This is a genomic window from Variovorax sp. PvP013 (assembly GCF_050435945.1).
Classification (GTDB): Bacteria; Pseudomonadota; Gammaproteobacteria; order Burkholderiales; family Burkholderiaceae_C; genus Variovorax.
This window is the reverse complement of sequence record NZ_JBNDLF010000001.1, coordinates 1,119,598-1,175,624: the sequence shown is the minus strand read 5'-3', so window position 1 is coordinate 1,175,624 and position 56,027 is coordinate 1,119,598. Positions and strand designations below refer to the sequence as shown.

Below are 56,027 nucleotides of genomic sequence, written 5' to 3'. Positions count from 1 at the left end.
GCGCGAGCACCTGGCGCCGCTGGGCCGCGCCGAGACGCCCGAGCACGTCGGCTTCCTGTTCGGCTCCGAGCGCTTCGGCATGAGGAACGAGGACGTCTATCGCTGCAACGTCGCATTGAGCATCCCGGCCGATCCGAAGTTCGGCTCGCTCAACCTCGGCGCGGCGATCCAGCTGGTCGCCTACGAGTGGCGCCTGGCGCTCGGCGGTTTTCCCGTGACCGAATCGGTCGCGCCCGCCGAGGCCGCCGACGCCCGCGCCGTCGCCGGCATGCTCGCGCACTGGGAGCGCTCGCTGGTGGAGATCGGTTTCCTCGACCCCGCCGCGCCGAAGAAGCTGATGCCGCGCCTGCAGCAGCTCTTCAACCGGGCCCGGCCGACGGTGGAGGAGATCCACATCCTGCGCGGGATCGCCAAGGCGATGGCGCAGCCGCAGCGGGGGGCGCCGGCCGTGACGGAAACGCCGCCGGACGCTCGCGCGCCGGACTGATCACTCGGGGGGCGCATCGATCGGCTCCGTGATCCGATGCCCCCACGCCGCCGTCAGCCGCTCGACGACCTCGGCCGCCTTGCGGCCGGCCGGCGACAGCTTGCCCTGCTTGGGAAAGGCCAGCGTCACGTGCCGGACCAGATCGGGGTCGACCAGTTGGCTGGCCTGCAATCGGCCGCGATGGAGTTCGTCGGCGATCGAGTAGGGCCCCATGACCGAGTAGAGACCGGGCGTGTGCGCGACCAGCTCCTTCTGCATGGTCAACGAGTCGACCTCGGCGACCGGGTCGAGCGCGAAGCCCAGGCTGCGCGCCGCCTCGTCGAGCGCGTTGCGCCAGTGGCTCGGGCGGCGCGGCAGCACCAGCCGCAGGCCCGACAGGCGCGAGAAGCCGACCGTCGGCTCGCGCGTGAGGGCGTCGCCCGGCGCGGCGATCAGGTAGGTGTGGGCGATGCTCAGCAGGCGCTCGTCGCCACCGCCGCCCGGGCGGTCGAAGCGGAACAGGATCGCCATGTCGACGGCGCCGGCGTCGAGCATGGCGTTGAGCTCGGTGCCCTGCGCCTCGACGATGTTCAGGCGGATGCCCGGGTGGTCCCGCTGCAGGTCCTGGAACAGCCGGGTCATGAGCGGATGGGCGGCCGACGGGATCACGCCCAGGCGCACCTCGCCCAGCAGCTGGCCGGCTTCCTCGCGCAGCTCCTGCGTCAGGCGATCGGTCTCCGCCAGCCAGGCGCGCAGGCGCCGCTCGGCGCGCCGGCCCAGCTCGGTGGGCACCACGCCCCGGCCGGTGCGGCGGAACAGCGGCCCCCCGAAGTCGGCCTCGAAGTCGCTGATCTGCCGGCTGACGTGCGACTGCACGGTCTGGCGCCGGGCCGCGACCTTGCTCAGGCTGCCGGCTTCGATCACCTCCAGGAACAAGCGGACCGTCGCGACATTCATGCGCATCTCCCGGATTGAGCCATGCCGGAATCGGCAGATCTGATCGCAGCGGATTCTATCTAGCCGAAGAGGCCGTTGGTTTTCAGAATCGCCGCATCCGCTGTGGAAAGCCTCATCCCGAGCCCCGTGCGCAGCGATGGATCCAAGGAGACACCTCTTGAAACTCGTCAGCTTCAATCACGCCGGACAGGCGTCCTACGGCCTCGTGGACGGCGACCGCTACCTGCAGCCGTCGGCCGACTTCCTCGAACGCCACCCCGACCTCGCCTCGGTGCTGCGCGCCGGCGCCCTGGCCGAGCTGGAACAGAACGTCCGCGACGGCGGCACGGCGCTTTCGCCCGACGCCGTGCAGGCGCTGCCGGTCATCCCCAACCCCGCCAAGTTCATCTGCGTGGGCCTGAACTACAAGACCCACGTGGCCGAGACGAAACGCGGCGACAGCGAGCATCCCTCGCTGTTCCTGCGCTTCACCGACACGCTGGCGGCCGACGGCGACGAGGTGCCGAAGCCCTCGTTCTCCGAGCGCTTCGACTGGGAGGGCGAGCTGGCCCTGGTGATCGGCAAGGGCGGCCGCCACATTTCCAAGGCCCAGGCCTTCGAGCATGTCGCCGGCTTCGCCTGCCTCAACGACATCAGCGTGCGCGACTGGCAGCGCCACACGCACCAGTTCACGCCGGGCAAGAACTTCCCCGGCACGGCGCCCTTCGGGCCCTTCCTGGCCACGCGCGACGAGGTGCCCGACGTCGCCCAGCTGACGCTGGAGACCCGCGTCAACGGCGAGGTGATGCAGCACGCCAGCGTCGGCGACCTGATCTTCGACATCCCCACGATCATCGAATACGTCTCGCGCTTCACGCCGCTGTCGCCGGGCGACGTCATCGCCACCGGCACGCCCGGGGGCGTCGGCGACCGCCGCGAGCCGCCGCGGTACATGTTGGAGGGCGACGTGGTCGAGGTCGAGATCACCGGCCTGGGCATCCTGCGCAACCGCATCGGCACGGCCGCCTGAGGCACGCACGACCATGGCGAATCCCTCCGCTCCCCACCTGCGCATCGCCGTCGACATCGGCGGCACCTTCACCGACATGGCCGCCTTCGACGAGGCGACCGGCCAGCTGATGTTCGGCAAGGCGCTGTCCACGCACGGCCAGCTCGTCGACGGCATCCAGGCCACGCTCGACAGCGCCGACATCGACGTGAGGAACGGCCAGCTGTTCCTGCACGGCTCGACCATCGCGATCAACACCCTGCTTGAGCGCAACGGCGCCAACACGGCATTGCTGATCACCGAGGGCTTCCGCGACATCTACGAGATCGGCCGCGTCAACCGGCCCGACGCCTACAACCTGTTCTTCAACAAGCACCAGCCGCTGGTCAAGCGCTCGCTGCGCTTCGAGGTCGCCGAGCGCCTGCGCGCCGACGGCAGCCTGCACAAGGCGCTCGACGAAGGCGCCGTGCGCGAGCTGGCGAAGGAATTGAAGGGGCAGGGCATCGAGGCCGTCGCCGTGCTGCTGCTGCATTCCTACCGCAACCCGGCGCACGAGCAGCGCGTCAAGCAGATCCTGCAGGAGGAGCTGCCGCACGCCTTCGTCTCGGCCTCGCACGAGCTGTCGCAGGAGTACCGCGAGTTCGAGCGCGTCTCCACCGTGGTGGCCAACGCCTACGTCGGCCCGCGCGTCTCGCAGTACCTCGGCCAGCTGGAGACGCACCTGTCGGCCAAGGGCTTCGAGGGCGACTTCTACGTCGTGCAGTCCACCGGCGGGCTGTTCCCGATCGAGCACGCCCGCGTCGGCTGCGTGCGGATGCTGGAGTCGGGTCCGGCGGCCGGCGTGATCGGCGCGCAGGCCATCTGCGCCCAGCTGGGCATGGGCGACGCCATCGCCTTCGACATGGGCGGCACCACCGCCAAGGCCGGCGTGATCAGCGAGGGCCGGCCGCTGACGACCGGCTCGGCGCTCATCGGCGGCTACGAGCGCGCATTGCCGATCCAGATCCCGATGATGGACATCCACGAGGTCGGCACCGGCGGCGGCTCGATCGCCCGCGTCGAGACCGGCAACGCCCTGCGCGTCGGTCCGCAGAGCGCCGGCTCGATTCCCGGCCCGGTCGCCTACGGCCGCGGCGGCAGGGAACCCACCGTGACCGACGCCAACCTGGTGCTCGGCCGGCTCGACGCCGACAATTTCCTCGGCGGCGAACTCAGGCTCGACATGGACGCCTGCCAGCGCCAGATGGCCGAGCGCGTCGCCACGCCGCTGGGGCTGGAGCCGACCGAGGCCGCCGACGGCATCCTGCGCATCGCGGTGACGCAGATGTCGCACGCCGTGAAGGCCGTGACCACCGAGCGCGGCCTGGACGCCGGCAGCTTCACGATGGTGGTCTACGGCGGCGCCGGGCCGCTGCACGCCTCGGCGATCGCGCGCGAGATCGGCATCCGCAAGGTGCTCATCCCGTACGCGCCGGGCTACTTCTCGGCCTACGGCATGCTGTTCTCGGACCTGCGCTACGACTACGTGCGCTCGGTGTTCCGCAAGTTGAACGACGTCTCCTTCGACGAGATCGAGGCCGCCTACCGGTCGATGGAGGACGAGGGCCGCGCCGCGCTGGAGCAGTCGGGCGTGAAGGCCGACGGCGTGGTCATCGAGCGCGCCGCCGACATGCGCTACGTCGGCCAGGAGCACGCCGTGACGGTCGACCTGCCGCTCGCCTTCTTCGAGGGCAAGGACCGCTCGGCCATCAAGCGCCAGTTCGACGAGCTGCACAAGGTGCGCTACGGCACCTCGGCGCCCAAGGAGCCGGCCGACCTGGTGAGCCTGCGCGTGACCGTGCTGGGCACCATGAAGAAGCCGCCGAAGCACCGGGTGGAAGCGGGCGCGGCGCAGCCGGAAGCCGCCGCGCGCCGCACCGTCAAGCCGGTGTACTTCCGCGCCGGCGGCTGGGCCGACACGCCGGTCTACAAGCGCGACCTGCTGCGCGCGGGCAACCTCATCGACGGCCCGGCGCTCGTCGAGGAACACGCCTCCACCACCGTCGTGCAGCCCGGCGACGCGCTGCGCGTGGACGAACTCGGCAACCTGCAGATCGACATCGGGAGCGACCGCTCATGAAAGACACCTACACCACCCCCGCCGCCGCCGCGAGCGGCAACGACGCCGCGATCGACCCGATCACCGTCGAGGTCATCCGCAACGGCCTCTACGCCGTGACCGAGGAGATGAAGACCAACCTGACGCGCACGGCCTACAACCTCATCATCTACGAGGCGCTGGACTTCACGGTCGGGCTGTTCACCAAGGAGGGCGACACGGTCTCGATCGGCCTGGGCCTGCCGATGTTCATCCGCGGCATGTCCGAGACGGTCAAGGCCAAGATCCGGCACTTCGGCTACGAGAACATCCTGCCGGGCGACATCCTGGTCACCAACGACGCCTACACCACCGGCAGCCACCTCAACCACTTCACCTTCACCATGCCGGTGTTCCACGAGGGCCGGCTGGAGGGCTTCACCTGCTGCATGGCGCACTGGCTGGACGTCGGCGGCACGCTGGGCAACGTCACCACCGACATCTTCAGCGAGGGGATCCAGATCCCCATCGTCAAGTACCAGCGCGAGGGCGTGGTCAACCAGGACCTGATCGACATCATCGCCATGAACGTGCGGCTGGCCGAGCGCGCCCTGGGCGACCTGCGCGCGCAGATCACGGCCATCACGACCGGCGAGCGCCGCTACGTCGAGCTGCTGCAGCGCTACGGCGCCGACGCCGTCAACGGCTCGATCCGCCGGATCATGGATTCGTCCGAGGCGGTGGCGCGCAAGAACACGCTGTCGATTCCCGACGGCGTCTACGAGGCCGAGTCCTTCATGGACGACGACGGCCTGGAGATCGGCAAGCGCATCCCGATCCGCGTCAAGGTGACGGTGGCGGGCGACGGGATGACGGTCGACCTGTCGGACGTCAGCAAGCAGGTGCGGGGCTTCTACAACTCGGGCTTCACCACCGGCATCGCCTGCGCGCAGGTGGCCTACAAGTGCCTGACCACGCCGACCGACTACCCGGTCAACGACGGCAGCTTCCGCTCGCTGAAGGTCGTCATGCCCATGGGCACCGTCGTGAGCGCCGAGCGGCCGTACCCGATGCGGGTCTGGATGACCTTCCCGATGACGGTGATCGACACCATCTTCAAGGCATTGGCGCCGGCCATCCCCGACCGCTCCATCGCCGGCCACCACGCCGATCTGGTGTTTCCCAACATCCACGGCATCTCGCCGGAGGACGGCCGGCTGTTCATCGTCGGCATCGGACCGCTGGGCGGCGGCTGGGGCGCCAAGAGCAACGAGGACGGCGTCTCCGTCACGGTCTGCATCAACGACGGCGACACCCACAACAGCCCGACCGAGCAGCTGGAGGCCAAGTACCCGGTGCTGGTCGAGAAGTACGAGATCCGCAAGGACAGCGCCGGCGCCGGCCAGTACCGCGGCGGCCTGGGCGCGGAGATGGTGGTGCAGGCGCTGTCGCCCTTCACCGTGACGACGCGCATCGACCGCGTGCACTGCAAGCCCTGGGGCCTGGAGGGCGGCGGCGACGCCATGGGCAACGGCCTGGCCGTGCGCCACAAGGGCGAGTGGAAGACCGACCACGCCAACGCGAAGATCTTCAACGTGCGCCTGGAGCGCGGCGACGCCTACCGGATGCTCTCGGGCGGCGGCGGCGGCTTCGGCGACCCGCTCGAGCGCGACATGGACAAGGTGGCCGAGGACGTGCGCGAGGGCTATGTCGGCGCCGAGGTGGCGCGCCAGGTCTACCGCGTCGCGCTCGACGCCCAGGGCCGGGTCGACGCCGAGGCGACGCGCACGCTGCGCGCCGCGCCCCGGGCCGCGAGCACCGCGGTGGCCGGCGCGCCGGCGGACGTCGCCTGGGACGGGCAGTGAGCGACGTCGCCATGGCCGACGACGTCGCCGTGCGCGCCGACCGGCTGCAGCGGCTGTGGAGCGAGCTGGCGGTGCGCCACGTCGCCCTCGGCTCCAGCTGCGGCTGCGGCGCCGGCGGCGTCAGCCTGCAGCTGGTCGACTTCGAGCTCGACATCGTCGACTACCTGGAGGACGCGGGATCGCGCTCGGGCATCGCCGAGGTCGAGGCCTTCTTCCGCGCGCGTCCGACCGCGCAGGCCACCGGGCTGCCGTTGCAGGCGCTGCTGGAGGACCTGGCGCGCGACGCCTTCGATCCGGCGGCCAGCCGGTGGCTGCTGGGGCGGCTGGAGAAGACCCTGAACTCCTTCGCCGAGCTCCACGGCGGCCAGCGGCGGGACGGGTGATGGGCGGCGGCCATTTCTCCGCGCTGCTGGCGGCCGGGCGCGACGCCGCGTCCGGCCCGGGCCGCGCGCGGATCCCGGTGACGGTGCTCACGGGCTTCCTCGGCAGCGGCAAGACGACCCTGCTCAACCGGCTGCTGCGCGAGCCCGACCTGCACGGCACGGCGGTGATCGTCAACGAGTTCGGCGCCATCGGCATCGACCACGACCTGATCGCGTCGACCACCGAGGACACCGTGCTGCTGGCCAACGGCTGCATGTGCTGCGCGGTGCGCGGCGACCTGGTCGCGGCGCTGGCGGCGCTCGGCGCGCGCGACGCGGCGGACGGGCCGCCATTGCGCCGGGTGCTGATCGAGACCAGCGGGCTGGCCGATCCGGCGCCGATCCTGCGCACGCTGATGGGCGATCCGGCCGTCACCGGCCGCTTCGCGCTGGCGGGCGTCTGCTGCACGGTCGACGCCGTGCTGGCCCCGGGCACGCTCGACCGCCATCCGGAGGCCGAGCGCCAGGTCGCGATGGCCGACCGGCTGCTGCTGACCAAGACCGACCTGCTCGCCGGCGAGCCGGTCGCGCCCGCGCTGATCGAGCGCGTGACGCGGCTGAACCCGGACGCCACCCTGCACCTGCCGCCCGCCGACCTCGTCGACGTGCTGCGCCGGGCGATGCGCGCCGATGCCGACGCGCCGGCCGGCGGAGAGGGCGAGCGCGGGCCCGTCTACCGCCCGCTGCCGGGCGCGGGGACGGACGGCGGCGCGGACGAGCCGCCGATGCACGCGGACGGCATCCGCTCCTTCGTCATCGTGCGCGACGAGCCGCTGCCGCGCGACGGCTTCGAGTCCTGGCTCGACACCGTCATCGCGATGCGCGGCGAGGACCTGCTGCGCGTCAAGGGCATCGTGAACCTGGCCGAGGAACCGGAGCGGCCGCTGGTCTTCCACGGCGTGCAGCACCTCTGGCAGCCGCCGGCGTTCCTGCCGGCCTGGCCGGGCGCGGACCGTCGCACGCGCATCGTGTTCATCACGCGCGCTGTCGACGCCGAGGCGCTGGACGAGTCGCTGCGCGTCTTCGCGCGCCGCCGCCGGGTCCGTTCCGCGGCGCCGGCGCCGGACCCGTCGGCATCGACTCCCCCGACGACGACAACGACAACGACAACGGATTTGGAGACACCATGAAGCGACTCGGATTCATCGCCGCCTGCGCGGCATCGGCGGCCCTGGCGGCCCTGCCGGCCTGGGCGCAGACCCCGCCCGCGAAGTTCCCCGACCGGCTGATCCGCATCGTCGTGCCCTTCGCCGCCGGCGGCGGGGTCGACAGCGTGGCGCGGCTGCTGGCCAACCAGCTCCACACGCAGCTCGGCGGCGTGCCGGTGATCGTCGAGAACCGCCCCGGCGCCAACGGCGTGCTGGGCGGCCGGGCCGTGCAGACGGCGCCGGCCGATGGCCACACGCTGCTGTTCTCCGCCGCCACGCACGTGCTGGCCAAGGAGGTGCTGAGCGCGCCGCCCTACGACCCGCAGGCCGACTTCGAGCCCGTCGCGCGCGTCGCCGAGGCGCCGCTGATGCTGGTGATCGCGCCGACGCTGGAGCCCCGGACGCTCAAGGACCTGCTCGCCGCCGTCCGGAAGGAGCCGGGCCGGTGGAGCGCCGCCATCCCCGCGACCGGCGCGCCCAGCCACCTCGCCACGCTGCTGCTGGCCCAGCAGGGCAAGGTCGGCTTCACCTACGTGCCGTACAAGGGCACGCAGCCGGCGGTGGTCGACGTGGCGGGCGGGCACGTGCAATTGCTGCTGGACTCGATGATCTCGCTGCTGCCGCTGGCCAAGGCCGGCCGGGTGCAGCCGATCGCCGTCACCTCGGCCAGGCGCAGTCCGCTGGTGCCCGACGTGCCCACGATGCAGGAGAGCGGCCTGCCGACCTTCACCTACGGCTCCTGGTACGGCGTCTGGGCGCCCAAGGGCACGCCGGCCGACCGCGTCCGCCTGCTCAACGAGGCCATGAACGCCGCCATGACCGAGCTGGGCCGGAGCGGCGCGCTGGCCAGCCTGGGCGTCGAGCCGGTGACGCAGGACGTCGCGCAGTTCCGGCGCTACGTCACCGGCTTCGTCGGCCAGAGCGCCGAGTTGCTCAGGAGCGCGGGCTTCAAGCCGGAATGAGCCGGCCGGGCCGGCGGCGCAGGACGTGGTGCGCCGCCGCGAACAGCCCGGCGAGCACGCCCGCGAGCAGGAATCCCGCGAGGATGTCGAACGGGAAATGCACGCCGACGTGGATGCGCGCCCAGCCGGTCAGCAGGGCCAGGGCGAGCAGCACGATGCCGGCGTCGCGCAACGCGGGGTTGCGCAGGAAGGTCAGGGCCACCGTGGCCATGACGCTGGCGTGGCTGCTGGGCAGGGCGGCGCTCGCGCCGTGCGGGATGTGGGCCGGCGTCACGCCGAGCGCGAAGGGGCGCTGCAGGCCCAGGTGGTCGGCGATCGCGTTGGACAGCACCGACGCCACGCCGGCGGCGATCCAGACCGCCGCGACATAGGCGCGCTCGCCGGGACGGCGCCACATCGCCCAGGCCATGACCAGCACGCCGCAGGTCGCGCCGCAACGGGCGAGCACGCGGCCGGCGAGCAGCACCCAGTCCGTCGGCGCGTGGCCGGCGGCCAGCCCGTGCAGCAGCGCGAGGTTCAGCGACTGCATGTCGGCGGTCGCGGCGCGGACGGCGTTGCGATCGCCGGACGTCGCGCCATGCGGTGCCGGATCGGAAGGAAGCGGGTGCGCGCCGGGGTCATGGCGCGATCCTAGGAGCGCGATGTGTGCGGAATGTGACGGTGCCGATCGGCCGCCGCGATCATCCCGGGCGACGCGGACCGGCGCCGACGGCGCCCCGCGCACGCGCCGTGCGCGCTCTACATGCCGACGTAGTTCGGCCCGCCGCCGCCCTCGGGGGTGACCCAGACGATGTTCTGCGTCGGGTCCTTGATGTCGCAGGTCTTGCAGTGCACGCAGTTCTGGGCGTTGATCTGCAGGCGTTCCTTGCCGGCGTTGGCCTCGTCGGGCACGTACTCGTAGACCCCCGCCGGGCAGTAGCGCTGCTCGGGCCCGGCGTACTCCGGCAGGTTGATGCGCGTGGGCACCGTCGGGTCCTTGAGCGTGAGGTGCGCCGGCTGGTTCTCCTCGTGGTTCGTGTTGCTGATGAACACGCTCGAGAGCTTGTCGAAGGTGAGCTTGCCGTCGGGCTTCGGATACACGATCTTCTTGCACTCGGCCGCGGGCTTCAGGCGCGCGTGGTCGGCCTCGGTGCGGTGGATCGTCCACGGGATGTGGCCGCGCAGCACCAACTGCTCGACGCCGGTCATGATGGTCGCGACCGTCAGGCCCTTCTTGAACCACTGCTTGAAGTTGCGCGCCTTGTGCAGCTCGGTGTGCAGCCAGCTGCGCTCGAAGGCCGCCGGGTAGTCGGTCAGTTCGTCGTGCGAGCGGCCGGCGTCGATGGCGGCGAAGGCGGCGTCGGCCGCGAGCATGCCGGTCTTGATCGCCGCGTGGCTGCCCTTGATGCGGCTCGCGTTCATGTAGCCCGCCTCGCAGCCCACCAGCACGCCGCCGGGGAACACCGTCTTGGGCAGGGCGAGCAGGCCGCCGGCGGTGATGGCGCGCGCGCCGTAGCTCAGGCGCTTGGGCGCCTTCAGGCCCTGGTCCTGGCCCTCGAAGTACCAGCGGATGTTCGGATGCGTCTTGAAGCGCTGGAACTCCTCGAACGGGCTCAGGTGCGGGTTCTGGTAATCGAGCCCGACCACGTAGCCGATGACGAGCTGGTTGTTCTCCGCGTGGTAGATGAAGGAGCCGCCGTAGGTGTCCGACTGCAGGGGCCAGCCGGCCGTGTGCACGGCCAGGCCCGGCTCGTGGCGCGCCGGGTCGATCTCCCACAGCTCCTTGATGCCGATGCCGTAGCTCTGCGGGTCCTTGCCCTCGGCCAGGTTGTACCTGGCGATGAGCTGGCGCCCGAGGTGGCCGCGCGAGCCCTCGGCGAAGACGGTGTACTTGCCGTGGAGTTCCATGCCCAGCTGGAAGGCCTCGGTGGGCTCGCCGTCCTTGCCGATCCCCAGGTTGCCCGTGGCGACGCCGCGCACCTTGCCGTCGTCGGTGTAGAGCACCTCGGCCGCCGGGAAGCCGGGGAAGATCTCCACGCCGAGCTCCTCGGCCTGCTGGGCCAGCCACTTGGTGACGTTGCCCAGGCTGACGATGTAGTTGCCGTCGTTGTGGAAGTTCGCCGGCAGGGCGAAGTTGGGCGTGCGGGTGGCGCCGCGCTCGCTCAGCATCAGGAAGGTGTCGGCGGTCACGGGCTGGTTGAGCGGGGCGCCGCGCGCCTTCCAGTCGGGGATGAGCTCGGAGAGCGCGCGCGGGTCCATGATGGCCCCGGAGAGGATGTGGGCGCCGGGCTCGGAGCCCTTCTCCAGCACGACGACCGAGACTTCCTTGTCGTAGAGCGCGGCGAGCTGCTTCAGGCGGATCGCCGTCGACAGCCCGGCGGGGCCGCCGCCCACCACGACCACGTCGTATTCCATGGCTTCGCGCGGGCCGTACTGGGCGAGGATTTCTTCTGGGGTCATGGCGGGTGAGACGTCGCTGTGGGGTTGGATCGGTGTCGCCGTCGCCGCGTGCATGGCGCGGCGACGTGCGTGAGGGACACCGTGCGTTATGGCACGGCCGTCGGTCATTCTATGTACGGCGATATCGACAACCGCAGCGTTCGCGGGCGGTCGGCCGTCGCGTCTGCGACCCCGTCGACAGGCGTGCCGTGCTACGTCGCGACGCGCCGGTGCGGCCTCGCGGCGGCGCGGTTCAGGCCGGGCGCAGCACGATGCGGGCCTCGAAGCCCTGGGGCCGGCCCGGCGGCGGCGAGGCCAGTTCGAGCCGCGCCTCGTGCTTGTGCACGATGGTCGCGACGATCGACATCCCCAGCCCGTAGCCGGCGCGTTCCTGGGCGTGGCGCACGTGGCGCTGGCGCAGCGTCGCGAGCTCGTCCGGCGTCACGCCCGGCCCGGCGTCGCGCACGATCAGCACGCCTCCGGGCCGCACCTCGATCTCGACCGGGCTCGCACCGGCATGGCGCAGCGCGTTCTCCACCAGGTTGCGCAGCGCGATGGCCAGGCCGTCGAAATCGCCCAGCACGATCGGCGCGTCGCCACGGTCGGGCACCTTCAGGTCGAGCCGGTCGAGCACCCGCTCGTCCTCCCAGAACTCCTGCGCCACGGTGGCGGCCAGCCGCACCAGGTCGACCCGCGCGCGCGTGAGCGAGGCGCCCGACTCGGCGCGCGAGAGCTGCAGCAGCCGCTCGGTGCGGTGGCTGAGCATGCGCAGTGCCTCCAGCGCCGCGACCACGTCCTCGCGCCGCAGGTCGGCGTCGAGCGCGGTCTGCAGGCGCAGCCGGGCGGCGGCCAGGGGCGTGCGCAATTCGTGGGCGGCGTTGGCCGCGAGCGCGCGTTCCACGTCCAGCGACTGCGACAGGCGCTCCAGGAGACGGTTGACGTGGTCGCCCACCAGCTGCAGTTCCTGCGGCAGGCCGGGCAGGGCGATCGGCTGCAGGTGCGTGCCGTTGCGCCGGCCGATCTCGGCGGCCAGGCGCACCAGCACCTCCAGCTCCTGGCGGGCGATGCGCCGCAGCAGCAGCGCCAGCAGCGGCAGGGCCGCGCCCAGCGGGATCACCAGCCCGAGCAGCGTGCGGTTGAGCGCGTGGCGGCGCTCGTCGAGCGGGTCGGCCACCTGCAGGAACAGCGGCCGGCTCGGGTGCTGCACGGTGTAGATGCGCCAGGCGGCGTTGGCGGCGAAGCCGGGCGCCACCGGCACGTCGAAGGTGCCCGGCGGCGTCTCGGCCGAGCGCACCAGCACGCGCTCGCCGCTGTCGACGACCTGGTAGATCACCGCCGCGTCCTGGAACGTGGGCGTCGGCGCGATCAGCGGTTGCGTGCCCGCCGGGTTCGCCGCGTGCGCGTCGACGTCCTGGATCGCGATGTCGAACATCCGGTGCGAGACCTCGACCAGTTCGTTGTCGAAGTTGTGGTTGATCTCCCGGTCGACGTACCACACCACGCCCAGCACGCCGAGCAGCCAGGCGCCGCCGATCCACAGGATCAGGGTGCGGATGAGGCGCCCGGCGAGCGTGCTGGGCCGCTCCATGCCGGGCAGCAGCGGTCGGCCGTGAGGCCTCACCCGGCGTCCCCGCCGGTGTGCACCAGCCGGTAGCCCAGGCCGCGCAGGGTCTGGATGTGGGTGCGGCCGAGCTTGCGGCGCAGGCGGCTGATGAAGACCTCCAGTGTGTTGCTGTCGGCCTCCTCGTCGAAGCCGTAGAGCGCGTTCTGCAGGCTCTCGCGCGTGTGGATGCGGTCCGGGCGCGTGGCCATCACGCGCAGCAGCGCCCATTCCTTCTGCGTCAGCGTCACGGGCAGGCCGTGCTCGCGCACCACCTCGCGCGCCAGGTCGATCTGCAGGCTGCCCAGGGTCAGCACCGGCGCGTTGGCGGCGCTGCGCCGGCGCTCCACCGCGCGCAGCCGCGCCAGCAGCTCGCCGGGGTCGTAGGGCTTGACGAGGTAGTCGTCGGCGCCGGCGTCCAGGCCGCGGATGCGGTCGGTGACCTGGTCGCGCGCGGTCAGCACGATGACGATCGGGCGGTCCTTCAGGGCGCGGATCTGCGGCAGCAGCGACAGGCCGTCGCCGTCGCCCAGGTGCAGGTCGAGCAGCACGGCGGCATATTGCGCGCCGTGCAGCGCGGCGCCGGCCGCCGCGAGGCTGGGCACGGCGTCGACCACGAAAGCTTTGGCGCGCAGGTAGCCGCAGACGGCTTCCGACAGGGCCACGTCGTCTTCGACCAGCAGTACGCGCACGGGGATTCCTTGGTCTGTGGGTGGGAGAGGGAAGGGGAAGGGGCGGCGGAGCGCCGCAGCGCGGAGTCTATCGGCCGGCGCGGTCCCGGGGCTTCAGGCTGCGTTAAGCGAGCCTGCCTAGGCTCGGGAGTTTTGAGGATGGCTGCATTGAATGCTTCGCGTGGCGCAACGGATCGCCTTCTCTTCTTCCTCACCGCCGTCGCCTTCGTGCTGATCGGGCTGTGGGACGTCTCGGGCCTGGACCTCGCGCTGGCGCGGCTGGCCGGCGGTGCCGACGGCTTCGCCTGGCGCGACGACCGCGCCGTCGTCCTGGGCCTGCACGAGATCCCGCGCTTCCTGAGCATGGTCGGCGTGGCCGCGCTGGCCGTGGCCGTGTGCAGGCCGTTCGGCGTGCTGCGCCGACTCGACGCGCGCGCGCGACTGCGGCTCGTGCTGAGCGTGGTGGTCGCGCTGGCGGCCGTGTCCCTGCTCAAGAACACCAGCCGCAGCAGCTGTCCGTGGGACTTGGCCGAGTTCGGCGGCGCGGCGCGCTACGTGTCGCACTGGGACTGGGGCCTGCGCGACGGCGGACCGGGGCGCTGCTTTCCGGCCGGCCATGCCTCGGCCGCGTTCGCCTTCCTGGCGGGCTGGTTCGCGTTGCGTCGTGCGGCGCCGAGGGCGGCGAGGACCTGGCTGGTCGCGACGGTGGTGGCCGGTTGCGTGCTGGGGCTGGCCCAGCAGTGGCGCGGCGCGCACTACATGAGCCACACGCTGTGGACGGCCTGGGTCTGCTGGAGCGTGGCCCTGGCGATCGACGTCGCCGCCCGGCATCGGGATGCGCGCGTGAAGGAATCCACGATCGCTCCCGCCGTTGCGAAGCTGAACGAATCCTGATCGATGCATTCAGGCGCAAGTCAGTACCGGCCGACATGATGGCCGGGTGACTTCCTCCACCTTCGACCTGCTGACGCATCGGACCTCGCCCGCCGACATCCCTTCGCCCTTCGAGCGTCCGTCCGGCGGCTGGCGCGCCGTCGACGCCTGGCTGTCGCGGCCGCGCTCGCCCCGCTTCGTCGTCGGCGTCCTCAGCCTCTACCTGCTGGTGGCGGCCAACTGGCCCCTGTGGCTCGAACTCGCCCGCATCGACGGCGCGCCGAGCCTGTACCTGCGCTCGATCGCGACGATGGCCGTGCTGGCGGGCTTCGGCACCGCCGCCGTGCTCGCGCTGACCGCCTGGACGCGCGGCATGAAGCCGCTGTGGTTCACCGTCGTGCTCGTCGCCGCCGTCGCGCAGCACTACATGCTGACCTACCGCGTCGTGATGGACCCGACGATGGCGGCCAACGCATTGCAGACCGACTTCCACGAGACGCGCGACCTGCTCGGCTGGCGCATGCTGCTCAACGTGGCGCTGGTGGCGTCGCCGGCGGCCGTGTGGCTGTGGCGCGTGCGCCTGCTGCCGATGTCCGCCTGGGGGCAGGTCTGGCGCAACGCGGCGATGTGCGTCGCGGCGCTGGCGGTGGTGGTGGCGAGCGTGCTGGTCACCTCGCGCGAACTCGCGCCGATGATGCGCAACCACGTCACGCTGCGCTACATGGTCAATCCGCTGGCGAGCTTCTACTCGACCGGCCGGGTCGTCCTGAAGCCGCTGTTCGCGCACAAGCGCAAGCTGCTGCCGACCTCGGCCGGCGCGGGCCTCGGCGCCAGCTACGCGGCCCAGTCCAAGCCGCCGCTGTTCCTGGTGGTGGTGGGCGAGACCGCGCGCGCCGACCACTTCGCGCTCAACGGCTACGGCCGCGACACCACGCCCGAGCTCGCCGCGCGCGGCGTGGCCAGCTGGCGCAACGTGCACTCGTGCGGCACCAACACCCTGGCCTCGGTGCCGTGCATGTTCTCTCCGCTGGGCAAGGCGGACTACGAAGGCAACAAGGACGACCGCGAGAACCTGCTCGACGTGGCGCAGGCCGCCGGACTGGCCGTGCTGTGGATCGACAACCAGCCCGGCGGCTGCAAGGGCGTGTGCGACCGCGTGCCCAACGCGGACGCCCGCGTCGGGCTGGACGCCGCCGCGAAGGCCGCGCTGTGCAGCGACGACGAGTGCCTCGACGACGCGCTGCTCGTCGGCCTGGACCGCCGCATCGCGGCGCTGCCGGCCGAGCGCCGCGCCCGGGGCGTGCTGCTGCTGATGCACCAGATGGGCAGCCACGGGCCGGCCTACCACAAGCGCTCGTCGGCCGACATGAAGCGCTTCGCGCCCGAGTGCAAGACCAACGTGCTGGCCGACTGCAGCCACGGCGAGCTGATCAATGCCTACGACAACTCGATCGCCTACACCGACCGCTTCCTCGGCCGCGCCATCGACTGGCTCAAGACGCAGTCGCCGCGCCACGCCACCGGCCTGCTCTACCTGAGCGACCACGGCGAGTCGCTCGGCGAGTTCGGCCTGTTCCTGCACGGGCTGCCCTACCAGATGGCGCCGGAGGTGCAGAAGCACATCCCGATGGTGGCCTGGTTCGACCCCGGCCTGCAGGCCCGCGGCAAGCTGTCGACGGCCTGCCTGACGGCCGACCGCGACACCCCACTCACGCATGACAACCTCTATCACACGGTGCTGGGCGTGATGGACGTGACCACGCCGAGCTATCACCCCACGCTCGACGCCTTCGCGAAGTGCCGCGGCGCCGACCTCGCTCAGGCGCCGGCGGCGCGCTGAGGCCTGGGCACCCGGCCGAGCAGGTAGAACTCCGGGTTGGGCTGCATGCCGGCGAAGCTGGCCATGCGGTTGGACAGGCCGAAGAAGGACGTGATGGCGGCGATGTCCCAGATGTCCTCGTCGTCGAAGCCGTGGACGTGCAGGGCGGCGAAGTCGGCCTCGTCGATCTCGTGCGAGCGCTCGCAGACCTTCATGGCGAATTCCAGCATCGCGCGCTGGCGCGGCGCGATGTCGGCCTTGCGCCAGTTCACCGCCACCTGATCGGCCACCAGCGGCTTCTTCTCGTAGATGCGCAGCAGCGCGCCGTGCGCCACCACGCAATAGAGGCAGCGGTTGGCCGCGCTGGTGGCGGTGACGATCATCTCGCGGTCGCCCTGGGTGAGGTGGCCTTCCTCCTTGAGCATCAGGGCGTCGTGGTAGGCGAAGAAGGCGCGCCATTCGGCCGGGCGGCGCGCCAGCGCGAGGAACACGTTGGGCACGAAGCCGGCCTTCTCCTGCACCGCGAGGATGGCGTCGCGGATGTCCTCGGGCAGGTCGGCGAGGACGGCGGCGGGATAGCGTTCGCGCGGCGCGGAGGGCACGTGCGGATCGGGTCGGGTGGACGGGTCGGGCGATGTCATGACGTCTCCTGGGGGTCGGGCCGCCATGATGGCACCGTGGCGGCCGCGCTCAGCCGGGCAGGGCGGGCCGGGCGTCGGACGCCAGCACGGCCAGGTCGCTCTCGTCCTTGAGCGCGATGCCGGTCGCGCCGCGCCGCAGCGCCTCGCGCATCAGCCAGGCCAGCTTGAAGGCGGCGGCGTCGTGGGCCAGGCCTTCGGGGCGCACGTTGGAGATGCAGTTGCGCTCGGCGTCGTGGCGGCCGCGCCGGGGCGTGTGGGTGAGGTAGACGCCCAGGCTGTCCGGCGAACTCAGTCCCGGCCGCTCGCCCACCAGCATCACCGACATCGTCGCGCCGAAGGCCTCGCCGACCTCGTCGGCCAGCGCGACCCGGGCCTGCGTCGCGATCACGACGGGAGCCCGGAGCGTGTCGGGCGGCAGGTGCGGGCGCAGCGCGGCCAGCAGCGGCACGGCCTGGCGCTCGACGGCCAGCGACGACAGGCCGTCGCCGATCACGATGCAGACCTCGGCCGCCGTGCCGGTGCCGGCGGACCCGGCGCGCTCGCGCAGGCGCTGCGCGTCGTCGGCGTCGAGCCGGCGGCCGAGGTCGGGCCGGCGCAGGTAGGTGGCGCGGTCGACGGCCCGGCTGCGCACGCGCTCGACCGCCCAGCCCTGCGCCTCCAGTTGAACGGCCAGCGCGTCGACGTCGAGCGCGGCATGGATGGCGTCGCGCGCCATCGCGTGCGCCCAGCCGAAGCGCAATGTCTCGTCGGTCGGCATGCCCGTGCCGACCCGGCCGAGCGCCAGGCGCGCCGGGGTGGCGCGGCGCCAGTCGCGCCAGGGGTCGGGGGTGACCACCGGGGCGTCGGCACCGTCGCCGGACGGGGCGATGTCGCGCGGTGCCTCCGGTCGCAACGGGCCGTCCGCGCTGCCGTTGCCGACAGGGCCGGTGTCCTGGAGGTCGTCGGGTCGGTCGATGTCGCCCATGTCAGTTCTCCAGGGCGGCGAGGCCGCCCATGCCCGCGAGCAGGCCGCCGGCGCCCTGCGGCGCGAGGCGGCCGATCTCGTCGGTGATGCCCATGCGCCGCAGCCAGGCCTCGAATTCCGGTGCGCGCTTCAGGCCCAATGTCTCGCGCAGGAACAGCGCGTCGTGGAAGGAGGTGCTCTGGTAGTTGAGCATCACGTCGTCGGCGCCCGGCACGCCGATCAGGAAGGTCAGGCCGGCGGTGGCCAGCAGCACCAGCAGGGTGTCCATGTCGTCCTGGTCGGCCTCGGCGTGGTTGGTGTAGCAGACGTCGCAGCCGATCGGCAGCCCCAGCAGCTTGCCGCAGCAGTGGTCCTCCAGTCCGGCGCGGATGATCTGCTTGCCGTCGAACAAATACTCCGGTCCGATGAAGCCGACCACCGTGTTGATCAGCAATGGCCGGTAGCGCCGCGCCAGCGCATAGGCGCGCACCTCGCAGGTCTGCTGGTCGACGCCGAAGTGGGCATCGGCCGACAGCGCGCTGCCCTGGCCGGTCTCGAAGTACATGACGTTGTCGCCGACCGTGCCGCGATGGAGCGAGCGCGCCGCGTCGTGCGCCTCGTCGAGCAGCTCCGGCGTGACGCCGAAGGACAGGTTGGCCTTCTCCGTGCCGGCGATCGACTGGAACACCAGGTCGACCGGCGCCCCGGCCTCGGCCAGCCGGAGCGTGTTGGTGACGTGGGTCAGCACGCAGCTCTGCGTCGGGATCTCGAAGCGCTGGATCACCTCGTCGAGCAGGTGCAGCAGGCGGCCGAGCACCGGCAGGCTGTCCGACGCCGGGTTCAGGCCGATCACCGCGTCGCCGGCGCCGTAGAGCAGGCCGTCGAGCGTGGAGGCGGCCACGCCGCGCGGGTCGTCGCCCGGGTGGTTGGGCTGCAGCCGCACCGCCATGTGGCCCGGCAGGCCGATGGTGTTGCGAAAGCGCGTGACCACGCGGCACTTGCGCGCCACCGCGATCAGGTCCTGGTTGCGCATCAGCTTGGAGACGGCGGCCACCATCTCGGGCGTGAGGCCGGGAGCGAGGGCGGCGAGCGTTTCGGTCGTGGCGCGCTCGGACAGCAGCCAGTCCCGGAAGCCGCCGACTGTGAGGTGCGCCACCGGGGCGAAGGCGATCGCGTCGTGGCCGTCCATGATCAGGCGCGTGACGTTGTCGCTCTCGTAGGGGATCAGCGCCTCGGTCAGGAACTGCTTGAGGGGCGTGTCGGCCAGCACGTGGCGCGCGGCCATGCGCTGCTGGGCGGTGGCCGCGCCGATCTCCGCCAGGTAGTCGCCCGAGCGCGCCGGGCTGGCGCAGGCCATGACCTGCCTCAGGTCGTCGAAGGCGAAGACCTGGGCGTCGAGCGTGGTGCGGTAGCGCATCGGAAGAGCTCCTGGGAGAAATGTGGAACCGATCCACTGTGCCACCACGGCAAGGGCGATGCCATGCAGCGGGTTCCGGCCGGGATCTCCACGGTCGGCAGGGCAGGCCTGACCATAATCGGCCGGCTCCCATCCATCCAACGAGGTCCACCTTGAAGTCTTCCAAGTCTTTCCTTCTCGCAGGCGCGGTTTTCATGGCCGCGACGTCCGCCGCCTGGTCCCAGGCCCCGGCCCAGCCCGTCACCACCCCCAGCGGCCTGGTCTACCAGTCGCTCAAGGAAGGCACCGGCGCCTCGCCGGCGGCCAGCGACACCGTCAAGGTCCACTACCGCGGCACGCTGCTGGACGGCAAGGAATTCGACAGCTCCTACAAGCGCGGCGAGCCGATCGAGTTCCCGCTCTCCGGCGTCATCCCCTGCTGGACCGAGGGCGTGCAGAAGATGAAGCCCGGCGGCAAGGCCAAGCTGACCTGCCCGCCGGCCATCGCCTACGGCGCGCGCGGCGCCGGCGGCGTCATCCCGCCCAACGCGACGCTGAACTTCGAGGTCGAGCTGATCTCGATGCGCGGACGCTGAGCATCGCGGTCCCGGTGTCGCCCCCTGGAAGGGGGTTGGCGCAGCGACACGCGGTGCGCGAAGACCGGGGGCGAGCTAGAACGGCTGGTACTGGTAGAGCCAGGTCTCCGTCAGCGTCTGGTCGCCGGTCTTCAGGTAGAGCCGCATGTCGACCGGCTCGGTGCCCTCGACCGTGAAGTCGAACTGCGCGCGCCAATGGCCGGCGACGCCGTTGGGCACGGCCTCGGAGAAGATGTACGAGAAGCGCCCGCGCGAGGCGGTCAGCACCAGTTCCGGCTTGACGCCGAAGGGCAGGGTGGCGAGCGGCGCGCCGACGAACTCGACCATGAACTTGCGCACCCCGCCCGGGCGCGGCTGGCCGGGCTGGCCGCCGCGGCCGATGCGCGTGGCCACGCAGCGCCCGAGCGGCGAGGGAAAGGGCTCCTTGTCGGTCCAGTGCAGCCGGTACTTCAGCGTGTAGCTCGACCCGGCCTTCGCCGGCGCCTTGGGCACCCAGAAGGCGACCGTGTTGTCGTGGATCTCGTCGTCGGTCGGGATCTCGATGAGCTGCACCGCGCCCTCGCCCCAGTCGCCCAGCGGTTCGACCCACAGGCTCGGGCGCTTCTCGTAGAAGACGCCGTCCTGGTAGTGGTCGAAGGCGCGGTCGCGCTGCAGCAGGCCGAAGCCGCGCGGGCGCGTGTCGGCGAAGGCCGAGGCGCGCGTCTGCGTGGGGTTGTTGAGCGGGCGCCAGATGTGCTCGCCGGCGCCGTTCCACATCGCCAGGCCGTCGGAGTCGTGGACTTCGGGGCGCCAGTCGATGCCGGCGGGCTTGACGGTCTCGGAATACCAGTACATCGAGGTCAGCGGCGCGATGCCCAGGCGGGCGACGTCCTTGCGCAGGAACAGCTGGCAGTCGATGTCCATCAGCACGGCGGCGTCGCGCCGCATGACGAACTTGAAGGCGCCGGTGATGCTGGGGCCTTCGAGCAGGGCGTAGACGGTGACGCTCCTGCTGCCCTCGGCCGGCGGTTCGAAGTGGAAGCGGGTGAAGGTCGGGAATTCCTCCGGCCGGTCGGGCGCCGCCACGTCGATGGCGATGCCGCGCGCCGACAGGCCGTACTGGTAGAGCTCGCCGATGGCGCGGAAGTAGGAGGCGCCCAGGAAGGCGACCCAGTCGTTCTTCTTCCAGTCGAGCTTGGCTTGGTCGCCCAGGCGGCTTTCCTGCAGGCGGAAGCCGGCGAAGCCGGCGCCGTCGGGCAGCTGGCGCGCCGGGCTGTCGGCGGGCATGTCGAAATACGCCGCGTCGTAGAGGATCTCGCGCGAGAAGACGTCGCCGCCGGCGTTCTCCAGCACGTGCATGTGCACCGGCACCTGGAAGAAGCGCCCGAGGTGGAAGAAGGTGACCGGGTAGGCGCCGGGGCCGTCCTTGAAGAGAGCGCTGTCGGTGTCGAATTTGATCTTGCCGTGCGCTTCGTAGTCGATGCGCTCGAGCACGTCGGCCGGCAGGGCGCCGTCGACGACGTAGGGACTCGCGGCGAGCGAGCGGGCCTGCGCGGCGAGGCGTTCGAAGGAGAAGGGGGCCGGCTGGCCCAGCTTGAGCCCGGTGGCCGCGAGCGCGGCAGCGGGCAGTCCGAGGGAGGCGAGCGCGACGGAGGCGCTGCCGGCGGCGAGGAAGGATCGTCGATCTAGCATCCGGTGCATGGTACCGAAGGGTTCGGACACGAACGTGTATCCGGATGCCACCGGCGGATTCAGCCCGCCATCAGCTTCTGCACCAGTTCGGCGGTGGTCGCGGCGGCGTACTTGCGCATCAGGCGCGCCCGGTGCAACTCGACCGTGCGGTGGCTGATGCCCAGCACGCGGCCGATCTCCTTGGAGGTCAGGCCCTGCATGACCTGCGCCGCCACCTCGCGTTCGCGCGGCGTCAGGGCGGCCTTGGCCTGGCGGCGCGAGCCCAGGTCCTCGAAGGTCCAGATGCCCGACTCGTGCGGCCGGTCGCGGTTGAGCGCGTGGCCGGTGACGTGGCACCAGAAGGTCTCGCCGGCGAAGGCGCCGTGCAGGTCGCCCAGGCGGCGCATCATGCGGTGGTCGGCATAGCGACCGCTGGCGTTGAGGATCGGCACCAGGCGCCGGCCGATGCGCTCGAACTCCACCGCGCTCGGATAGAGCACCCGCAGCGACCGGCCCACCAGGTCGGCCTTGGTGGCGCCGAACATCTCGCACAGGCGCCGGTTGCAGTCGACGATCCCGCGTTCGCGCGAGAGCACCATGCCCACCGGCGCGTGCTCGAAGGCCAGGCGGTAGTCGATGCCGGCGGGGGCGCCGGTGCCGGTGTCGGTGCCGGCGGGGTCGTTCTCGGGGCTGTCCATTACGAATTACTACGTATGCGGGTACGTAGTATCGTTCCGGGGTTTTTCCGCACTGCATCATTGGGTTTTCCCGCCCACCCTCAACCCCCTCTCGCAAGGACCCCACACCCATGGCGAACAAGATCTATCCCTCCGCCGAGGCGGCGCTCCAAGGCGTCGTCGCCGACGGGCAGACGCTGGCCGTCGGCGGCTTCGGCCTCTGCGGCATCCCCGAGGCGCTCATCGACGCCCTGCGCGACTCGGGCGTCAAGGACCTCACCTGCGTGTCGAACAACGCCGGCGTCGACGGCTTCGGTCTGGGCAAGCTGCTGGAGACGCGGCAGATCAAGAAGATGGTCGCGAGCTACGTCGGCGAGAACAAGGAGTTCGAGCGCCAGTACCTGGCCGGCGAACTCGAGCTGGAGTTCACGCCCCAGGGCACGCTGGCCGAGAAGCTGCGCGCCGGCGGCGCCGGCATCCCGGCCTTCTTCACCAAGACCGGCGTGGGCACGCAGGTCGCCGAGGGCAAGGAACTGCGCGAGTTCGACGGCGAGACCTACGTCATGGAGCATTCCATCGTCCCCGACGTGGCGCTGGTCAAGGCCGACGTCGCCGACAAGTCCGGCAACCTGCGCTTCCGCCTGACGGCGCGCAACTTCAACCCGGCCGCCGCGATGGCCGGCAAGGTCTGCATCGTGGAGGTCGAGCGCATCGTCGAGACCGGCGAGCTCGCGCCCGACGACATCCACCTGCCGGGCATCTACGTGCACCGCATCGTGCTCAACGCCCACCCGGAGAAGCGCATCGAGAAGCGCACCGTGAGCGCCGCCGCGCCGGTCGACGTCGCCGCCGCCAAGGTCGAGGCGCAGGCCGTGATCGCCCAGGCCGCCGTCATCGACGAGATCCCCGTGCCCACCGTGCCCGCCAACCGCAAAGAAGGAGCCTGAACATGCCCTGGACCCAAGATCAGATGGCCGCGCGCGCGGCCCAGGAACTCGAGGACGGCTTCTACGTGAACCTCGGCATCGGCATCCCGACGCTGGTGGCGAACTTCGTGCCGAAGGACAAGGAGGTCTGGCTGCAGAGCGAGAACGGCATGCTGGGCATCGGCGCCTTCCCGACCGAGGACGCGGTCGACGCCGACCTCATCAACGCCGGCAAGCAGACCGTCACCACGCTGCCGGGCTCGGCCATCTTCGGCAGCCACGAGAGCTTCGCCATGATCCGCGGCGGCAAGATCAACCTGTCGATCCTGGGCGCCATGCAGGTCAGCGCCGAGGGCGATCTCGCCAACTGGATGATCCCCGGCAAGATGGTCAAGGGCATGGGCGGCGCCATGGACCTGGTGGCCGGTGTCAAGCGCGTCATCGTGCTGATGGAGCACGTCGCGCGCAAGAAGGACGGCACCCAGGACCTGAAGATCCTGGAGAAGTGCTCCCTGCCGCTGACCGGCGTCGGCGTGGTCGACCGCATCATCACCGACCTGGCCGTCATCGACGTCACGCCCGAGGGCCTGAAGGTCGTCGAGCTGGCCGACGGCGTCACCTTCGAGGCCCTGCAGGCCAAGACCGGCGCGCCGCTCATCGCCGCCTGATCCGGACTCCCTTCCTCCGCCCGGCAGCGGCACCGGGCGGAGCCGTCGCGCCTGCCGGCGCGGCGATCGCGCCATCCGCGCCCCCTCGTTGTCCCCACCGCCATCGGCGGCGTCCGACCGGTCGCTCCGCGCGCCGCGACGGCGTCGTTCTTCCTCGTTTCCCTCTTCTCCAACGTCGTGGCGCAATGCCGCGGGTCGCCGCATGCCGGCGTTCCGGACAATTCGGCGTCGTCGCTCCAATAGGGTTCCGCAAATCGCATGCGGGTGCCGGTGGAATTGAGTGCCTATTCGCTCCGGCAATCGGCGTGCCCGTGTATCAATTCAGTGACAAAAATCGACGTCTATTCCGAATAAAAAAACAATTGTCGTTTCGCGACAAGGGTTTGATGAATTGTTCGGGTCGTTGGGCGACCGGAGGATGAATGTGCTCATCGTTCTTCCGAAGGATGGGTTTTTGAAATGATATGCAGTAGCCGGGCTTTCTCGCCGATGAATTTGAATTGGAAACTTACAAGTTTTTCGGTCGTGATCGAGCGACCGTATTAACGTGTGGATACGATTGCCAATTGCGCAATCAGGATCACCAATAACAAAGGAGGGTTTTCATGGAACATGTGAAAACCGAGATGAAGGCTCGCATTGCGGCCCCGCCCCGGACGGCGTTCTTTCTTCCACCCGCATCGACTTCGCGCAGGCTCGCCGCACGGCCCGCGACGTCGCGCTAGCGCGTGGACATGCAAGCCATGGCCGGACGCAAGGTGCTGTGCGTCGCTCCGGGCGCGCGGCCCGCGGGACTGGATGCGCAGCTGCGCACCCAGGGCTGGGACGTGATCTGGGCCGACGACCTGGCCGGCGCGCGGCGCCTGCAGGCCCAGCTCCAGGTCCGGCTGTGCCTGCTGCTGCTCGACCGCCTGAACACCGCGCTCACGATGCAGATCGAGGCGGCCGTGCGCTCGATCGCGGACCTGGAATGGGTCGCGGCGGTGCCGCCGGGAGCGCTGGAGCTGCCGGAGTTCCGCGAGCTCCTGCTCGACGCCTTCCTCGACTTCCACGTCGGACCGATCCAGGCCGACAGCCTGCTGCCGATGCTGTCGTACGCGCACCGCCGCACGGTGCTGCGCGCCTCGCTGCGCGACGCGTCGGCGGGCGAGGCGACGGCCGACCTGGGACTGGTCGGGCGCAGTCCGGCGATGGCGCTGCTGCGGCGCCAGATCGTCAAGCTGGCCGCGACCGACGCGCCGGTGCTCATCGACGGCGAACGCGGCAGCGGCAAGGATCTGGTGGCGCAGGCGATCCACCGACGCTCGGCGCGCGCGGCGGGGCCGTTCGTCGCCGCGCACTGCAGCACGCGCGTTCCCGCCGACATCCGCACCGAGGTCTTCGGACCGGATTCGGTCCACGGCGGCGGCGCGGAGGCGGCGGGCAGCCTGCTGGCGTCGGCGCACGAGGGCACGCTGTTCCTCGACGGCGTCAACGACCTGCCGGCCGACGCGCAGGCCCGCCTGCTGCGGCTGCTGCAGGAACGCACCGAGCGGCGCCTGGGGCTGGGCGCGGGCCAGGGGCCGGTGGTGGACGTGCGCGTGATCGCCGCCTCGCAGGTCGAGCTGTCGGAAGCGGTGGCGCAGGGCCGGTTCCGGGAGGACCTCTTCGACCGGCTCGACGTGCTGTCCATCACGGTGCCGCCCTTGCGCGAGCGCAAGGACGACATCGCGCTGCTCGCGCGCCATTGCCTCCAGCGCTGCGCCGCCGAGCGCAAGACGCGCGTCGAGGGCTTCGGTCGCCAGGCCATCGACGCCATGCTGGCCCACGACTGGCCGGGCAACGTGCGCGAACTCTTCAATCGCGTCCAGCGCGCGGTGGTCATGACCGACCGGCGGCTGATCTCGCCGGCCGATCTCGAGCTCGGCCCGGGCGGCGAGGCGGGCGACGCCCGCCACGTGGGCCTGGACGCCGCCCGCATGCGCGCCGAGCGCGAGGCCATCCGCACGGCGCTGGCGCGCGGCGGCCACAACGTCTCGCGCGCCGCGCGCGAACTCGGCGTCTCGCGCATGACGCTCTACCGGCTGATGGCCAAGCACCGGCTGGCCAACGAGGAGGCGTGAGTCAGGGCGGCGGCGGCGCGGGCGACAGCACGTCGCGCTGCGCCGCCGCCGTCTCGCGCACGAAGGCCCAGGTGGCCTGCAGGCGCGCGACGTGCCGGGTCTCCTCGGGCATCGACATCCAGAAGGTGCGCGTGAACCGCGCCTGCTCCGGCAGCACCGCGCGCAGCGACGCGTCGCCCCCGGCGAGGAAGGCCGGCAGCACGGCGATGCCCGCCCCGGCGGCCACGGCGGCGTGCTGCGCCAGGATGCTGGTGCTGCGCAGCGTGAAGGCGTCGGGCCGCCCGAGCTCGTCGAGGTAGTGCAGCTCCTTGCTGAAGAGCAGGTCGTCGACGTAGCCGATGAAGCGGTGGCCGCGCAGGTCCTCGCGCGCGACGATGGGCGGGTGCGCGGCGAGGTACGCCTGCGAGGCATAGAGCCGCAGCGCGTAGTCGCACAGCCGGGTCACCACGACCGCACCGCGCGTCGGGCGCTCCAGCGAGATGACGATGTCGGCCTCGCGCCGCGACAGGTTCACCAGCCGCGGCAGCGCCAGCAGGTCGACCACCAGCCGCGGATGGCGCTGCGCGAACAGCGCCAGCCGGGGCGCCAGCACGGCGGTGCCGAAGCCCTCCGTCGCGCCGATGCGCACCACGCCCGACAGGCCCTCGCCCGAGGCCGGCGCCGCGCGCTCGATGCGCCGAAAGGCCGTCTCCATGGCCTCGACCTGCGGCTGCAGGGCACGCCCGGCCTCGGTCAGCCGGTGGCCGAGCGCCTCGCGCGTGAACAGCGGGGCGCCGACCTGCTTTTCCAGCGCCTGGATGCGGCGCGCGACGGTGGTGTGGTCGACCGCCAGGCGCCGCGCGGCGCCCTGCAGCGTGCCGGCGCGGGCGAGTTCGAGGAAGAAGCGCAGGTGGTCCCAGTCCATGCGGCGCATTCTGCATCCGTGCAAAGCGTGCGCGCGTTTCTGTCTATTGCCACGGCAAAAGTGCAAAGCTAGCATGTCCCTCGACCCGGACCCTTCCAACGCGATCCCGACCGACAACGAAAGAGACAGACACCATGGATGCCACCACCACGCCGACCGTCGAGGTCGCCACCGTCAAGCTGCTCATCGGCGGCCGGTTCGTCGAATCGACGACCACCGAATGGCGCGACGTCGTCAACCCGGCCACGCAGGAGGTGCTCGCGCGCGTGCCCTTCGCCACCGCCGCCGAGGTCGACGCCGCCGTGGCTTCGGCCCAGGGTGCCTTCAGGACCTGGCGCAAGACGCCCGTGGGCGCGCGCTCGCGCATCTTCCTGAAGTACCAGCAGCTCATCCGCGAGCACATGGGCGAGCTCGCCGCCATCCTGACGGCCGAGCAGGGCAAGACCCTGCCCGACGCCGAGGGCGATGTCTTCCGCGGCCTGGAGGTGGTCGAGCACGCGGCGGGCATCGGCAACCTGCAGCTCGGCGAGCTGGCCAACAACGTCGCCAACGGCGTCGACACGTACACGCTGCTGCAGCCGCTGGGCGTGTGCGCGGGCATCACGCCGTTCAACTTCCCGGCCATGATCCCGCTGTGGATGTTCCCGATGGCCATCGCCACGGGCAACACCTTCGTGCTCAAGCCCTCCGAGCAGGACCCGATGGTCACCATGCGCCTGTGCGAGCTGGCGCTGGAGGCCGGCGTGCCCCCGGGCGTGCTCAACGTCGTGCACGGCGGCGAGGCGGTCGTCAACGCGATCTGCGACCACCCCGACATCAAGGCGATCTCCTTCGTCGGCTCGACCCGGGTCGGCACCCACGTCTACCACCGGGCCTCGGCCACCGGCAAGCGCGTGCAATGCATGATGGGCGCGAAGAACCACGCCATCGTCATGCCCGACGCCAACAAGGAGCAGACGCTCAACGCGCTGGCCGGGGCCAGCTTCGGCGCCGCCGGGCAGCGCTGCATGGCGGTGTCGGTGGCGGTGCTGGTGGGCGAGGCGCGCCAGTGGGTGCCCGACCTGGTGGCCAAGGCGAAGACGCTGCGGATCGGCGCCGGCACCGACCCGGGCGTCGACGTCGGACCGCTGGTGTCCTGCGCCGCCTACGACCGCGTCAACGGCCTGATCGAGCGCGGCGTGGCCGACGGCGCCACGCTGGCCCTCGACGGCCGCAAGCCCACCGTGCCCGGCTACGAGCGCGGCAACTTCGTCGGCCCGACCGTGTTCGCCGACGTCACGCCCGGCATGACGATCTACGAGCAGGAGATCTTCGGCCCCGTGCTGTGCACCGCCAACGCCGAGACGCTCGACGAGGCCATCGCGCTCATCAACGCCAACCCCAACGGCAACGGCACGGCGATCTTCACGCAGTCGGGCGCGGCGGCGCGGCACTTCCAGGAGGAGATCGACGTCGGCCAGGTCGGCATCAACGTGCCGATCCCGGTGCCGGTGCCGATGTTCTCCTTCACCGGCTCGCGCGCCTCCAAGCTCGGCGACCTCGGCCCCTACGGCAAGCAGGTCGTCATGTTCTACACGCAGACCAAGACCGTGACGGCGCGCTGGTTCGACGACGCCAGCCTGGGCCAGGGCGTCAACACCACCATCAGCCTGAAGTGAACGGCGCCGCCCCACGACGACCGGGCCTGCGGGCGGCCGCGCGCGCGCTCGCCGTCGTGCTCCTGGCGGGCGCCGGCCTCGTCGGTACCGCCGGGGCGGCCGACGACGCCGACCCGTCCACCTGCCGGCCCGACGGCAACCAGCAGCAGATGAACGCCTGCGCCGTGCGCGACTGGCGCGCCGCCGACGCCGCGCTCAACATCCGCTACCGCGAGGTCATGGCCGAGCTGCCGGCCGGCCCGCGCGTCGCGCTGCGCCAGGAACAGCGCGAGTGGCTGCGGCGCCGCGACCCGGCGTGCAAGACCGAGGCGCGCCCGAGCGAGGGCGGCTCCATCTGGCCGCTGGCGTTCTACGGCTGCCTGGAAAAATCGACCCGCGAGCGCACCGCCGCGCTCGACGCCTGGAGGGGCCGCCGATGAATTTCGAACTCTCCGAGGAACAGCTCGCCTTCGCGCAGACCGCGCGCGACTTCGCCGTCGCCGAGTTCGCGCCGCACGCCGCGCGTTGGGACGCCGAGGCCTTCTTCCCGCGCGAGGCCATCGCCAGGGCCGGCGAGCTGGGCTTCTGCGGCCTCTACGCGCCCGAGCGCATCGGCGGCCTCGCGCTGCCGCGCCTGGACGCCACGCTGGTGTTCGAGGAGATGGCGGCCGTCGACCCCTCGACCACCGCCTTCCTCACCATCCACAACATGGCGACCTGGATGCTGGGCACCTGGGGCGGCGAGGCGGTGCGCGAGCGCTGGGGCGAGGACCTGACGGCCGGCCGCAGGCTGGCGTCGTACTGCCTGACCGAACCGGGCGCGGGCTCCGACGCCGGCTCGCTCAAGACGCGCGCGCGGCTCGACGGCGGCGCGTACGTCATCGACGGCGGCAAGGCCTTCATCTCCGGCGCCGGCGCGACCGACGTGCTGATCGTCATGGCGCGCACGGGCGGCGGCGGGGCGGGCGGGGTCTCGGCCTTTGCGGTGCCGGCCGACGCCCCCGGCATCGGCTACGGCAAGAAGGAGCACAAGATGGGCTGGAACAGCCAGCCCACGCGCACCATCGCCTTCGACGGCGTGCGCGTGCCGGCCGACCACCTGCTGGGCGCCGAGGGCGAGGGCTTCCGCATCGCCATGAAGGGGCTCGACGGCGGGCGCGTCAACATCGCGACCTGCTCGGTCGGCGCGGCGCAGGGCGCGCTCGACGCCGCGCGCGGCTACCTGCACGACCGCAGGCAGTTCGGCCAGCCGCTCGCGAGCTTCCAGGCGCTGCAGTTCAAGTTCGCCGACATGGCGACCGAGCTGGTGGCGGCGCGGCAGATGGTGCGCCTGGCCGCCAGCCGGCTCGACGCCGGCCACCCCGACGCCGGCACCTACTGCGCGATGGCCAAGCGCTTCGCCACCGACATCGGCTTCAAGGTCTGCAACGACGCCCTGCAACTGCACGGCGGCTACGGCTACCTGGCCGACTTTCCGCTGGAGCGGCTGGTGCGCGACACGCGCGTGCACCAGATCCTCGAAGGCACCAACGAGATCATGCGGGTCATCGTGGCGCGCAAGGTCCTGGACAAGGACATCCGATGACCGAATCGACCACCGACCCGACGACCGACGCCGTCGTCCTCTTCAGGACCATTCCCACCGCCGGCGGCCGGCACTTCGGCGTCGCGACATTGAACGCGCCGGCCGCGCTCAACGCCCTGTCGGTCGACATGGTGCGCTTGCTGACGCCGCGGCTGCGCGCCTGGGCGGCCGACGACGACATCGTCGGCGTGGTGCTCGACGCGGCGGGCGAGAAGGCCTTCTGCGCCGGCGGCGACCTGCGCGCGCTCTACCGGACGCTGCTGGAGTGCAAGGACCGGCGCAACACCTACGCCGAGCGCTTCTTCGGCGAGGAGTACGAACTCGACCACCTGATCCACACCTATCCGAAGCCCTTCCTCGGCTGGGGCCACGGCATCGTGATGGGCGGCGGGGTCGGGCTGCTGTCGGGGGCGTCGCACCGCGTGGTCACCGAGGGCAGCCGCGTGGCGATGCCCGAGGTGAGCATCGGCCTCTATCCGGACGTCGGCGGCAGCTGGTTTTTGCGCCGCATGCCGGGTCGCACGGGCCTGTTCCTGGCCTTCACGGCGGCGCCGCTGAACGCGGCCGACGCGATCTTCTGCGGCCTGGCCGACGTGCTGGTGCCGCAGGCGGCCAAGGCGCAGGTGCTCGAAGCCATCTCCACCGCGCCGTGGCGCGGCGATCCGCAGAGCGACCGTGCGCTGCTGTCGAAGCTGCTGGCGCAGGCCGGGGAGGGCGCGGCCCCGCCGGCGTCGAAGCTGCGCGAGCACTTCGACCTGATCAACGCCACCCTGGCCGGCGACGACCTGCTGGAGATCGACGAGCGCCTGCGCGCCTTGCCCGAGCGCAGCGACGACCCCTGGCTGCAGACGGCCGCCAGGACCTATGCGCGCGGCGCGCCGAGCTCGGTCGCGCTGTCGTGGGCGCTGTGGCAGCGCGTGCCGCGCATGTCGCTGGCCGAAGTCTTCCGGCTCGAGTACCAAGCCTCGCTCGGCTGCTGCGCCCATGCCGACTTCGCCGAGGGCATCCGCGCCGTGCTGGTCGACAAGGACCGCGACCCGCGCTGGCACCCGGCCACGCTCGACGAGATCACGCCGGACTTCGTCGACGACCACCTGCGTCCACGTGGCGACATGGCGCCCGAACTCGTCGCGTTGTCCTGAACGAAGAGATAAAGGAGAGAGACATGAAGATCGCCTTCATCGGCCTGGGCCATATGGGCGGCCCGATGGCGCTGAACCTGCACAAGGCCGGTCATGCGCTGACCGCGTTCGACCTCTCGGCCGAGGCCTGCGACCGGCTCGCGGCCGAGGGCGTGTTCATCGCCGCGACCGCCGCCGACGCGGTGGAGGGCGCCGAGGCCGTGGTCAGCATGCTGCCGGCCAGCGCGCACGTCGATGCGCTCTACTTCGGCGCCGACGGCCGGCCGGGGCTGCTCGAGGCGATCGCGCCCGGCGCGCTGGTGATCGACAGCAGCACCATCGCCGCCGCGACCTCGCGCAAGGTGGCCGCCGCCGGCGCGGCGCGCGGTCTGGCCGTGATCGACGCGCCGGTCTCCGGCGGCACCGGCGGCGCCATCGCCGGCACGCTGACCTTCATGGTCGGCGGCGCGGCGGCCGATCTGGAGCGTGCCCGGCCGCTGCTGGAGACGATGGGCGCCAACGTCTTCCACGCCGGCGAGGCCGGCGCCGGCCAGACCGCGAAGATCTGCAACAACATGCTCCTGGGCATCCTGATGATCGGCACCTCGGAGGCCATCGCGCTGGGCGTGGCCAACGGGCTCGACCCGAAGGTGCTGTCGGAGATCATGCGGCGCAGCTCGGGCGGCAACTGGGCGCTGGAGAAGTACAACCCGCTGCCGGGCGTGATGGAGACGGCGCCGGCCTCCAAGGGCTATGCCGGCGGCTTCGGCACCGACCTGATGCTTAAGGACCTGGGCCTGGCGCAGGAGAACGCCGCCGCCGTGCGCGCCGCCACGCCGTTGGGCGGCCTGGCGCGCAACCTGTACGCCGCCCACAGCCTGGCCGGGCACGGGGCGCTGGATTTCTCCAGCGTCATCAAGTCGTTCCAGAAGCCGGCCTGAGCGCGCGGGTGGACGCGGGTCAGCGCGGCACGACGCGCAGCACGCGGCCCTTCTCGGCATCGGTCAGCAGGTAGAGCGCGCCGTCGGGGGCGGCGCGCACGTCGCGCAGGCGCTCGCCGAGTTCGGTGAAGAGCGTCTCCTGCGGGCCCGGCGCGCCGTCGGCCATCGGCACGCGGCGCACGCTCTTCTCCTTCAGCGCGGCCACGAACAGGCTGCCGCGCCAGGCCGGGAACATCGGCCCGTCGTAGTGGGCCATGCCGGCCGGCGCGATCGAGGGCGTCCATTCGACCAGCGGCGGGGTGATGCCGGGGTAGGTGCGGTAGGGCGTGATGCGCGCGCCGGTGTAGTCGACGCCGTCGGTGGTGACCGGCCAGCCGTGGTTGGCGCCGGGCTCGATGCGGTTGAGCTCGTCGCCGCCCTTGGAGCCGTGCTCGTGCGCGTACAGCACGCCCCGCGCCGGCAGGCTCACCATGCCCTGCGGGTTGCGATGGCCGATGCTGTAGATCTCCGGCAGGGCGCCGGCGCGGCCGACGAAGGGGTTGTCGGCCGGCACGCCGCCGTCGCGGCCGACGCGCACGATCTTGCCGAGGTGGGTCGAGAGGCGCTGCGCGTCGGTGCGTTCCAGGTTGCCGTCGCCCATGCCGACGACCAGCGTGCCGTCGGCCAGCAGCGCCATGCGCCCGCCGAAATGCTGGGTGTGCGACTTGGCCGGCCGCGAGGTGAAGATCGCGCGCACGTCGTGCAGCCGCGCGCCGTCGAAGCGCGCCCGCGCCACGCGCAGGTGGTTGGCCGACGGCGTGCCGTGCGCGTACGACAGGTAGAGCACGCCATTGGCGGCGAAGTCCGGATCGAGCATGACGTCGAACAGGCCCGACTGGCCTTTCGACAGTACCGCCGGCACGCCCTCGACCGGCGCGGCGCGCAGGCGGAAGGCGCCGGCCGCGTCGCGCTCGACGACGCGCAGGCGGCCGGGGCGCTCGGTCACCAGCAGGCGGCCGTCGGGCAAAGCGGCGAGCGACCAGGGATGGTCGAGCCCGTCGGCGACGGTGTCGATGCGGTAGGCGACACGGGGCGTGTCGACCGCCGCACCGGCGCCCTGCGCCCCCGCGCCGGCCGATCCCAGCATGCCCGCGAGCGTCATGACGATCGCGAGGGACAGGTGGCGCGGGCGGTGGTGCATTCGATATCCTCGATGGCGATGGGGCGATGGACGGGTGCCGGAACGGACCCGGACGGGGTCCCGGTTATCACACATCCTCCGCAGGAACCTTCGCATGTCCCCACGCCCCGCCCCCCTGTCCGCGCCGTCCTGGCGGCGCATCGTCCCGGCCTTCGTCGCCGCGGTGCTGGTGGCCGCGGCCTGGGGCTCGGCCGCGCAGACGCAGGTCACCATGAACGCGCTGGTGGCGCTGGACGTGGCGATGCCGTGGGGACTGCGCCTGCGGACGACGCTGCGGGACCTGGCCGGCTTCGGCCCGATCTACGCCGGTGTCGTGACCGTCGCATGGCTGCCGGCCTTCGCCGTGGCGGGATGGCTGGCGCGGCGCGTGCCGGGATGGCGGCCGGCGCTGTTCGCGGTCGCGGCGGGCGTGGCCCTCCTCGCGGCCTTCGCCTTCGCCGACGCCGTCGCGCCGATGCCGGTGTTCATCGACGCCACGCGCGGCTGGGACGGGACGCTGGCGATGGCGCTCGGCGGCGTCCTGGGTGGCGCGCTGTATGCGCGCTGGACCCGGCGGGCGACCTGACGGATGCCTGAAGGGTCGGGACGGGTCGGGCGGCCTCATCGGATCGCCCGGACCGTCGTCGAACCAGTTCAGGACTTCTCGTACTGCCTGATCGCCAGCGCCACGACCGCCACGCCGGCGGCGACGACCAGCGCGTCCTCGATCAGCCCGCTGCGGGTCTGGCCGATGCGGGCCATCGCCCGCTTGCGGCCGGCCAGCGTCAGGTAGGCCAGGGGCACGGCGGTCGCGACCGCCACCGTGGCGCCGGCCTTCTCCTCGCCGTGCGGCGCCAGCGCGGCGCCCGCGATGCCGGCGCTCGCCACGCGCGCCAGCAGGCCGAGGAACACCGTGCGGTCCGGCGCGCTCTCCATCTTGTCGCCGAACAGCTCGCCCACGCCCATGGCCAGGGCGCCGTACTTGAAGACGGGATGGTCCAGCAGCACCAGTTCGCCCGGCGTGCGGTGGCCCGCGAGGCGCGCCGCGGCGAGGCCGGCCATGGGGGTCATGGAGCGCGCGCTGGCGACGGCGCCGATGAGGGCGGAGAAGAGGAGTCCGAGAGCTTTCATGTCGTTGTTCCTGCGGTGTGTCGAAGAGCGCCATGCTCGCGAGCGGCGAGGATCGCGGACAGGGGCCGCGCACGCGACCGCGTGTAGGAAGCGATGGCGCGGGCGCCGTCGGACGGCCCGGAGCGACGACGGCGACGTCGGCGGGAACCTCCCGCCGACGTCGCGTCTCAGTGGGACGCCGGCGCCCGCACCACGGCGAGCTTCAGCCCGACCATCCCGAAGATCCGGTTCATCGTCTGCACGGTGCCGTCGCTGCGTCCCTGCTCGATGTCCTGGATCGTCTTCGTCGAGACGCCCGCCAGGACGGCCATCTCGCGGCTGGTCAGGCGCATCCGCTTCTTGAGGTGGCGCACGCACTCCCGCAGCGTCCATTCGGGATGCGCGACGACGTCCTCGACGGCCTCGCGCCGTAGGGCGAGCTGCTCGTGGAGAGGGAGCGCGTTGTAGCGTCGGTCCATGGTGTCGGACGGATCGCGCCTCAGCGCACCGCCTCCAGCCTGCGGGCCTGATCCTCGATGCCGTGGCGCAGGTGCGTGTGGACGTCCGTTTCCATGCCCATCGCCTGGCCCCGCGTCGCGATCTCCCACAGCGCCGGCGCCATGGCGCGCAGTCCGTCGACGAGCGCTCGCCGGTCCAGGGGCGGGTGCGTTTCGCCGTTCTCGGGCATGGCATCCGCGCACACGGCGTCGAGCACGCGCGTCCAGTCCGGTCGGCCGTCGTCGTTGCCGTTCCAGCGGATGCGACGGGCGATGCCGTCGGGATGGAGGTACATGGGCGCGAAGTCGAACAGCGGGGTCAGCCCGATGCGTCCGTCGAAATCGCGCTGCAGCGCGGTGTTGCGCGCATGGTTGTCCTTGTTGCCGAGTGCCAGGTTGGCCACGTCGCGACGCAGGTACTCGAGGACCTCGGCCTGCGGGTCGGTGCAGGTGCGGACCAGCCGCCGGCAGACTTCCTGGTGACTGGGAACGGCACCGAACCCCGCCGTGCCCGTCAGGGTGGCGATGCTTTCCTGACCCAGGCGCTCGACGCCGCCGTCGACGATGCGGCGATCGAAGCGCGGGATGAACAGGGCCCGCCGCCGCAGGACGAGCGGCGCGTGCACCCGGAGGCCGAGCCGCCGGGCCAGGTCCATGTAGACGGACTCGTGGCGAAGGATCTGCGCCAGGCGTTCGTTGCGGCCACGACCGAACTTCACGATGAAGTGCGCGCGCGCCCGCTCATCGGGCAGGGTGTGATCGAGATGGAGCAGGCCGTCGTCGGCGCGCGTGAGCAGCAGCTTCGGCCATTCGCCCTGCACGCCCGAGGACCCGGCGACGAAGAGGCCATGGCCGGCCAGGTATTCGCCGAAGTCCTCCTCGCGTGCTGCCACCTCGTCATCCTCGAAGCCACGCGGTGCGTCCTGCCGTCGTGCCAGCCACTGGGCGGCTTCCTTGACGCGAAGGTTGCCGATCGGATTGCCGGCGCCGGCGAGGAGCAGGCGCCAGTCGGCGGCGTCGGCGGCCGTCTCCGGCAGGCCGAGCTGCCTGAGCAACTCCTCCCGGCCGAAGCCCTGCGGCAGCATGTCGATCAGGAAAACCGGCCAGTGCGGACTCCGGAAGTCGACCACCCCGACGGGCAACCGGCTGCAGAAGGCATGCGCGTCCCGGGCGTCAATGTGCTCGACCGCCCAGGCGGTGTCGTAGCCGGCATGCGTGGGGGTGCGCCAACCCTGGTTCGACGGACCGGCGAGGTGGACGACGCCCACGTCGCGCCAAGCGCCGTCCGCATGCAGTTCGATCGTGCAGTGATCAGTCATATCGGTGGTTTTCTATACAAAGCGTAGCCATTATGGCCTTCAAAGTGTATAGAAAAATATACCTATCGGATTTGCGGCACCTATCCCACCGCCCGCGCCGGATTCCCGCTCCAGCGCGACCCCGCCGGGATCGTCTCGCCCTTCATCACCAGCGTCAGCGCGCCGATGTGCGCGCCGTCCTCGACGGTGGCGCCGTAGAGCACGATGCTGCGCGGCCCGACGTGCACGCGCTCGCCGATGTCGACGCGGCCGATCTTCATCACGCGGTCCTCGAACAGGTGGGTCTGGGGGCAGCTCTGGGCGCCGAGTTCGCTGTGGTCGCCGATGCGCACGCAGTCGAATTCGGTGAGGTCGGTGGTGTCCATGTAGACGCCCCGGCCGATCTTCGTGCCCAGCAGGTTGAAGGCGATGGGCAGCCAGGGCGTGCCGCGCAGGTAGTGCATGAAGTTGGGCACGGCGATGCCCTCGTACAGGTTGGTCGCCGCCTCCGACAGCCAGACGAAGGGCGTCCACATCGGCACCGCCACCGGTCGGTAGCGGCCCAGGCAGAGCCACTTGAACAGCGCGACGAAGACGAAGGTGGAGACGCCGAAGATCAGCCCGTCGAGCGTGAGGTAGCCGACGACGGCGCCCCAGTTGCCCGCCGCCGCCGAGGGCATCACGGCCAGCACGATGGCGTAGCCCGCCGCGATCACCACCGCGTGCGGCGCGACGATGCGGAAGGCCTCGACCAGCCCGCGCCCCAGGCGCCGCCAGGGCGAGGGCGCGAAGGTCAGCGATTCCGGGTGCCCGGTGACGACCTCGCGCGCGGGCAGCCGCAGGGGCGGCGAGCCGACCCAGGTCTCGCCGGCGCGCACCACGCCGGGCTCGGGCACGCGGCCGAGCACGCCGATCAGCACGTTCTCCGGCAGGGTGGTGCCGTCGGGCACGTAGGCGCCGTTGCCGATGAAGCTGCGCCGCGCGACGACGGTCGGGCGCATCGTCATCCAGCCGCCGTCGATGCCCTCGTCGCCCAGCAGCACGGCGTCGGCGACGAAGGTGTCGTCGCCCAGCGTGAGCATGTCGGGCACCACGCCCATGGCGGTGGAGATCTCCGCGTTGCGGCCCACCCTGGCGCCCAGCAGGCGGTACCAGAAGGGCGCGTAGAGCGTGGCGTAGACGCCATGGAGCACCTGCAGGCTGGTCTCCTGGATCTGGTTGACCATCCACTTGCCGCAGTAGACGTTGCCGTGGACCGGGTAGCGGCCCGGCGCCAGGCGCGGCAGCACGCTCCAGCGGATGCCCGCGGCGACCAGCGCCGTCAGCACCACCATCACGGCGCCGGCCGGCAACGCGAGGACGAAGTACTTCAGCAGCCGCAGCGGCCCGGAGGTGGTCTCCAGCCACGGAAAGCGCTCGGTGTCGTCCAGGGCGTCGATCAGCATGAAGGTCGGGAACATCGGCAGGAAGAACAGCGCCGCGACCAGCAGCGCGGCGCCGGCGAAGAACACCGCCTCGCCCGCCAGGCGGCGCCGGCCGACGATCGGGCGCGGCGGCAGCGAGGCCTTGTCGAACGCACCGGTGTCGCGCGCCGGCGAGCCGGCCCAGACGCGCCCGGCCGGCACCGCCGCGCCTTCGCCCAGTGCCGACTGGCCGTCGAGGTGGCCCCCGTCGCCCACGCGGGTGCCGCCCTCGAGCACGGCGTAGGAGCCGACGTGCGCCTCGGCGCCGATGTCGATCGCGCCGATGCGCAGTTCGCCGTGCTGCACGCGCGCGTTCTCGAAGGCGACGGCGTTGCCGATGCTCGCGCCGTCGCCGATGGCGAGCAGGTCCGGCGCGCGCAGCTTGATCGTGCCGACGACGACGTCGCGCCCGATGCGCGCGCCCAGGGCGCGCAGCCACCACACCTGCAGCGACGAGCCACCGAGGAAGTAGGTCGGCGCCGCCTCCACCAGCCGGTCGGCCAGCCACCAGCGGAAGTACACGAGGCCCCAGAGCGGATAGCGCCCGGCCTTCAGCCGCCCGGCGATCAGCCACTTGCCGGCGATGGCGATGACGAACTCGAGCACCGTCGCCAGCAGGAAGACCCCCACCGACATCGCCACCGCGTAGGGGATCGAATCGCCCGGGCCGCCGGTGTGGAAGTGGTAGGTGAAGAAGGGCGCCAGCCACTGCGCCATGCGGATCGACACCAGCGCCGGGATGGCCGCCGCCTGCGCCAGGCCGCAGCGCCAGCGGCGCCACGCGGCCGGCGGCGTCCAGTCGGGCACGCGCGCGGCGGCCGACGGCTCGCCGGTCGTCATGGCCGCCGCGAGGGCCGAGGCGATGGCGCCGACCGTGCGGTGCTGGTAGATGTCGCGCACCGACACCCGCGCGAAGCGCGGATCGGCGCGCAGGGCCGACGCCAGCCGCGCCGCCAGCAGCGAGTGGCCGCCGAGCGCGTCGAAGAAGTCGGCCTCGCGCCGGATCGCCGCGCCGGGGAAGAGGGCGGCCAGGGCCGGGAACAGCGCGGCCTCGGCGGGCGTCTCCGGCGCGTCGGAGTCGCCCGCCGCGCCGGTGTCCGCGCCCAGCGGCAGGGCCTTGAGCGCCTTGCGGTCGATCTTGCCGGAGGCGAGGCGCGGCATGCGTTCCAGCGCCTCGAAGCGGTCGGGGACCATGTAGGGCGGCAGGCGCCCGGCGAGCGCGATGCGCAGCGCGGCCGGTGTCGCGGCGGCGCCGGCACCGCCGTCGGATTCGGCGACCAGGAAGGCGATCAGCCGGTCGATGCCGTCGACCTCGCGCAGCACCACCGCCGCCGTGCCGATGCCCGGCTGCCGCGTCAGCACCGCCTCGATCTCGCCGAGCTCGACGCGGAAGCCACGGACCTTCACCTGATCGTCGGTGCGGCCGAGGCAGGCCACGCGCCCGGTGTCGTCGATGCGCGCCAGGTCGCCGGTGCGATAGAGCCGCGCCTCGAGCGGGTCCGCGGCCCAGGGGTTGGGCAGGAATTTCTCGCGCGTCAGGTCGTCGCGGCCGAGGTAGCCCACCGCCACGCCGGGGCCGGTGATGCACAGCTCGCCGACCTCGCCGCGCGGCAGCACCCGCAGGCCGTGCTCGACCTCGGGCGCGATCACCAGCAGCGCGTAGTTGGGTAGCGGCACGCCGATGGTCACGGGCTCGCCCGCGCGCAGCTCGGCCATGCTGGCCGACACCGTCGCCTCGGTCGGCCCGTAGCTGTTGAAGACCCGCCGGCCCGGCGTCGCCCAGCGCGCCACCAGCGCGGCCGGGCAGGCCTCGCCGCCCAGGTTGATCAGGCGCAGCCCGGGCACGTCGCGGTCGAACAGCGCCAGCAGGGTCGGCACCGCGTGCAGCACGCCGATGCGCTGCTCGATCAGCGCCCTGGGCAATGCCTCGGGGTCGGTCGCGACGGCCCGGGGCGCGATCCACAGTGTCGCGCCGACCAGGTAGCTCAGCCAGATCTCCTCGAACGACATGTCGAAGGCCAGCGAGAAGCCCTGGTAGACGCGGTCGTCCTCGCGCACGCCCAGCACGGCGTTCTCGCTGCGCAGGAAGTGGCAGATGCCGCGCTGCGCGACTGCGATGCCCTTGGGCTTGCCGGTCGAGCCGGAGGTGTAGACGACATAGGCGACGTCGTCGGGCGACGTGCCCTGGCGCCGATGCCGTGTCTCGGATGCCGGTGGGTCGGCGAGCAGCGCCTCGGCCGTCCAGACGGGGCGGCCGAGCGCGGCGAGCCCGGGCGCGAAGGCGTCGCAGCTCACGAGGCCCGCCGCGTCGGCGTCGTCCAGGCAGACGGCGATGCGCTCGACGGGCGTGTCGGCGTCGAAGGGCAGCCAGGCCGCGCCGGTCTTGGCGATGGCCAGCTGCATCGTCAGCAGGTCGATGCCGCGCGGCAGCCAGAGCCCGACGATGCGACCGGGCCCGGCGCCGGCCGCGATCAGGCGCGAGGCGGCGCGGTCGGCGTCGTCGTCCAGTTCACGGTAGCTCAGGGTCCGGTCGCCGGCTTCGAGCGCCGGCTTGTCGCCGAGGCGCCGAGCGGTGGCCTCGAACAGGTCGGGCAGGGTCTCGTGGCGGAGCAGGTCGGGTCGGTACGGGCCTCGGAGGACGTCGACGGCATCGGCGGCGGCGGCCGGAACGGCGATGGGGACGGGGGCGACGGGAAGGTCGAGGGGCGGGGAAGCGGGAATCAGGCGAGCCTCGGCGATGACGGATGTAAGACGCGGCGACGCGAGGGTCGGTCACCGGTTACGGATTGTCAGGGAATCGCATCGCCGACTCGCCGCCCCGTGCCCTTTTCCCCTCGGGTCAGCGCACGTCCACCCGCACCTCCTGCACCGCCCGCACCGCGTCCTCCCACGGCCGCTTCAGCTCGAAGCGCAGCCGGTGCGTGCCCGGCGCGTCGCACACCAGCTCGAAGCGTTGCCGCACCGGGCCGCCGATGCCCGCGCCGGTCGGTACGTTGTCCCGCCGCGTCAGCGTGCAGCCCACCGGCAGCGTTCCGGTCGTCCACACCAGGGCGGCGCCGGGCAACGCTTCGAGCTCGATCGTCGCCGGCGCGCCGACGGTGGCCGCGACGTCGATCGCAGGGCGCTCGTCGACGGGCATCTCAGGCCCAGCCGTTGCTCGGCGCCGTCTGCCAGCGGTGGTAGAGCGCCAGATCGGTGCCACGGACCAGGAGCTCGAAGCGGCCGTCCTTGTTGTTGACGATCGCCGCGTCGCCGACGATGCCGCCGCCCAGCGAGTTCCAGCCGCTCCAGTTGCCGTTGGGGGCGACCTGCCAGATGTGCCAGCAGGCGCCGTCGCCGCCGCGTGCGAAGATCTCCAGCCGGCCGTCGGCGTTGCGCCCCGGTACCGGCGTGCTGGTGATGCCGCCGCCCAGCGAAGCCCAGCCGCCCCAGAAGCTGTTGGGCGCGGTCTGCCAGATGTGCCACAAGGCGTTGTCGGTGCCGCGTCCGAAGGCTTCCAGCCGGCCGTCGGCGTTGACGGCCACCGTCGGGTCGGTCGTCAGCACGCCGCCGAGCGACGCCCAGGGCGCCCAGCCGCCGCTCGGCACGGCCTGCCAGACGTGCAGCAGCGCGCCGTTGTTGGCGCGCATGAACACTTCCATGCGGCCGTCCTTGTTGTTGGCCACCACCGGGTTGCCGGTCATGCCGATGCCCATCGAGGCCCAGCCGCTCCAGCCGTTGTTGGGCGCGGTCTGCCAGATGTGCCACAGGATCCCGTCGTTGCCGCGCGCGAAGACCTCCAGGCGCCCGTCCGCGTTGCGCCCCACGCAGGGGTCGCTGGTGATGACGCCGCCCATCGAGGCCCAGCCGCTCCAGCCGTTGTTGATCTTGGTCTGCCACATGTGCCACAGCGCGCCGTCGGCGCCGCGCGCGAAGATCTCCAGCCGGCCGTCGGCGTTGGCCACGAGCGCGGGCGTGCTGGTGATGACGCCGCCGAGCGAAGCCCAGCCGCTCCAGCCGTTGTTGGGCGCAGTCTGCCAGATGTGCCACACCGCGTTGTCGGTGCCGCGCGCGACGATCTCGATGCGGCCGTCGGCGTTGCGCGCGGCCACGGGCTCGGTCGTGAGCTTGCCGCCCAGGCCCTGCCAGCCCGCGCTCGGCAGCGCGACGCCCGTGGCGCCGTACATCGGATAGAAGCGGCCGTCGTACAGGAAGTCGGCGTACGCGATCCTGCCGAAGCCGCCCGTGCCCCAGCTCGTGTCCCAGGAGTTCTTCACGATCCAGCACTGCTCGCTTTCCGAATAGCCGACCACCAGCACGCAGTGGCCGCCCTCGACGACGCCGGTGACGTGGTGGTAGACGCCGGTCTTGTAGCTGAAGAAGTCGGTGAAGACGGTGAAGCAGCCCGTGACGGGACCGACGTTGGTGAGGTGGTTCTTGACCGCCGCCGCATCGGCCAGGGCGACGCGGCGGGCGATCTTCGTGATGCGCCCGGGGCGGTCGGGGGCCACGCGGCAGGTCGGCGGCGGCGTCCAGATGTTGTTGTTGGCGAACGCCGATGCATAGGGGAAGCCGGCGTCGTCGCAGACGCCGCGCGCGATCACCTGATCCAGGCATTGATCGGGCCACCAGCCACCGCAGTTGGCGCCGTGCGACGAGCAGAAGTGGGAGTCGGCTTCGGACAGGTCGACCCAGTTGCCGGTCTGGATGTGCGCCATGGCCTCGATCAACGCGACGCTGCCGAAGGACACGCACGAGCCGCAGCCGCCCTGCTGCTTGACGGCCGTGATGTGGTTGCCGCCGTTGCGGTTGCGCCAGTCGACCTCGGGAGCGAACGACGGCGCGGCCGTGGCGGACGCAACCCGGGGTGCGGTGGCGAGGGCCGTCGCGTCGGGGCTGGGGACGGCACCCAGCAACTGCGCCCGGGTGGCGGGGTCGAGCAGCGAGACCGTGGTCTCGGCGGCCCGCCATCGGGCGCCGTTGCTGCTGAGCGTCTGGGTGAGCGCGCTGATCGTCAGGGGGGTGGTGGCCATGTCTCGTCCTTCTTGCGTCGACCGGTTCCCGGACCTCCCGGGATCCTCATGCGCGGTGGAGACTAGGCCTTGCTTCCGCGTCCGGCATCCCCTGGCTTGGGGACGATCGCCGCCTCACGGGGCGATCGGCGAAAGGACGTACTTACTTCTTGGCGGGGCCGTGCTTCGCGGTCTTCTCCGCCTTGTCGAAGTCCTCCTCCTTGGGCGCGCCGTCCGAGCCCGGCTCGCGCATGTGCTCGCCGCTGCCGTGCGCGATGCGCTCCTGCTTGGCGTGGATGTTGGCGTAGAGGCCGGGCTTCTTCTTGGCGGCGGTCTTCTTCGCGGCGGTCTTCTTGGCGGCGGTCATGCGATGGCTCCGGTCGGACTGTGAGGGAAGCCCACCGTAGGCCGCGCCGGGACGCGTCCCGTGTCGGCGCCGTCGCGCCTCGTCGTAGGAGGGCACGGTCGCACGCTGCGGGCGGCGCGTCAGGGCGGTGTCGGCCGGGGACTCAGCGCGTAGAGCGCCACGCCGGCGCCCACCACCGCCGTCGCGCATCCGAAGATCCCCGCATAGGTCGACGCCGCGCTCCAGCCGAAGCGCTGGCTGGCGTCGGCGATCTGTCCGAAGGTCCACGAGGTCGCGGCCGAGCCCAGGAACACGAAGGTGTTGAGCACGCCCAGCCCGCGCCCGCGCAGGGCCGGCGCCACCAGGCCGCGCCCGTGCGCCATCACCAGCGGATGCACCATGCCGATGGTCGCGAGGCCGGTCAGCAGCGCCACGCCCGGCCACAGGCCCGACGCCGGCCACGCGGCCAGCGCCACGCCGCAGGCGAGCGGCAGCAGCGACCATGCGAGCACCGCCGTGCGCAACGACAGGCGCCGCACCACCAGCGGCAGCAGCAGGGCGGCGCCGAAGCCGCCCAGGCTCACGACCGCCAGCGCCAGCCCACGCGCGTCGGTGCCCAGCGCGAAGACGTCGGCCAGGTACGGCCCGCCCCAGGCGTTGCGGAAGGTGGTGCCGGCGGCCATCGCCAGGCACAGCGGGATCAGCGTCCACATCGCCGGGATGCGCAGCAGGCGCAGGCTGCCGGCCAGCAGCGCGACCGGGCGCTCGGCGCGCGCGTCGGCGTGGCCGGCGTCGCGCACGTGGCGCCAGATGCTCGCGCAGGCGACGAGCATGCACGCGGCGGCCACCGCCAGCGCCGCGCGCCAGCCGAAGCGGTGCGCGGCCCAGCCCAGCGGCGCCGTCGCGCACAGGGCGCCGAGCATCGACAGCGCGTTGGCGCGGCCGACCACCGTGGCGTAGCGCGACGCGGGCAACTGCTCCGACGCGAAGTGCATCAGCCCCATGAAGACCGGCGCGCAGGCCAGGCCCAGGCCGGCCTGCGCCACCATCGCCGTCGCGCCACCGGGCGCCACGACGAACAGCGCCGACGCCGCCACGCCCAGCGCCGTCAGCGCGCGCGTCGGCCGGCCGACGCCCCAGCGGTCGAAGGCGATGCCCACCGGGATCTGCGCCGCCGCGAAGGCCAGGAAGAAGCACGACGACAGCGCGCCGAACCCCGCCGGCGACAGCCCCAGGTCGCGCTGCAACTCCGGCGCGATGACGGCCAGGCAGGTGCGGAAGAACTGGCTGAGGGCGAAGGCGAAGGTGAGGGCGCGGATGCCGCGCATCGGATCGCGATCGGTGTTCAGACCTTCGGCACCGCCATGCCGCGCTGCACCGCCGGGCGCGCGCCGACCTCGGCGAGCCAGCGCCGGAAGTTCGGCTTGGTGGCGAGGGAGTCGGCCAGCACGTCCTTCAGGAAGGTGGTGGCCGCGACGCTCCAGCCGTAGCAGGCGATGTCGGCGATGGTGTAGTCGGCGCCCGCGAGGTAGGGGTGCCGCGCGAGCTGGCGGTCCATCACGCCCAGCAGGCGGTCGGCCTCCTCGGTGAAGCGGTCGATGGCCAGTGGCGACTTCTCCTTGGAGCGCACGGCGAAGAAGCCGAGCTGGCCGAGCATCGGTCCCAGGCCGCCCATCTGCCAGTTGAGCCATTCGAGCGCCTTCCAGCGCGCCGCGCCCGAGGGCGCGAGGAAGCGGCCCTGGCCGTGCGTGTCGGCCAGGTAGGTGAGGATGGCGCCGCTCTCGAAGATCGACAGCGCGCCGCCCTCGGCCGCGTCGTCGACGATGGCGGGGATCTTGTTGTTGGGGGAGACCGCGAGGAACTCGGGCGAGAACTGCTCGTCCTTGCCGATATTGATGGGCCGGACCTCGTAGGGCAGGCCGAGCTCCTCCAGCAGGATGGAGATCTTGCGGCCGTTGGGCGTGGTCCAGGTGTAGAGCGTGATCATGGGAGGTGCCTTGGAATGGAGCGAGAGAAAAATCCGGCGCCCATTCGACCACGCCCGCCGCGTCTCAGCGTTCGCCTTGGCGATAGGGCTTCATCAGCGCCTGCGGATGGCTCGCCTTGCGCGCCACCAGCACCAGGGCGACGATCGACAGCGCGTAGGGCAGCATCAGGTAGAGCTGGTAGGGCAGCGCGGCTTCGCCCGACTGCTGCAGGCGCAATTGCAGGGCGTCGAAGAAGGCGAACAGCAGGGCGCCCAGCAGCGCCTTGCCCGGCCGCCACGAGGCGAACACCACCAGCGCGACGCAGATCCAGCCGCGGCCGTTGACCATGTTGAAGAAGAAGGCGTTGAAGGCCGACAGCGTGAGGAAGGCGCCGGCCACGCCCATCAGCGCCGACCCCGCGACGATGGCCGCCGTGCGCGTGGCCGCGACCGACACGCCCTGGCTCTCGGCCGCGTGCGGGTTCTCGCCGACCATGCGCACGGCCAGCCCGGCGGGCGTGCGCGCGAGCATCCAGGCCACCAGCGGCACAAGCGCCAGCGCCAGCAGCGTCAGGGCCGTCTGCGCGCCGAGCACGGGGATCGGCAGCCAGCCCATCGGCGCGAACGGCGTCACGGTCGGCGGCGTGGCGACCTTCGGGAAGCTGACGCGATAGCCGTAGTGGCTCAACGCCGTCGCCAGCAGCGTGATGCCCAGGCCCGAGACGTGCTGCGACAGCGCCAGCCCGACGGTCAGGAAGGCGTGCAGCAGCCCGAACGCAGCGCCCGTGAGCGCCGCCACCGCGACCCCGCCCCACAGCGGCAGGCCCAGGTACACCGCCAGCCAGCCGGAGAACGCGCCCGCGACCATGATCCCCTCGATGCCCAGGTTGAGCACGCCCGCGCGTTCGCACAGCAGCACGCCCAGCGTGCCCAGGATCAGCGGCGTGGCGATGCGCAGGGTGGCGATCCAGAACGGCGCGCCGGCGAGCAGGTCGATGATCTCGCTCATCGCAGCCGCACCCGGAACTGCGTCAGCAGCGTGGCCACCAGCACCGCGATCAGCGAGGTGGCGACGATCACGTCGGCGATGTAGGTCGGCACGCCCACGGCGCGGCTCATGGTGTCGGCGCCCACCAGCACGCCGGCGACGAACACCGCCGCCGCCACCACGCCCAGCGGATGCAGTCCGGCCAGCATGGCGATGACGATGCCCGCGTAGCCGTAGCCCGGCGACATGTCGAGCGTGACGTAGCCGGTGCGGCCCGCGACCTCGATGGCGCCGGCCAGCCCGGCCAGCGCGCCGGAGAGGAGCGCCACCGTCACCACCGTGCGCGTCACCGGCACGCCGACGAATCCGGCGGCCCGCGCGCTGGCGCCGACGGCGCGCAGGTCGAAGCCCGCCACCGTGTGCCGCATCAGCGCCCACACCGCCACGGCCAGCGCCAGGGCCATCGGCAGGCCGGTGTGCACGCGCGTCTGCGGCACCAGCCTGGCCAGTTCCAGCGCGCCCTGGAGCGCCACGCTCTGCGGCCAGCCCATCGCCGAGGGGTCCTTCATCGGTCCGTCGAGCAGCGCCGACACGCCCAGCAGCACGATGAAGTTCAGCAGCAGGGTCGTCACCACCTCGTCGACGCCGAGGTGACGCTTGAGCAGCGCCGGGCCGAGCAGCAGCGATGCGCCGGCCACGGCGGCGGCGGCCAGCGCCAGCGGAAAGAGCAGCCACGGCGTCAGCGCGACGCCCTCGCCGCCGTGCAGGCCGCCCACCGCCACGGCGGCCAGCGCGCCGGCGTAGAGCTGGCCCTCGGCGCCGATGTTGAACAGCCGCGCGCGGAAGGCGACCGCCGCCGCGAGGCCGGTGAGGATCAGCGGCGTCGCGCGCGTGAGCGTCTCGCTCCAGGCGAACACCGAGCCGAAGCCGCCCTGCAGCAGCAAGGCGTAGGTGCGTCCGACCGGCGCGCCGGCCCACAGCACCAGCAGCGCGCTGACCGCCAGCGTGAAGGCGATCGCACCCAGCGGCGCGAGCACCAGCGCGGCGCGGGAGGTGGTGGGGCGGCGTTCCAGTCTCATCGCGATGGGTTCACGCACCCGCCATGGCCAGGCCGATGGCCTGGCGCGTCCAGTGCGCGGCCGGGTGCGCCACGCCCAGCTCGCCGCCGTGCATCACCGCCACGCGGTCGCCCAGCGCCAGCACCTCGTCGAGGTCGTCGGAGATCACCAGCACGGCCGCGCCGGCGTCGCGCGCGGCCACCAGCTGCGTGTGGACGTACGCGACGGCGCCGACGTCCAGTCCCCAGGTCGGCTGGTGGGCGACGATCAGGCGCGGTGGGGTGTCGTTCCACGTGCCCTCGGACGGGCCGGGCGCGGTCAGCGCGCGGCCGAGGATCAGCTTCTGCATGTTGCCGCCGGACAGCGAGCGCGCCGGCGCGTCGAGCCCGGCGCCGCGCACGTCGTAGGCGGCCTCGATGCGCCGGGCGTGCGCGCGCGCCGCGTCGCGCCGCACCCAGCGCAGGCCCGGCAGCAGCCGGCGCGAGAACGCGTCGCCGCGCAGATGTTCCGACACCGCGTTCTCCCACACCGGCAGGTCGCCGATCACGCCGACGGCGTGGCGGTCCTCCGGCACCCGCGCCACGCCCAGCGCCACCACCTCGGCGGGCGAAGGCGGCAGGGGCCGGCCCAGCAGCCGCACCGTGCCGGCGGTGGCGCGCCGCAGGCCGCACAGCAGCTCGGCCAGCGCGACCTGCCCGTTGCCCGAGACCCCGGCGATGGCGACGATCTCGCCCGCGCGCAGGGTCAGCGACGCTTCCTCCAGGCGGTCGTCGCCGGCGCCGTCGGTGTCGACGCGGTCGAGCACGCAGACCGCCTCGCCGAGGCCCAGCCGCGCCCGGTGCCGCGTCGTCGTCGCCATCGCGCGGCCGACCATCCACTGCGCCAGCTCGGCCTGCGTGGTGTCGGCCGCGCGCGCCTGGGCCACCAGCCGGCCGCCGCGCAGCACGGCCACGCGGTGCGACACGCGCAGCACCTCCGGCAGCTTGTGGCTGATGAAGATGATCGACAGGCCCCGCGCCACCATCCGACCCAGGGTGGCGAACAGCGCCTCGGCCTGCTGCGGCGTGAGCACGGCGGTCGGCTCGTCGAGGATCAGGATGCGCGCGCCGCGGTAGAGCGCCTTCAGGATCTCCACGCGCTGGCGCTCGCCCACCGACAGGTCGCCCACGCGGGCGTCGGGGGCGACCGGCAGGCCGAAGCGGTCCGCCACCTCGCGCAGCCGCGCGCGCGCCTCGGCGCGGCGCGAGAACGGGCGCCACAGCGGCTCGGTGCCCATCAGCACGTTGTCCAGTACGCTCAGGTTGTCGGCCAGGGCGAAATGCTGGTGCACCATGCCGATGCCCGCGGCCAGCGCGGCCTTCGGGTGCCCCGGCGGCAGGCGCCGGCCGAAGACCTCGACGTGCCCGGCGTCGGCCGTGTAGTGGCCGAACAGGATCGACATCAGGGTCGACTTGCCCGCGCCGTTCTCTCCCAGCAGCGCCAGCACCTCGCCGGCGTGCAGGGTCAGCGAGATGGCGTCGTTGGCGACCAGGCGGCCGAAGCGCTTGGTGATGCCCTCGAGCCGTAGCACGGGGGGCGTCCCCGGGGCCGGCACGCCGACGAAGTCGCCGGGCGCCGGGGCCGTCCCGGAAGCCGGCGAGGCCGGGTCGGACGGTGCGCGTGCCGAGGCCGTCATCCGGGCGTCTCCGTCGTCAGCGCCATGCGGCCAGGAAGGCCAGCAGCACCCGCGCCGAGTTGTCGGCCGCGAGGTTCAGGAAGGCGTGCATCTCGTTCTCGCCCGCGCCGCCGCCGGCGAGGTCGCTGAGCGAGCGGAAGGCGATGAAGGGCACGCCGTTGCTCCAGGCCACCTGGCCGACGGCCGAGGTCTCCATGTCGAGCACGCGGGCGCCGAAGGTGGCGAAGGCGTACTCGCGGAACGCCGCGTTGTCGACGAAGGCCGCGCCCGAGACGCCGTTGCCGCCCACCACCAGCGTCGGCCGCATGCCCAGGCAGCGCGCGGCGGCGTCGCAGCGGGTCAGCTCGACGTCGGCCGCCAGTCCGCGCGCGACGGCCAGCATGGCGGGGTCGACCTCGAACCAGAACTTGTGTTCCGCCCCGCGCGCCGAGCGCACGCCCACCGCGCGCGGATGGATCATCCCGAAGGCGGCGAAGCCCGCGTCCTTGCCGGTGCGCGAGGGAGTGAAGCGGCCGGGCGCGGTCTCGCGCGCGAACAGCGATTCGAGGTAGGAGCCCCATTGCGCCGGCACCGCCACGTCGCCGATGTGCAGCGACGGATCGACCCCGCCGGCGATGCCGCTGAAGACCAGGTGCGTGACCGTGAAGCGGTCGAGCGCGCGCTGGGCGTTCATGGCCGCGTTGGTCATGCTGATGCCCGAGAGGAACAGCACCACCGGCTTGCCCTTGAGCACGCCGGTCGTGAACTCGACGCCGTGGACGCGGTGCGCGACGGGGTCGGCCAGCCGGCCGCGCAGCAGGGCGAGCTCGGGTTCGAAGGCCGAGACGACGGCGATGCGCGGCACGCGGTCGAGGCGTTCGCCGGCGTCGGCGGCCGTCGACGATGCCGGCGCGGCGGCGGCGGTGGCGGCGGTCGTCGCCGACGGCATGCCGGCGCAGCCCGCGAGCAGGCCGGCCAGTACGGCGGCGAGCGCGAACGCGCTCCTCATTTCGCCGTCGACTTCGGCTGCGTGTCGTCGACCTTCACGACGAAGGTGCCGGCCAGGATCTCGGCCTGCTTCGCCTGCACGCGGGCCACGGTCTCGGCCGGCACCTTCTTCGCGAAGGTGCCCAGCGGCGCCAGCTCGGAGCCCTTGTGTTTCATGGTCGAGTAGACGCCGTAGTCCTCGGCCGCGAACTTCCCTTCCTTGACCAGGCGGATCGCGCGGTCGGCCGAGGGCTCGAAGTTCCACAGCGCCGAGGCGACCACCGTGTCGGGGTACTGGGCCTGGGTGTCGATCACGTTGCCGATGGCGAGCTTGCCCTTTTCCTTGGCCGCGTCGCTGACGCCGAAGCGCTCGGCATACATCACGTCGGCGCCCTTGTCGATCATGGCGAAGGCCGCCTCCTTGGCCTTGGGCGGATCGAACCAGCTGTTGATGAAGCTGACGCTGAACTCGACCTTCGGATTGGTCTCCTTCGCGCCGGCCATGAAGGCGTTCATCAGCCGGTTGACCTCGGGGATCGGGAAGCCGCCGACCATGCCGATGCGGTTCGTCTTCGTCATGCCGCCGGCCACCATGCCCGAGAGGTAGGCCGGCTCCTGGATGTAGTTGTCGAAGACGCTGAAGTTGGGCGCCTGGGGCTTCTGCGACGAGCCCATCAGGAAGGCCACCTTTGGGAAGTCCTTGGCCACCCGGCGCGCCGCCGACTCGACCCCGAACACCTCGCCCAGGATCAGCTGGTTGCCCGCCGTCGCGTACTCGCGCATCACGCGCTCGTAGTCGGCGTTGGCCACGTTCTCCGTCGCCTTGTAGTCGATCTCCCCGCGCGCCTGCGCCGCCAGCAGCGCCTTGTGGATGCGCCCGACCCACTGCTGCTCGAACGGCACCGTGTACACGGCCGCCACCTTCGGCTTCGCCCCCGGCGCCGACTGCGCCAGCACGAGCCCCGGCAGGCCCAGCGCCAGCCCCGCCACCACGGCGGCCCCACGAACGATCCACTCACGGCGTACGGTCAAGATCTTCTCCTCGTCGATTGAAAAACGTTTCTCGTCCAATCCGCTGTCACCTGCTCCGGCCGTCGCCCCGCAGGGGCGGCAGGCCCTCACGCGGACACCGCGGAACCGGCTTCGCCGGGCCGCCGGTGTCGCCCCCGGTAGGGGGTTGGCGCTGCCACACGAAGTGGGCAAGCCTGGGGGCGAGCCCTATTTGGTTCCGAAGATACGGTCGCCGGCATCGCCGAGCCCCGGCAGGATGTAGCCGTGGCTGTTCAGCTCGCGGTCGATGGCGGCGGTGTAGATCGGCACGTCCGGATGCGCCTCCTGCAGGTTCTTCACGCCCTCCGGGCAGGCCAGCAGGCAGACGAACTTGATCGACTTCGGGCTCATCTCCTTCAGGCGTTCGACCGCCGCGATGGCCGAGTTGCCCGTCGCCAACATCGGATCGACCACCACGATGTCGCGGTCCTGCATGTCGCCGGGCATCTTGAAGTAGTACTCGACGGCGGTCAGCGTCTTGGGGTCGCGGTAGAGGCCGATGTGGCCCACGCGCGCCCCGGGCACCACGCTCAGCATGCCTTCGAGGATGCCGTTGCCCGCGCGCAGGATCGACACCAGCACCAGCTTCTTGCCGTCGATGACCTTGGCGGTCATGGTCTCCAACGGCGTCTCGACCTCGATGTCCTGCATCGGCATGTCGCGCGTGACCTCGTAGGCCATCAGCATGCTCAGCTCGTTGAGCAGCCGCCGGAAGCTGTTGGTCGACGCCTCCTTGCGCCGCATGAGCGTCAGCTTGTGCTGGACGAGGGGATGGTCGATGACGTGGACGTTGCTGCTTGTGGGTTGACTCATGGAGAACGATGGCCCGAAGGCGTTGAAGACGATGAACGAAGATACGAAGCTGCGCCAAGACGGGTCATGCCCAAATCCCGCGAACACCGCGGAACCGGCTCCGCCGGTCCGCCGGTGTTGCCCCCGGCAGGGGGTTGGCGCAGCGACACGAAGTGCGCGAAGACTGGGGGCGAGCTAGAACACCGTGCCGTCGCTTTCGATGATCAGGGGCGGTGCACCGGCTCGCAAGCGCTGTGCCAGCACGCGGCCGGCGGCCCAGGTGCCGCCCTCGAGCACGCAGGCCAGCGGCATCTCCTCGGCGCTCGCGCCCAGCAGGCCGCGCACGCGCGGCGCCACCTCGTCGAGCAGCGCCACGGTCAGCGCCCGCCACTCGACGACGAACTCGTCGCCGACCTGCCAGGTGCCTTCGAGGAAGGCTTCGTCGCGCGGCACGATCACGCCGGTGTCGATGAACAGGCCGCCGTTGCGGTACTCGGGCAGGCCGGTCAGCCGGTCGAGCCCGCGCACCTTCACGCCGGCCCATTCGAAGGGTTCCAGCAGCGAGTAGGTCAGCCATTGCGACAGCTTGTGGAACGGCATCCAGCCATCGGTCAGCCCGGGTCCGCGCACCGCGCCGTGGGGCCAGCAGTCGCCCAGGGCCAGCGCCGGGTCGCCCGAGCCGGTCAGGACGTCGCCGTCGATGGCGTTGCCCGACGGCCAGATGCGCGAGAGCGAATCCAGCAGCAGCTGCAGGATCTCCTCGGCCGAGATTTCGGCCGTCGGCGGCGCGGCCGGGCCGAAGGCGCTGACGAGGGCGTCGAACAGGCCGCCGGGACGCGGCGGGCCGTCGTGGCCGAAGACCTCCGGCTGCTGGGCCAGCGCCTCGCCGAGCCGGCGCAGCAGCGTCGTGCGCCCGGCCAGGCCGACCAGCGGATTGGCTTCGCCGACCTGGAAGGCCTCGGCCAGCCGGTCGCCCACCAGCCCACGCAGGCCGGCGGCGTCGGCCTGCAGCGGCCGCTCCGGATCGGAGGAGAACAAGCCGGCCGTGAAGGCGTGGAAGCTGGCCACGCCCAGGCCCTCGGAGCGCGTGAAGCGCTGGCCGCTGGCGGATTCGACGTAGTGCCAGTCGGGTCCGGCGCCGGCGTCGAGCAGCACGCTCACCAGCGCCAGGTCGATCTGCGCGCGGGCGCGTTCGCGCACCGTGACGCGCTCGCCCAGCAGGGCGTCGAGCTGCGCGCGCCGGTCGATGCCACCGGCCTCGAAGTGACGCCAGCGGCTGTGGAACGGGATGCGGCCCGACGGATAGCGCTCGCGCGCCGCGTCGGCCACGGCCTGCGCGGCGGTGTCGAGCGCGGCGTCGGCGCCGATCGCGAACCAGGTCGACTCGCCCCGGCGCGCGCGCGCGAGCAGGGCGGCGGCGCGCTCGCGCACGGCGCCGGCGGTGCGCAGGTAGCCGACGGCGGGGCCGGGCTGGGCGTAGTCGGGGGCGATGTCCTGGTCGATGCGCGCGGCGGCTTGTTCGGTGGGGCTCATGCGGATGTCTCTTCGGTATGCAATGCGGTGCGGATTCGGGGGAGGCGGGTCGTCGCGACCTTCTTCACTTGTCGAGGCCCCGGCCCTTGGCCTTCTTCAGTTCCTCGGCGTCGGGCACCGGGCCGGGCGTGAAGTAGCCGGCGGCCATCTTGGCGTCCATCTCGACGCGCGCGTCGGCCGGGATCAGCTCGTCGGGGATGTTCACGCGCTCGCCGATCTCGATGCCCGAGCCGGTGATGGCGTCGAACTTCATGTTGCTCATCGACACCAGGCGGTGGATCTTCCGGATGCCCAGCCAGTGGAAGACGTCGGGCATCAGCTCCTGGAAGCGCATGTCCTGCACGCCGGCCACGCACTCGGTGCGGGCGAAGTACTGGTCGGCGGTGTCGCCGCCGACCTGGCGCTTGCGGGCGTTGTAGACCAGGAACTTGGTGACCTCGCCGAGCGCGCGGCCCTCCTTGCGCGAGTAGGCGATGAGGCCGACGCCGCCGCGCTGGGCGCCGCGGATGCATTCCTCGATGGCGTGCGTGAGGTAGGGGCGACAGGTGCAGATGTCGGAGCCGAAGACGTCCGAGCCGTTGCACTCGTCGTGGATGCGCGCGGTCAGCTCGACCTCCGGGTTGGCCAGATCGCGCGGGTTGCCGAAGATGTAGATGGTCTGGCCGCCGATGGGCGGCAGGAACACCTCCAGGTCGGAGCGCGTGACCAGTTCCGGGTACATGCCGCCGGTCTCCTCGAACAGCGTGCGGCGCAGATCGGTCTCGGAGCAGCCGAAGCGCCGCGCCACCTCGGGGAGGTACCACACCGGCTCGATGGCGGCCTTGGTCACCAGCGCGGCGCCGCCGGCGGTGAGGAACTTGCCGTCGGCCTGCAGGCGGCCGCTCTGCAGCGCCTCGATCACCTCCGGCAGGATCACGTGCGCCTTGGTGATGGCGATGGTCGGGCGGATGTCGTAGCCGGCCGCGAGTTCGGTGGAGAAGACGTCGGCCACCAGCGCGCCCCACGGATCGAGCGAGACGATGCGGCCCGGTTCGGTCCACTGCGGGTAGGGGCCGATGGCGTCGGTCGGCGAGGTGTTGGTGAGGTCGGCCTTGTGCTCGCGCTTGAGCGCCCCGGCGGCGACGGCCAGTGCGCGGTAGACGCTGTAGGAGCCGCTGTGCGTGCCGATCACGTTGCGGTGCGCGCGCTTGGTGGTGGTGCCGACGAGCGGGCCGCGCTCGGCCGGCGTGGCCGCGCCCCAATGGATCGGCAGGGCGCCGAAGCCGCTGGAATGCGAGGTCAGCCGGATGTGGCGCGGCGCGTTCGCCAGCGGCGCGTTGTAGAACGGGGAGATCGACGCGCCGGCCTCGACCGGGATCGCCATGGCCGGCGGGATCGTGGCGGTGGCGTGGCCCGAGGCGTCGAAGTGGGGGGAAGGGGAAGCCGGGATCGGCAGCGGAACGGTGGGAGAGGAAGAATCGGAGACGGTGTCGACGGACATTGCAGACCCTCAAAAAATGCAATGTACCGAGGGTCACCCGACACGGCAAGCGAAGCCGTACGCCTTTCGCCGTATCGCGCCGGTGCCGCAGCGCCGATGCGATACGAAGGGCCTCATCGGGACGGTGCGCGTTGCGCCCCGTCCGGCTGCGTCGGCCAGCCCGCGAGGTGGCGCTCGGCGATGCCGGCCAGCGCGGTGATCCAGGCCGGGTCGTCGTTGAGCGAGGGGATGTAGTGGAACTCGCGCCCGCCCTCGTGCAGGAAGGCCTCGCGGCCTTCCATGGCGATCTCTTCCAGCGTCTCCAGGCAGTCGGCCGGGAAGCCCGGGCACATCACGTCGACGCGACCGACCTTGGCGCGGCCGAGTTCGCGCAGGGTCGGCTCGGTGTAGGGCTCCAGCCACTTGGCGCGGCCGAAGCGCGACTGGAAGGTCACCCGGTGCTCCTGTGCCGACAGGCCCAGGCGCTCGGCCAGCAGGCGCGCCGTGGTCAGGCACTGCGACTGGTAGGGGTCGCCCAGGCGGATGTTGCGCTCCGGGATGCCGTGGAAGCTCATCACCAGCTGGTCGGGCCGGCCATGGCGCTGCCAGTAGGCCTGCACGCTGCGCGCCAGGGCGTCGATGTAGAGCGGGTCGTCGTGGAAGTCGTTGACGAAGCGCAGCTCGGGCAGGCGCCGTTGCGTGCGCGTCCAGTTGGCGACGGCGTCGATCACGCTGGCCGTGGTGGTGGCCGAGTACTGCGGATAGGCCTGCAGCACCAGCACCCGCGCGACGCCCTCGGCCTGCAGGGCGTCGAGCTGCGAGGCGATCGACGGATTGGCGTAGCGCATCGCCGCGCGCACCGTGAGGCGATGGCCGCGCTCGCCGAGCCAGCCGGCCAGGAGGGTCGCCTGCTTCGCGGTCCAGACCTTCAGCGGCGAGCCCTCGGGCAGCCAGATGCTGGCGTACTTGGCGGCCGACTTGGCGGGCCGCACGCGCAGGATGATCCCGTGCAGGATCAGGCACCAGACGGCGCGCGAGATCTCGACCACGCGGTGGTCATGCAGGAACTGCGAGAGGTAGGGCCGCACGGCCTGCGCCGTCGGCGCGTCGGGCGAGCCGAGGTTGCACCAGAGGATGGCGGTGCGGGGTGCGGAGGAGGAGGCGAGGGAGGCTGGGGCGGTGGGTGCCGGGTCGGCGTCGCGGGCGCCGGCGGGGTCGTGGGGGAGCATGCGATATTCTGCGGCATGACCTCCGAGACACCGGCGCATCCGGACATGACCCCTTCCGGCGGCGCCGGCGACGGCTTCGAGAACGCCCTCGACGTCGGCCGCATCGCCGGCATCTCGCTCGACCTCGACGACACCCTGTGGCCGATCTGGCCGACCATCGAGCGCGCCGAGGCCGTGCTGCACGAGTTCCTGCTGCGCGAGGCGCCGGCGACGGCGACGCTCCTGCTCACGCCCGGCGTCCTGCGTGAGTTGCGCGAGGCCACCGAGCGCGAGCGCTCCGACCTCGCGCACGACCTGAGCGCCCTGCGCCGCGAATCGATCCGCACCGCCCTGCGCCGCGCCGGCGAGGACCCGGCCCTGGCCGACCCGGCCTTCGACGTCTTCTTCGTCGAGC

The 56,027-nt window shown here is 71.9% G+C and carries 50 protein-coding genes (2 of these 50 only partly in view); 20 read left to right on the top strand and 30 right to left on the bottom strand.

The annotated features are described in order from the left end of the window. A protein-coding gene (locus ABID77_RS05610) for an RNA methyltransferase (protein ID WP_429592043.1) crosses the window boundary here: on the top strand, positions 1–487 show its 3' portion. It extends 281 nt beyond the left edge of the window; only the last 487 of its 768 coding nucleotides appear in the window; the start codon falls outside the window, past its left edge; it ends in the stop codon at positions 485–487. On the opposite strand, the gene ABID77_RS05605 is transcribed toward ABID77_RS05610, so the two are convergent. Continuing rightward, positions 488–1,423, bottom strand: coding sequence for a LysR family transcriptional regulator (locus ABID77_RS05605; protein WP_429592041.1), 936 nt, complete (start codon positions 1,421–1,423; stop codon positions 488–490). Positions 1,424–1,580: 157 nt separating this feature from the next. Between ABID77_RS05605 and ABID77_RS05600 the strand changes: the two genes are divergently transcribed. The 6 genes from ABID77_RS05600 to ABID77_RS05575 are packed head-to-tail and all read left to right on the top strand — an operon-like array spanning position 1,581 to position 8,885. Next, entirely contained in the window at positions 1,581–2,432 is an 852-nt protein-coding gene (locus tag ABID77_RS05600; protein ID WP_429592038.1) for a fumarylacetoacetate hydrolase family protein, read from the top strand. A 13-nt stretch (positions 2,433–2,445) separates the two neighbouring features. Beyond that, the gene (locus tag ABID77_RS05595; protein WP_429592035.1) at positions 2,446–4,530 is read left to right on the top strand and encodes a hydantoinase/oxoprolinase family protein; all 2,085 of its coding nucleotides are present in this window, start codon (positions 2,446–2,448) and stop codon (positions 4,528–4,530) included. Further along, entirely contained in the window at positions 4,527–6,353 is a 1,827-nt protein-coding gene (locus tag ABID77_RS05590; protein WP_429592032.1) for a hydantoinase B/oxoprolinase family protein, read from the top strand. The genes ABID77_RS05595 and ABID77_RS05590 overlap by 4 nt, the downstream gene beginning before the upstream one ends. Then, a complete protein-coding gene (locus ABID77_RS05585) occupies positions 6,350–6,736 on the top strand; it encodes a hypothetical protein (RefSeq protein ID WP_429592028.1) in 387 nt (128 codons plus the stop codon). Before ABID77_RS05590 ends, ABID77_RS05585 begins: the two co-directional genes overlap by 4 nt. Next, a complete protein-coding gene (locus ABID77_RS05580) occupies positions 6,736–7,905 on the top strand; it encodes a CobW family GTP-binding protein (RefSeq protein WP_429592025.1) in 1,170 nt (389 codons plus the stop codon). The genes ABID77_RS05585 and ABID77_RS05580 overlap by 1 nt, the downstream gene beginning before the upstream one ends. Next, on the top strand, positions 7,902–8,885 hold the full coding sequence (locus ABID77_RS05575) for a Bug family tripartite tricarboxylate transporter substrate binding protein (RefSeq protein ID WP_429592022.1): 984 nt from the start codon (positions 7,902–7,904) through the stop codon (positions 8,883–8,885). The genes ABID77_RS05580 and ABID77_RS05575 overlap by 4 nt, the downstream gene beginning before the upstream one ends. Here the strand turns inward: ABID77_RS05575 and ABID77_RS05570 are convergent. The 4 genes from ABID77_RS05570 to ABID77_RS05555 form a co-directional block, all read right to left on the bottom strand. Continuing rightward, positions 8,872–9,414 (bottom strand): phosphatase PAP2 family protein, encoded by a 543-nt coding sequence (locus tag ABID77_RS05570; protein ID WP_429592019.1) that lies wholly within the window; start codon positions 9,412–9,414, stop codon positions 8,872–8,874. The two genes, ABID77_RS05575 and ABID77_RS05570, sit on opposite strands and share 14 nt — an antisense overlap. A 209-nt stretch (positions 9,415–9,623) precedes the next feature. Beyond that, positions 9,624–11,324, bottom strand: a complete 1,701-nt coding sequence (locus ABID77_RS05565) for an electron transfer flavoprotein-ubiquinone oxidoreductase (RefSeq protein ID WP_429592017.1) — start codon at positions 11,322–11,324, stop codon at positions 9,624–9,626. A gap of 232 nt (positions 11,325–11,556) precedes the next feature. Beyond that, on the bottom strand, positions 11,557–12,891 hold the full coding sequence (locus ABID77_RS05560) for a sensor histidine kinase (protein ID WP_429593311.1): 1,335 nt from the start codon (positions 12,889–12,891) through the stop codon (positions 11,557–11,559). A 29-nt stretch (positions 12,892–12,920) separates the two neighbouring features. Further along, entirely contained in the window at positions 12,921–13,595 is a 675-nt protein-coding gene (locus ABID77_RS05555) for a response regulator (protein WP_429592014.1), read from the bottom strand. A 147-nt stretch (positions 13,596–13,742) separates the two neighbouring features. Between ABID77_RS05555 and ABID77_RS05550 the strand changes: the two genes are divergently transcribed. Further along, positions 13,743–14,468, top strand: coding sequence for a phosphatase PAP2 family protein (locus ABID77_RS05550; protein ID WP_429592011.1), 726 nt, complete (start codon positions 13,743–13,745; stop codon positions 14,466–14,468). Positions 14,469–14,565: 97 nt separating this feature from the next. Beyond that, positions 14,566–16,287 carry a phosphoethanolamine transferase gene (locus ABID77_RS05545; protein WP_429593308.1) on the top strand — a complete coding sequence of 574 codons (1,722 nt, stop codon included), beginning with the start codon at positions 14,566–14,568 and terminating at the stop codon, positions 16,285–16,287. Here ABID77_RS05545 and ABID77_RS05540 read toward each other — a convergent pair. Genes ABID77_RS05540 through ABID77_RS05530 form a run of 3 tightly spaced genes read right to left on the bottom strand, consistent with a single transcriptional unit; the run spans position 16,266 to position 19,267 of the window. After that, positions 16,266–16,907 (bottom strand): peroxidase-related enzyme, encoded by a 642-nt coding sequence (locus ABID77_RS05540; protein ID WP_429592009.1) that lies wholly within the window; start codon positions 16,905–16,907, stop codon positions 16,266–16,268. The genes ABID77_RS05545 and ABID77_RS05540 overlap by 22 nt on opposite strands. A gap of 49 nt (positions 16,908–16,956) precedes the next feature. After that, a complete protein-coding gene (eutC, locus tag ABID77_RS05535; protein WP_429592006.1) occupies positions 16,957–17,871 on the bottom strand; it encodes an ethanolamine ammonia-lyase subunit EutC in 915 nt (304 codons plus the stop codon). Position 17,872: 1 nt separating this feature from the next. Continuing rightward, positions 17,873–19,267 carry an ethanolamine ammonia-lyase subunit EutB gene (locus tag ABID77_RS05530; RefSeq protein ID WP_429592003.1) on the bottom strand — a complete coding sequence of 465 codons (1,395 nt, stop codon included), beginning with the start codon at positions 19,265–19,267 and terminating at the stop codon, positions 17,873–17,875. 194 nt (positions 19,268–19,461) lie between these two features. Here ABID77_RS05530 and ABID77_RS05525 point away from each other — a divergent pair, with 194 nt between their 5' ends. Continuing rightward, positions 19,462–19,842: an FKBP-type peptidyl-prolyl cis-trans isomerase gene (locus ABID77_RS05525; RefSeq protein WP_429592000.1), complete on the top strand. Its 381-nt coding sequence runs from the start codon at positions 19,462–19,464 to the stop codon at positions 19,840–19,842. Between the two features lie 75 nt (positions 19,843–19,917). On the opposite strand, the gene ABID77_RS05520 is transcribed toward ABID77_RS05525, so the two are convergent. Continuing rightward, the gene (locus ABID77_RS05520) at positions 19,918–21,513 is read right to left on the bottom strand and encodes a glucan biosynthesis protein (protein ID WP_429591997.1); all 1,596 of its coding nucleotides are present in this window, start codon (positions 21,511–21,513) and stop codon (positions 19,918–19,920) included. A 59-nt stretch (positions 21,514–21,572) separates the two neighbouring features. Further along, a complete protein-coding gene (locus tag ABID77_RS05515; RefSeq protein WP_429591994.1) occupies positions 21,573–22,190 on the bottom strand; it encodes a LuxR C-terminal-related transcriptional regulator in 618 nt (205 codons plus the stop codon). 110 nt (positions 22,191–22,300) lie between these two features. Between ABID77_RS05515 and ABID77_RS05510 the strand changes: the two genes are divergently transcribed. The 3 genes from ABID77_RS05510 (at position 22,301) to ABID77_RS05500 (ending at position 25,865) form a co-directional block, all read left to right on the top strand. Next, a complete protein-coding gene (locus ABID77_RS05510; RefSeq protein WP_429591991.1) occupies positions 22,301–23,116 on the top strand; it encodes a CoA transferase subunit A in 816 nt (271 codons plus the stop codon). A gap of 2 nt (positions 23,117–23,118) precedes the next feature. Continuing rightward, the gene (locus ABID77_RS05505; RefSeq protein WP_429591989.1) at positions 23,119–23,763 is read left to right on the top strand and encodes a CoA transferase subunit B; all 645 of its coding nucleotides are present in this window, start codon (positions 23,119–23,121) and stop codon (positions 23,761–23,763) included. A 743-nt stretch (positions 23,764–24,506) separates the two neighbouring features. Continuing rightward, the gene (locus ABID77_RS05500) at positions 24,507–25,865 is read left to right on the top strand and encodes a sigma 54-interacting transcriptional regulator (RefSeq protein ID WP_429591986.1); all 1,359 of its coding nucleotides are present in this window, start codon (positions 24,507–24,509) and stop codon (positions 25,863–25,865) included. A gap of 1 nt (position 25,866) precedes the next feature. On the opposite strand, the gene ABID77_RS05495 is transcribed toward ABID77_RS05500, so the two are convergent. Continuing rightward, entirely contained in the window at positions 25,867–26,769 is a 903-nt protein-coding gene (locus ABID77_RS05495) for a LysR substrate-binding domain-containing protein (protein WP_429591983.1), read from the bottom strand. A 134-nt stretch (positions 26,770–26,903) separates the two neighbouring features. On the opposite strand from ABID77_RS05495, the gene ABID77_RS05490 reads away from it, so the two are divergent. The 5 genes from ABID77_RS05490 to mmsB are packed head-to-tail and all read left to right on the top strand — an operon-like array spanning position 26,904 to position 32,053. Continuing rightward, positions 26,904–28,427, top strand: coding sequence for a CoA-acylating methylmalonate-semialdehyde dehydrogenase (locus ABID77_RS05490; protein WP_429591980.1), 1,524 nt, complete (start codon positions 26,904–26,906; stop codon positions 28,425–28,427). Continuing rightward, on the top strand, positions 28,424–28,846 hold the full coding sequence (locus ABID77_RS05485) for a lysozyme inhibitor LprI family protein (RefSeq protein WP_429591977.1): 423 nt from the start codon (positions 28,424–28,426) through the stop codon (positions 28,844–28,846). The genes ABID77_RS05490 and ABID77_RS05485 overlap by 4 nt, the downstream gene beginning before the upstream one ends. Continuing rightward, complete coding sequence (locus tag ABID77_RS05480; RefSeq protein ID WP_429591974.1) at positions 28,843–29,991, top strand: acyl-CoA dehydrogenase family protein; 1,149 nt, start codon at positions 28,843–28,845, stop codon at positions 29,989–29,991. The genes ABID77_RS05485 and ABID77_RS05480 overlap by 4 nt, the downstream gene beginning before the upstream one ends. Beyond that, positions 29,988–31,133: an enoyl-CoA hydratase/isomerase family protein gene (locus ABID77_RS05475; protein ID WP_429591971.1), complete on the top strand. Its 1,146-nt coding sequence runs from the start codon at positions 29,988–29,990 to the stop codon at positions 31,131–31,133. Before ABID77_RS05480 ends, ABID77_RS05475 begins: the two co-directional genes overlap by 4 nt. A 23-nt stretch (positions 31,134–31,156) precedes the next feature. After that, positions 31,157–32,053 (top strand): 3-hydroxyisobutyrate dehydrogenase, encoded by an 897-nt coding sequence (gene mmsB, locus ABID77_RS05470; RefSeq protein ID WP_429591968.1) that lies wholly within the window; start codon positions 31,157–31,159, stop codon positions 32,051–32,053. A 19-nt stretch (positions 32,054–32,072) separates the two neighbouring features. Here mmsB and ABID77_RS05465 read toward each other — a convergent pair whose 3' ends face one another. Then, positions 32,073–33,233 carry a PQQ-dependent sugar dehydrogenase gene (locus ABID77_RS05465; RefSeq protein WP_429591965.1) on the bottom strand — a complete coding sequence of 387 codons (1,161 nt, stop codon included), beginning with the start codon at positions 33,231–33,233 and terminating at the stop codon, positions 32,073–32,075. A gap of 94 nt (positions 33,234–33,327) precedes the next feature. Here ABID77_RS05465 and ABID77_RS05460 point away from each other — a divergent pair, with 94 nt between their 5' ends. Next, complete coding sequence (locus ABID77_RS05460; protein WP_429591962.1) at positions 33,328–33,798, top strand: hypothetical protein; 471 nt, start codon at positions 33,328–33,330, stop codon at positions 33,796–33,798. Between the two features lie 68 nt (positions 33,799–33,866). Here the strand turns inward: ABID77_RS05460 and ABID77_RS05455 are convergent, their stop codons facing one another. The 18 genes from ABID77_RS05455 to hemH all read right to left on the bottom strand — a co-directional run bounded on the left by ABID77_RS05455 (position 33,867) and on the right by hemH (position 55,633). Then, positions 33,867–34,343, bottom strand: coding sequence for a hypothetical protein (locus ABID77_RS05455; protein ID WP_429591959.1), 477 nt, complete (start codon positions 34,341–34,343; stop codon positions 33,867–33,869). A gap of 167 nt (positions 34,344–34,510) precedes the next feature. Next, the gene (locus ABID77_RS05450) at positions 34,511–34,801 is read right to left on the bottom strand and encodes a helix-turn-helix domain-containing protein (RefSeq protein ID WP_429591957.1); all 291 of its coding nucleotides are present in this window, start codon (positions 34,799–34,801) and stop codon (positions 34,511–34,513) included. A 20-nt stretch (positions 34,802–34,821) separates the two neighbouring features. Then, entirely contained in the window at positions 34,822–36,138 is a 1,317-nt protein-coding gene (locus ABID77_RS05445; protein WP_429591955.1) for a type II toxin-antitoxin system HipA family toxin, read from the bottom strand. Between the two features lie 80 nt (positions 36,139–36,218). After that, positions 36,219–40,256 (bottom strand): Pls/PosA family non-ribosomal peptide synthetase, encoded by a 4,038-nt coding sequence (locus ABID77_RS05440; RefSeq protein WP_429593306.1) that lies wholly within the window; start codon positions 40,254–40,256, stop codon positions 36,219–36,221. A gap of 163 nt (positions 40,257–40,419) precedes the next feature. Continuing rightward, on the bottom strand, positions 40,420–40,719 hold the full coding sequence (locus tag ABID77_RS05435) for a protease inhibitor I42 family protein (protein WP_429591952.1): 300 nt from the start codon (positions 40,717–40,719) through the stop codon (positions 40,420–40,422). A 1-nt stretch (position 40,720) separates the two neighbouring features. After that, the gene (locus ABID77_RS05430) at positions 40,721–42,592 is read right to left on the bottom strand and encodes a C1 family peptidase (RefSeq protein ID WP_429591950.1); all 1,872 of its coding nucleotides are present in this window, start codon (positions 42,590–42,592) and stop codon (positions 40,721–40,723) included. 142 nt (positions 42,593–42,734) lie between these two features. Next, on the bottom strand, positions 42,735–42,938 hold the full coding sequence (locus tag ABID77_RS05425; protein ID WP_429591947.1) for a hypothetical protein: 204 nt from the start codon (positions 42,936–42,938) through the stop codon (positions 42,735–42,737). A gap of 119 nt (positions 42,939–43,057) precedes the next feature. Further along, entirely contained in the window at positions 43,058–44,245 is a 1,188-nt protein-coding gene (locus ABID77_RS05420; RefSeq protein ID WP_429591944.1) for an MFS transporter, read from the bottom strand. Between the two features lie 17 nt (positions 44,246–44,262). Then, positions 44,263–44,904, bottom strand: coding sequence for a glutathione S-transferase family protein (locus tag ABID77_RS05415; protein ID WP_429591941.1), 642 nt, complete (start codon positions 44,902–44,904; stop codon positions 44,263–44,265). A 64-nt stretch (positions 44,905–44,968) separates the two neighbouring features. After that, entirely contained in the window at positions 44,969–45,892 is a 924-nt protein-coding gene (locus ABID77_RS05410; RefSeq protein WP_429591938.1) for an ABC transporter permease, read from the bottom strand. Continuing rightward, positions 45,889–46,950 carry an ABC transporter permease gene (locus ABID77_RS05405; RefSeq protein ID WP_429591935.1) on the bottom strand — a complete coding sequence of 354 codons (1,062 nt, stop codon included), beginning with the start codon at positions 46,948–46,950 and terminating at the stop codon, positions 45,889–45,891. Before ABID77_RS05405 ends, ABID77_RS05410 begins: the two co-directional genes overlap by 4 nt. A 10-nt stretch (positions 46,951–46,960) precedes the next feature. Beyond that, on the bottom strand, positions 46,961–48,604 hold the full coding sequence (locus ABID77_RS05400; protein ID WP_429591932.1) for an ABC transporter ATP-binding protein: 1,644 nt from the start codon (positions 48,602–48,604) through the stop codon (positions 46,961–46,963). A 16-nt stretch (positions 48,605–48,620) separates the two neighbouring features. Continuing rightward, complete coding sequence (locus tag ABID77_RS05395) at positions 48,621–49,592, bottom strand: 5'-methylthioadenosine/S-adenosylhomocysteine nucleosidase (RefSeq protein WP_429591929.1); 972 nt, start codon at positions 49,590–49,592, stop codon at positions 48,621–48,623. Further along, positions 49,589–50,602, bottom strand: a complete 1,014-nt coding sequence (locus ABID77_RS05390) for a BMP family protein (protein ID WP_429591926.1) — start codon at positions 50,600–50,602, stop codon at positions 49,589–49,591. Before ABID77_RS05390 ends, ABID77_RS05395 begins: the two co-directional genes overlap by 4 nt. Positions 50,603–50,788: 186 nt before the next feature. Next, positions 50,789–51,433 carry a uracil phosphoribosyltransferase gene (gene upp, locus ABID77_RS05385; RefSeq protein WP_429591923.1) on the bottom strand — a complete coding sequence of 215 codons (645 nt, stop codon included), beginning with the start codon at positions 51,431–51,433 and terminating at the stop codon, positions 50,789–50,791. 174 nt (positions 51,434–51,607) lie between these two features. Then, positions 51,608–52,945 (bottom strand): URC4/urg3 family protein, encoded by a 1,338-nt coding sequence (locus ABID77_RS05380; protein WP_429591920.1) that lies wholly within the window; start codon positions 52,943–52,945, stop codon positions 51,608–51,610. A gap of 64 nt (positions 52,946–53,009) precedes the next feature. Beyond that, complete coding sequence (locus ABID77_RS05375; protein ID WP_429591917.1) at positions 53,010–54,425, bottom strand: GTP cyclohydrolase II; 1,416 nt, start codon at positions 54,423–54,425, stop codon at positions 53,010–53,012. Positions 54,426–54,538: 113 nt separating this feature from the next. Further along, the gene (hemH, locus tag ABID77_RS05370; RefSeq protein WP_429591914.1) at positions 54,539–55,633 is read right to left on the bottom strand and encodes a ferrochelatase; all 1,095 of its coding nucleotides are present in this window, start codon (positions 55,631–55,633) and stop codon (positions 54,539–54,541) included. A gap of 45 nt (positions 55,634–55,678) precedes the next feature. On the opposite strand from hemH, the gene ABID77_RS05365 reads away from it, so the two are divergent. After that, positions 55,679–56,027 carry the beginning of an HAD-IA family hydrolase gene (locus tag ABID77_RS05365; RefSeq protein ID WP_429591911.1) on the top strand. It continues 401 nt past the right edge of the window, so the window shows 349 of its 750 coding nt (coding positions 1–349); the start codon lies at positions 55,679–55,681; its stop codon lies off the right edge, out of view.

What these genes read in the sequence shown, in the direction of transcription:
- hemH (WP_429591914.1), bottom strand. Translation starts at nt 55,633, where the DNA reads ATGCTCCCCCACGACCCCGCCGGCGCCCGCGACGCCGACCCGGCACCC.
- ABID77_RS05420 (WP_429591944.1), bottom strand. Translation starts at nt 44,245, where the DNA reads ATGCGCGGCATCCGCGCCCTCACCTTCGCCTTCGCCCTCAGCCAGTTC.
- ABID77_RS05575 (WP_429592022.1), top strand. Translation starts at nt 7,902, where the DNA reads ATGAAGCGACTCGGATTCATCGCCGCCTGCGCGGCATCGGCGGCCCTG.
- ABID77_RS05490 (WP_429591980.1), top strand. Translation starts at nt 26,904, where the DNA reads ATGGATGCCACCACCACGCCGACCGTCGAGGTCGCCACCGTCAAGCTG.
- ABID77_RS05515 (WP_429591994.1), bottom strand. Translation starts at nt 22,190, where the DNA reads ATGGACAGCCCCGAGAACGACCCCGCCGGCACCGACACCGGCACCGGC.
- mmsB (WP_429591968.1), top strand. Translation starts at nt 31,157, where the DNA reads ATGAAGATCGCCTTCATCGGCCTGGGCCATATGGGCGGCCCGATGGCG.
- upp (WP_429591923.1), bottom strand. Translation starts at nt 51,433, where the DNA reads ATGAGTCAACCCACAAGCAGCAACGTCCACGTCATCGACCATCCCCTC.
- ABID77_RS05475 (WP_429591971.1), top strand. Translation starts at nt 29,988, where the DNA reads ATGACCGAATCGACCACCGACCCGACGACCGACGCCGTCGTCCTCTTC.
- ABID77_RS05455 (WP_429591959.1), bottom strand. Translation starts at nt 34,343, where the DNA reads ATGAAAGCTCTCGGACTCCTCTTCTCCGCCCTCATCGGCGCCGTCGCC.
- ABID77_RS05565 (WP_429592017.1), bottom strand. Translation starts at nt 11,324, where the DNA reads ATGACCCCAGAAGAAATCCTCGCCCAGTACGGCCCGCGCGAAGCCATG.
- ABID77_RS05570 (WP_429592019.1), bottom strand. Translation starts at nt 9,414, where the DNA reads ATGCAGTCGCTGAACCTCGCGCTGCTGCACGGGCTGGCCGCCGGCCAC.
- ABID77_RS05605 (WP_429592041.1), bottom strand. Translation starts at nt 1,423, where the DNA reads ATGAATGTCGCGACGGTCCGCTTGTTCCTGGAGGTGATCGAAGCCGGC.
- ABID77_RS05435 (WP_429591952.1), bottom strand. Translation starts at nt 40,719, where the DNA reads ATGCCCGTCGACGAGCGCCCTGCGATCGACGTCGCGGCCACCGTCGGC.
- ABID77_RS05405 (WP_429591935.1), bottom strand. Translation starts at nt 46,950, where the DNA reads ATGAGACTGGAACGCCGCCCCACCACCTCCCGCGCCGCGCTGGTGCTC.
- ABID77_RS05500 (WP_429591986.1), top strand. Translation starts at nt 24,507, where the DNA reads ATGGCCGGACGCAAGGTGCTGTGCGTCGCTCCGGGCGCGCGGCCCGCG.
- ABID77_RS05480 (WP_429591974.1), top strand. Translation starts at nt 28,843, where the DNA reads ATGAATTTCGAACTCTCCGAGGAACAGCTCGCCTTCGCGCAGACCGCG.
- ABID77_RS05430 (WP_429591950.1), bottom strand. Translation starts at nt 42,592, where the DNA reads ATGGCCACCACCCCCCTGACGATCAGCGCGCTCACCCAGACGCTCAGC.
- ABID77_RS05465 (WP_429591965.1), bottom strand. Translation starts at nt 33,233, where the DNA reads ATGCACCACCGCCCGCGCCACCTGTCCCTCGCGATCGTCATGACGCTC.
- ABID77_RS05540 (WP_429592009.1), bottom strand. Translation starts at nt 16,907, where the DNA reads ATGACATCGCCCGACCCGTCCACCCGACCCGATCCGCACGTGCCCTCC.
- eutC (WP_429592006.1), bottom strand. Translation starts at nt 17,871, where the DNA reads ATGGGCGACATCGACCGACCCGACGACCTCCAGGACACCGGCCCTGTC.
- ABID77_RS05460 (WP_429591962.1), top strand. Translation starts at nt 33,328, where the DNA reads ATGTCCCCACGCCCCGCCCCCCTGTCCGCGCCGTCCTGGCGGCGCATC.
- ABID77_RS05450 (WP_429591957.1), bottom strand. Translation starts at nt 34,801, where the DNA reads ATGGACCGACGCTACAACGCGCTCCCTCTCCACGAGCAGCTCGCCCTA.
- ABID77_RS05425 (WP_429591947.1), bottom strand. Translation starts at nt 42,938, where the DNA reads ATGACCGCCGCCAAGAAGACCGCCGCGAAGAAGACCGCCGCCAAGAAG.
- ABID77_RS05560 (WP_429593311.1), bottom strand. Translation starts at nt 12,891, where the DNA reads ATGGAGCGGCCCAGCACGCTCGCCGGGCGCCTCATCCGCACCCTGATC.
- ABID77_RS05505 (WP_429591989.1), top strand. Translation starts at nt 23,119, where the DNA reads ATGCCCTGGACCCAAGATCAGATGGCCGCGCGCGCGGCCCAGGAACTC.
- ABID77_RS05530 (WP_429592003.1), bottom strand. Translation starts at nt 19,267, where the DNA reads ATGCGCTACCGCACCACGCTCGACGCCCAGGTCTTCGCCTTCGACGAC.
- ABID77_RS05595 (WP_429592035.1), top strand. Translation starts at nt 2,446, where the DNA reads ATGGCGAATCCCTCCGCTCCCCACCTGCGCATCGCCGTCGACATCGGC.
- ABID77_RS05525 (WP_429592000.1), top strand. Translation starts at nt 19,462, where the DNA reads ATGGCCGCGACGTCCGCCGCCTGGTCCCAGGCCCCGGCCCAGCCCGTC.
- ABID77_RS05590 (WP_429592032.1), top strand. Translation starts at nt 4,527, where the DNA reads ATGAAAGACACCTACACCACCCCCGCCGCCGCCGCGAGCGGCAACGAC.
- ABID77_RS05380 (WP_429591920.1), bottom strand. Translation starts at nt 52,945, where the DNA reads ATGAGCCCCACCGAACAAGCCGCCGCGCGCATCGACCAGGACATCGCC.
- ABID77_RS05495 (WP_429591983.1), bottom strand. Translation starts at nt 26,769, where the DNA reads ATGGACTGGGACCACCTGCGCTTCTTCCTCGAACTCGCCCGCGCCGGC.
- ABID77_RS05580 (WP_429592025.1), top strand. Translation starts at nt 6,736, where the DNA reads ATGGGCGGCGGCCATTTCTCCGCGCTGCTGGCGGCCGGGCGCGACGCC.
- ABID77_RS05375 (WP_429591917.1), bottom strand. Translation starts at nt 54,425, where the DNA reads ATGTCCGTCGACACCGTCTCCGATTCTTCCTCTCCCACCGTTCCGCTG.
- ABID77_RS05510 (WP_429591991.1), top strand. Translation starts at nt 22,301, where the DNA reads ATGGCGAACAAGATCTATCCCTCCGCCGAGGCGGCGCTCCAAGGCGTC.
- ABID77_RS05415 (WP_429591941.1), bottom strand. Translation starts at nt 44,904, where the DNA reads ATGATCACGCTCTACACCTGGACCACGCCCAACGGCCGCAAGATCTCC.
- ABID77_RS05395 (WP_429591929.1), bottom strand. Translation starts at nt 49,592, where the DNA reads ATGAGGAGCGCGTTCGCGCTCGCCGCCGTACTGGCCGGCCTGCTCGCG.
- ABID77_RS05410 (WP_429591938.1), bottom strand. Translation starts at nt 45,892, where the DNA reads ATGAGCGAGATCATCGACCTGCTCGCCGGCGCGCCGTTCTGGATCGCC.
- ABID77_RS05400 (WP_429591932.1), bottom strand. Translation starts at nt 48,604, where the DNA reads ATGACGGCCTCGGCACGCGCACCGTCCGACCCGGCCTCGCCGGCTTCC.
- ABID77_RS05520 (WP_429591997.1), bottom strand. Translation starts at nt 21,513, where the DNA reads ATGCTAGATCGACGATCCTTCCTCGCCGCCGGCAGCGCCTCCGTCGCG.
- ABID77_RS05445 (WP_429591955.1), bottom strand. Translation starts at nt 36,138, where the DNA reads ATGACTGATCACTGCACGATCGAACTGCATGCGGACGGCGCTTGGCGC.